This window comes from Priestia sp. JV24 (assembly GCF_025910025.1).
GTDB lineage: Bacteria > Bacillota > Bacilli > Bacillales > Bacillaceae_H > Priestia > Priestia megaterium.
In genome coordinates this window covers 1-57671 of record NZ_JAPCIN010000010.1, presented here as the reverse complement: position 1 = coordinate 57671, position 57671 = coordinate 1, and the positions used below count along the sequence as shown (strand labels likewise).

Below are 57671 nucleotides of genomic sequence, written 5' to 3'. Positions count from 1 at the left end.
TTCAAGAGCTAGCACACCGTGTACAGAGCTGTAGTCGAACTCTACTCCTTGCCCGATACGAATTGGTCCAGAACCGATAATCGCAACTTTTTTATTCGTTGATGGTTCAATCTCACTTTCGCCGTAGTAACTAGAGTAGAAATACGCCGTTGAAGATTCAAACTCCGCTGCACATGTATCCACCATTTTATAGCTTGGCGTAATATGTAGTGCTTTACGTTTCGCTCTTACCTCAAGTTCTGGCACATTCCATAGGTCTGCTAGATACGCATCTGTAAAACCATGTTCCTTCACTTGCTTGAATTGTTCAGCTGTAATCGAATCAAAACGTACTTCTTTTAAAGATGCTTCCATTTTAATCAGCTGTGCAAAGTGTGTTAAATAGAAATAATCAATTTGTGTTACTTCATGGATATACTCAGGCGTTGTGCCGCGGCGTAAAAGCTCAAGGATAACAAAAATACGCTCCTCGCTTTGTTCGCCTAGCCTGCTTTTTAATTCATCCGTTGAAAGTTCTTGCAGTTCTTCTACTTCTAATCCTTGTAAGTCAATTTCTAAAGAAGATAATGCTTTTTGGAAGCTACGTGTAAAGTTACGGTCAATAGCCATTACTTCTCCAGTTGCTTTCATTTGCGTACCAAGCGTTCTTTCAGCGTAGAAAAACTTGTCAAACGGCCATCTTGGAAATTTCACTACTACATAGTCAAGAGCAGGTTCAAAGCTTGCATACGTGTCTCCTGTCACAGGATTTAATAATTCATGAAGCGTGTAGCCTACCGATAGCTTTGCAGCAATTTTGGCAATCGGATAGCCAGTTGCTTTTGATGCAAGAGCAGACGAACGGCTCACACGCGGATTTACTTCAATTAAATAGTACTGCTTGCTTTTTGGATCAAGCGCAAACTGAATGTTGCAACCCCCAATAATGCCAAGCGATGAAATAATTTTAACTGAAGCAGAGCGAAGCATTTGATATTCCACGTCTGTTAGTGTTTGAGAAGGAGCAACGACCACCGAATCTCCAGTATGGACGCCTACGGGATCGATGTTCTCCATATTACAAATTGTGATGCACGTATTGTTTACGTCACGCATAACCTCGTACTCAACCTCTTTAAATCCGGCGATGCTTTTTTCAATTAAGCACTGAGTAATAGCACTTTCACGCAAACCTGACGCTGAAAGCTTTTCAAGCTCTTCCATAGAATGAGCAATTCCTCCGCCCGTTCCGCCTAGCGTATAAGCAGGACGTACAATAACAGGAAAACCAATTTTCTTGGCAAAAGCTAACGCTTCTTCTACTTTTGTAACAACTTCACTTTCCGGCACCGGTTCATTCAGTTCATTCATCAATGCGCGGAACTCTTCACGACTTTCACCTTTTTTGATTGATTCAATCGGCGTTCCTAAAAGTTTCACATCATATTTTGGCAAAATGTTTTGTTCATGAAGCTCAAGTGCTAAGTTTAAACCCGTCTGTCCACCTAATGTTGCTAACAAACCGTCCGGCTTTTCTTTTGCAATAATTTTCTCTACGCAGTCTACTGTTAATGGTTCAAAATAGATTCGGTCTGCTACGTGAGTGTCCGTCATAATTGTAGCTGGATTATTATTGATTAAGATAACTTCATAACCTTCTTCTTTTAATGACAAGCATGCCTGAGTTCCTGAATAATCAAATTCTGCTGCTTGCCCGATTACGATTGGTCCTGATCCGATTACTAAAATCTTTTTTAACGTTTGGTCTTTAGGCATATACTTTTCCGCTCCCTACTTGCTGTACTTTCGTCATAAATTCATCAAAGATATACGTGCTGTCACTTGGTCCAGGATGTGCTTCTGGATGATATTGAACCGACATAACAGGAAGGTCTTTATGCATTAAACCTTCAACCGATCCGTCATTCACATTTTTAAATCGAACGTTTAATGGCGTAGACGTAATCGTCTGTTCATCTACGACATAGCTATGGTTTTGAGACGTCATACACACTTTGTTATTCGTTAAATCAATTACAGGCTGATTAGCTCCTCGGTGACCGAACGCCAGCTTTTTGGTTTGTGCCCCAAAAGCAAGCCCAATTAACTGATGTCCAAAGCAAATTCCCAAAGTTGGATACGATGAAATAATTTCTTTTAATTCATCCAGCTGACTGCTCACTTGGGTTGGATCTCCAGGTCCGTTTGATAAGACAATGCCATCCGGCTGCAGCTCTTTTACTTTTGAAGAGCTTGTAGAATAAGGAACAACTGTTACTTTGCAGCCTCGATTTAACAGCTCTTGTAAAATTGATTTTTTATAGCCAAAGTCCATTAATACAACGTGTTTTTCACCGTTCCCGTAAGTAACAGGCTCTTTTGTTGATACTTCTTTTACTACATATCCATCGCATTCAGCAGTAAATGCTGGTGGTTCAGCAGATGTCGAAAAGGCAGATTGCATCGTACCTTCTTTTCGAATTCGTTTTACGACCGCTCTCGTATCCACATGTGTAATAAGCGGAATGTTCCATTTCTTTAAATATTGTTTAAAGCTGTACATCGCTTCGTAATGGAACCCTTCATCTGAACATTCGTATACGACAACGCCTGCTACGTGAGGCTTTTTGCTTTCATAATCTTTTTCATTGATACCATAGTTCCCAATCAAAGGGTACGTAAAGACGATAATTTGATCTTTGTAAGATGGATCAGTCACAACTTCTTGATAACCAGTCATTCCAGTAAAGAAAACAATTTCTCCTTCTGCCTGGTGCGTTGCTGTATGTTCAATGTGTCCGGCGAACGAATCGCCGTTTGCTAAGTGTAAATATCCGTTCATTGTGCATCCCTCTTCGAATAATTATTTATAAAACAGAATTTTTATACAAACATATTCAAAAAAATTTGTATTATGAAGTAATTTTTGTTTGGCTAAACGCTTCTTCAATGATATGAATCGCTTGGTCCAACTCTTCTTTTGTTACAGTTAAAGGCGGCAGCAATCGTACTACATGCGGTCCTGCTCCCAGTGCTAGCAATCCTTTTTCACGCATAGCTGCAAGCAATGCTGACTGATGTTCTCCGCATTCAATTCCAATCATAAAACCTTTTCCACGAACATCGGTTACAAATGAATAATCTGCTACGCTATTTTTCAAAGCATTGGTAAAATAAAGGCTTTTTTCTGTAACCTCTGCCAAAAATGCTTCATTAAAAATAATGTTTAAGGTTGCTTTGGCTGAAGCTAGTGCAATTGGGTTTCCTCCAAAGGTTGTTCCGTGAGTACCAGGTCCAAATGCTTCTTTGAGATAGCCTTTGCCAATCATCGCACCAACCGGCATTCCGCTTCCTAATCCTTTAGCTGCTGTAATAATATCTGGTGAAACGTTAAAATGCTGATAAGCAAATGGTTTTCCAGTTCTGCCGATTCCAGTTTGCACTTCGTCAACTATAAACAGTGCTTCGTGCTTTTTACATAGCTCTTGAATGGTTAATAAAAATGCTTCGGTTCCTGGAACCACTCCGCCTTCTCCTTGAATGACTTCAACCATAATTGCTGCTACGCTGTCGTCCATTTCTTGTTTTAATGCTTCTTCATCATTGTATGGCACGTAAACAAACTCATTAACAAGAGGACCGAAGCCATCATGAATTTTTGCCTGCCCTGTAGCTGTCATTGTAGCAAATGTACGTCCATGAAATGATTTTGTAAACGTAATAATTTTGTGTTTTTGTGTGTACTTGCGCGCTAATTTAATCGCCGCTTCGTTGGCTTCTGCACCGCTGTTACAGAAAAATACTGCATCACCGTTTGAGCGTTCCACAAGCTTACCTGCTACGTCTTCTTGAATCGATTGATGAAATAAATTTGACACGTGCCACACTTTATTTAACTGCTCTTCGACCGCTTTTTGAACATCAGGATGACGATGACCTACGTTACAAACAGCGATACCTGAAATAAAATCTAAATACTCATTTCCTTTGTTATCTATTAATTTTGTTCCTTGCGCCTCTTCCACATGGATATCAAACCGTTGATATGTTGGAAACAATGAACTCATCGCTATCTTCTCCACCTTTTCCACTATATTTAATTGCTGTACCAATCAGCTTTCCTTCCTTATCTAAAAATCCATCAGTTCCGCTAATAATATGAACTTCTTCAAGCAAAGGAGATAACGCATTTACCGCTGATGTTACTTTCGGAATCATTCCGCCATAAATTACTTTTTCTTCAATAAGTGCATCAATCTCTGACTTTGTAAGCTCAGGAAGCAATGCTCCATCCTTTAACACACCTTTTACATCCGTTACAAACATCAGCTTTTCAGCATTTACTGCTTGTGCAACGGCTCCGGCTGCCACGTCAGCATTAATATTATAGCTATTACCTTCTTCATCTGCTCCAATGGAAGAAACAACTGGAATATACTTACTGTCAGTTAGTTGTTTTAATAATGTATCGTTTACGCCTTTTACTTCTCCAACGTAACCTAGACGTTCCACATCAATTGCCTCTGCTTTAAGCAATAATCCATCAATTCCTGATAGTCCTACCGCTTTTAAGTTCGATTTTTGTAGATCTTTTACAAGCTGCTTATTAACCTTGCCTGCTAATACCATCGTCACAACTTCTAATGCTTCTTTGGACGTTTTTCGAAGCCCATCTACAAATTCCGTTTCAATGTGAAGTTTGGTAAGCGTATCTTGAATATCAGGTCCGCCTCCGTGCACAACAATGATCTGATATCCATTTGCTTTTAACTGCTGAATGCTTTCAAAAAAAGCGCTTGTTAACTGGTTGACAATGCTGCCTCCGCATTTTACAACGACGATTTTTTCATTGCTCATTTCACTCTCTCCTTACGTTCGATAACTGGCATTGATTTTGACATAATCGTAAGTCAAATCGCAGCCCCACGCTTTGCCGATCCCGCTTCCCTGCTGTAAGTCCACATAGACTTCGACCGTATCATTTTCTAAATAAGCCTTTGCCTCTTCTTCACTAAATGAAACAGGCTGACTGTTTTCTAACATCTGGATATTGCCTAACGAAACGTTCACTGTTTCTGGATTAAGCGCTACTCCGCTGTATCCAACTGAACAAATAATTCGTCCCCAATTAGCATCGGCTCCATACATGGCCGTTTTCACTAGGTTCGAGCCCACAATTTGTTTAGCAATCACATTTGCTTCTTCGTTTGTATGAGCACCAGATACGTTTACTTCAATTAGTTTTGTTGCTCCTTCACCGTCGCGTGCAATTTGTTTGGCTAAATCTTCACACGTCAAGCGCAGTGCTTCATAAAACGAATTCCATTCAGGATGATCTGGTGTAAGCGACTGGTGATCAGCTTTTCCATTTGCTAAAACAACAACCATATCGTTGGTGGACGTATCACCATCCACTGTAATTTGATTAAAGCTTTTATTTGTAATAGAACCTAGCGCATCTTGTAGCACTGAAGCTTCAACCTTAGCATCCGTTGTGATAAAGCTAAGCATCGTAGCCATATTTGGGTGAATCATGCCTGATCCTTTCGCTGTGCCGCCAATGGTGACTACTTTGCCGTCAATTTTTGTTTCATAGCAAGCTGATTTCATCACTGTATCTGTTGTTAAAATAGCCGTTTGAAATTCTTCTGCTTTTTCTTTGTTCGACGAGGGACTTAACAACCCAATGCCTTTCACGATTTTTTCCATATCTAGAAGCTCTCCAATTACGCCTGTAGAAGCTACCGCTACATGATGAGGTAGGATATTAAGCTTTTTTGCACATGTATTTCGCATTTGGTATGCATCTTTTAATCCTTGTTCTCCAGTACATGCATTTGCACATGCGCTGTTCACAACGATCGCTTGCAGCTTCTGCTCCACCGCTACACTTTCTTTTGTAACAGCTAAAGGCGCCGCTTGGAAGGCGTTAAGCGTGTAAACAGCTGCGCAATTAGCTGGCACATCGCTTACAATAACTCCTAAATCTTTTTTAGCATAACGTAAACCAGCGTGAACGCCGTCTGCTGAAAAACCTAGCGGCGTTACAATTGTACCGTTCTCTATTTTCTTTATCTTTTCTTTCGTTTGTTTAACCGTAATCACTATACGTTCCCTCCTGCTTTTATCGTGATTAGTGATGCTGTTGACTTTATGGGAAGACAGGCAGTAGCCCGATACCCGCTTGCTGTTCAAATCCCATCATGATATTGGCATTTTGAATGGCCTGGCCGGCTGCCCCTTTAACTAAGTTATCAATGACAGAAACAATCGTGACACGCTTTGTTCGTTCGTCAAATGCAACACCGATATCGCAATAATTTGATGCACTTACTTCTTTAGTAGACGGAAATTCACCAGCTTTTCGAACGCGAACGAACGGGGAGTTTTGATATGTATCTACATATAGCTGATGAAGCTCTTGTACTGAGCTTTCTTCAGAAAGTTCAGCGTATATTGTACTCATAATCCCTCGCGTCATTGGAACTAAGTGCGTACTGAACGTAACGTGGCCAATTTCTTCATCCCACTTTTCTAAAATAGATTCGATTTCTGGGATATGCTGATGTTGATTAACTTTGTATATTTTCATATTTTCATTGATTTCAGCATAATGAGCCATTTGCGAAAGACCGCGTCCTGCTCCTGAGATCCCGGACTTTGCATCAATGATAATAGAGTTTGATTTCACCATTTGTTTACTAACAAGGGGAGCTAACCCAAGCAGTGTAGCTGTTGGATAACAACCCGGATTCGCAACGAACGTACTGCTTTCAACTTCGTCTGCAAACCATTCTGATAATCCATACACAGACTGATGCAAAAATATTCCATCCGCAGCAGGCTTTTTGTACCATTTTTCATAAAGCGCTTCTGTTTTTAATCTAAAATCTCCAGATAGATCTACCACTTTTATTCCTTCTTCTATTAATTGAGGTACAAGTTTGCTAGAAACACCGGACGGAGTTGCTGTAAACACTAAATCTAATTCTTCAGCCATCTTCTTAGGGTTTATATCTTGCAGTGTATATACAGTATTAGAAAGGTGAGGATAAACTTCTGCTAGTTCCATCCCATCCTGAGAGGATGAATAAACTGCATAAACATGAAAATGTGGGTGATTCGCTAACAAACGAATCAGTTCTACTCCTCCATACCCTGTTGCTCCAACAATTCCTACCTTGTATTCTTTCATTTTAAAACTCCTTTTTCCACGTATCTATTTGAATTATTTATCATTATAATACCGTATAAAAATAAAATCAAATGAATATTTAAAAAATCCAACACTTTATTCTATATTTTTAAACATTTTTATTTATTCATAAGTTTTTATTTTTATAACTATCTTTCTATTTTTGTTTAGAAATTGTTCACAGATAGTTTTGGAAAACACTGGTTGTTTTTGTGTATAATAAGAATATCGATAAAATCATCCGTATGACATTTTTTTATACGGCTAGTGGACGTACAGCATATACAGACTGTTCTAACTTAATAGATTAATAAGTAGCAGTCGCAAAAATTTTAATTAAAAGGTGATAACATGATGAACATCACAACGGATTCTTTTTCGAATGAGCTGCAGCAATTTTTTATGAGCTTTGATCATAAAATTTCGTTTAAAAAAGGTGACTTTCTCTTTCAAGAAGGTTCGACTTCAACTCATTTATTTTTTATTACATCAGGGGCCGTGCAAGTAGGTAAAGTGACACCGGAAGGACGCGAGCTGACGCTTCAGCTGGCGAGTTCAGGAGACTTAGTCGGGGAAGTCATGCTGTTTTGCGGATCTACTCCCCATATGCTTCAAGCAAAAGCTATTGAACCTTGTACGGCAATCAGTATTCAAAAACGGGTGTTAGAAAACGAACTAGCACAATACCCTGCTCTTTCTATGGAGTACATGAAGTGGATGGGACTACAAATTAAACGAATGCAGACAAAATTTAGAGACTTAATTCTAAATGGAAAAAAAGGTGCTCTCTATTCTACTCTGATCCGCATGTCTAATAGCTTTGGAGTAATGAAGCCAGATGGTATTTTATTAAACGTAACGTTGACCAATCAAGAAATCGCCAATCTATGCGGGACATCTCGAGAAGTGGTCAATCGCATGCTCGCTGAGTTGCGAAAAAACGAAGTGATTTCAATGGCAGATGGAAAAATCATCATTCATAAGCTTTCTTTTTTAAAGAAAGAAATAGACTGTGAGGACTGCCCTGTGGAATTGTGCAGAATTGAATAAGAAAAAAAGCCATCGTTGATGGCTTTTTTCTTATTGAACACCTAATGCAATTTTAGCGTAGCGCGTCATGCGATCTTTATCCCATGGCGGATTAAATGTGATATTCACTTCTACATTTTCTACTTCTTCAAGCGAAATTAATTGTTTTTTCACTTGTTCGCCAATCACACCAGCCAGCGGGCAGCCGATAGAAGTTAACGTCATCGTCACGATAACCGTGTTGTTTTCTTCCATTTCTACACCGTACACTAAGCCTAAATTTACGATATCAACGCCAAGCTCTGGATCAATTACTTCTTCTAGTGATTCCATGATTTTATCTTCTAACTGTTTATCCATATTCATTCTCCTTTCTTTCACTTCCGTAATTATCTTCACGTATTAAATATACCCTTAAACAATTTATCGTAAGCAATCAATAACTATGTCTTACACCGTAACAAGACAGCTTTTGCATGTCAATCGTTCTGCTTTGCTCCTAAGGAAAAGTTGTGTAAAATATGGGAATACAAGCATGAATATTAGTAGAATTCAATATAATCGTATAACTACTTCAATTTAAAAGGAGCCCTATATGAGAAACGATCAACACTTAATCGCCTTAGATCTGGATGGAACATTGTTAACGAATGAAAAAACCATTTCACCTACAACGAAACGGGTATTAGAAAAAGCCAAACAAGAAGGACATATTGTAATGATTGCAACTGGAAGACCTTATCGTTCCAGTGCTATGTATTACAGCGAATTAGATTTATCCACGCCTATCGTAAACTTTAACGGAGCGCTTGTCCATCACCCCCTTCAGCCTGATTTCGGCACGCATCACGAACCTTTAAACCGCCGCACTGTCCATGACATTGTGACAGCTATGCAAGACTATCGCATCAACAATATCATGGCAGAAGTACAAGATGATGTGTATCTTCATTTTGAAGATCGAAAATTAATGGATGTACTTAGCCTAGGGGATCCTAAATTACAAACGGGTGATTTGCGTCATACGCTGCAGCACGATCCAACGTCTATTTTAATTCACGCAGATGAAGAACATGTACAAGATATACGCTCTCACCTTTCAGATGTTCATGCAGAAGTACTAGAACATAGACGCTGGGGAGCACCTTGGCATGTCGTTGAAATTGTAAAAAAAGGACTTAATAAAGCTGTAGGTCTTGAGCGCGTAGCTAATCATTATCAAATTCCACGCGAACGAATTATTGCGTTTGGCGATGAAGACAATGATTTTGAAATGATTAAATTTGCAGGACACGGTATCGCCATGGAAAATGGTATTAGCGAATTAAAACAGCTAGCGCGTGAAGTAACAAAATCGAATGAAAATGATGGTATTGCTTATTATTTGGAAAAAACGTTAAATTTATAACTTAGCTTTTTTTGAAAAGCAAGGTAAATTTTTATCGCTATCATTTTTTTTATTTAGTACACACTATAACCGACACTTCTTAAGGTGTCGGTTTTATTTATATTACGAGGAGGAATTTATGATGGGCAGAGGCAATCGATCAAAACGTTTTGTGAAACAAGGTGCAGACGCAGTTCAAAAACATGATGAACGAATTCCTTATCATATGACTATGGCAGAGGCAGAAGCATTTCAAGCTCAGCAGCGCCAAACTCCTCATGGAGGACAGTAACTTATGAAAAATTCACTTTTTGGTCAAGTAAAAGATGCGATTCGAAATGCAGTATCCGGCCATTCAGAAGATCAGCTTCACCGTCAAAAGCACGGCAACGGTGAACTTGATATTTCAGAAGGTGTATTAAATAGCATTGCTTCTAACGCTTCTCCTGAGGAGCAAGAGCAGCTGAAGCAATTCCAAAACTCATTGCATCAAGCGTACGATACAGATGGAGAATCACATTCACAAGAGAAAAGCGCAGACATTACGTCTGATACGCTGTCTCATATCGTTCAGAATGCTTCTTCCGAAGAGAAGGCACAGCTTGAACAGCTTCAAAACACTTTAGAAGGCGGTCAGTCTCACGCTCACGGTAAAGCTCACACGTCCAGTGAAAGCGTAGCAGCTGATATATTATCTCATGCACAGCAAAATGCTTCTCCTGAAGAAAAGAGCCAGCTTGAACAGCTTCAAAGCACTTTAGAAGGCGGTCAGTCTCATGCTCACGGTGAAGCTCACACGTCTAGTAAAAATGTAGCAGCTGATATGCTGTCTCATGCACAGCAAAGCGCTTCTCCTGAAGAACAAGCTCAGCTTCAGCAGCTTCAGAATACATTGGGAGCTGCTGGTCAAAATCATCAAACGTCTCAGGCTCATACGTCTGCAGCTTCGGGTGAAAACATTGCAGCTGATATGCTGTCTCATGCGCAGCAAAATGCTTCTCCTGAAGAACAAGCTCAGCTTCAAGAACTTTCTAATGACTTAAAAGGTACACATTAATACAAAAGGTCCAGGTAATTAATACCTGGACCTTTTTTAATCCTTGCGAAACAAACCAAAGATTCCCGTTGTCTGAACGATATTGGTAAATGCTTTAGGATCTACCTCTTTAATCACTCGTTCCAAGTCATATAATTCATATCTGGTCAAAACAATCATCAGCATTTCTTTATCTTCATTTGTAAAGCCGCCTTTAGCCGGTACCGCCGTAATCCCTCGCACGAGTTTGGCGTGAATCGCCTTTCTTAGCTCCACTCCTTTTTTTGTTACGATCATTGCTGTGAGTTTGACATGACGCGTATGAATAACATCAATGACGCGAGTAGTTGTATAAAGCGTCACAAGCGTATAGAGTGACTTCTCAGCACCATATAAAAGACCTGCTAGCACGATAATAATTGCGTTTAATATGAACATATAAGTGCCAATTGGTCGGTCTTTTACTCGAGACAAAATCAGGGCAATAATATCGAGCCCACCAGTTGAAGCTCCAAATTTTAATGTAATCCCTACCCCTACCGCTAAAATAACGCCTCCAAAAACTGCGTTAAGGATGATGTCTTTAGAAAGTGCTTGAATAGGAATAATTCCAAGAAACAAAGTTGTTGCAGCAACGCTGATAAAGCTGTAAACAGTAAATGACTTCCCAACTTTTTTCCACCCTAAAATAGTTACAGGAATATTTAACAACAACAACAACACTCCCGTGGAAATAGTAAAAGGGGTGTAATCTGTCACGATACTCGAAACAAGCTGCGCTACTCCTGTAAAGCCGCTCGAATATACATTAGCAGGTATCAAAAACAAGTTGAGCGCAAGCGCATTCAATAATGCTCCTACCAAGACGACTATCGCTTTTTTTGTTTCAAGCCACATATTCAAATGACCGACCTCCGCTTTTTTAAAACTTCTTACTCTCCTATACCCATTTATAAAATGAATAAAGTCAGCATCTTTAAAATAGTTAGTACATATAGTATGTACGATTTGGCAGAATTAAAAAAACTTATTCAAAAATTGTATTTTCCTCAAAGTGCTTATACACTAATACTATATCGTATATAACGCTTCTCAATGTTTATACATCAAATTCATTTAATATTTTATAAATGCAATTAGGAAGGTGACATTTATGTCAATTAAACTTTTAACCGATAGTGCAAGCGATTTGCCTTTATCCTTTTTTCAAGAAAATAACGTTGGCTTTTTACCACTTCGCGTAAGCCTGGATAATCAAGAATTTTTAGATCTACAAACGATTGAGCCAGCTTCTGTCTACGAAGCTATCCGTAAAGGCAAGATGCCAAAAACATCTCAAGCGGCTCCAACTACTATGTATGAAGTCTTTGAAGACATAGCTAAATCAGGTGATTCGTGCGTTTATTTAGCTTTTTCTTCAGAATTATCCGGTACATATCAAACAGCAATGATGATTCGAGAAGAACTCCTAGAAAAGTATCCCGATTTTCAATTAGAGATAATCGATACGAAATGTGCATCTCTTGGCCAAGGAGTAGTTACTTATTATGCAGCACAATTACTACAACAAAACCTCTCACTAATAGAGATGACAGAAAAAATAAAACAATACGCGCTGCATATGGAACATATTTTTACGGTCGATGACTTAGATTTTCTTGCTCAAGGAGGACGCGTGAGCAAAGCTTCTGCTTTTGTAGGAGGTCTGCTTAATATTAAGCCGCTGCTTCATGTGGAAGATGGAAAATTGATTCCAATCGAAAAAATCCGCGGCCGTAAAAAAGTATTTAAGCGCATGCTTGATGTAATGGAAGAGCGAGGAAAAAACCTCTCTTCTCAAACCATTGGAATTAGCCATGGAGATGATTTAGAAACAGCTCTTCAGCTGAAAGAGATGATTCAAGAACGTTTTGGAACTAAACATTTTATCATTAATATTATTGGTGCAGCCATAGGTTCTCACTCTGGCCCAGGGACGATTGCAGTCTTCTTTTTGAACGAAAACATCGAATAATTTAAAGAGGTCAGGGCATTCTAAAGGTACGACCAAAAAGGGGTGTATCACGATGCCAAAAACGAGCGATAACGATAAAAAAGCAAAAGATAATAACGCAAAGCTTCACGAAAAGAATCTGCAAGCTAAGCATAACCGTGAGCTTGGAAAACATTCATTTTCTAAAAAAACTGATCACTTATAAAAAGAAGCCGCTGAATTTTCAGCGGCTTCTCCTTTTAGTTTTCTTCTTTTTTAAAATATGTCCATCCTTCTTCTTGATAAACTTTTCCTTCTTTCATCAGTTTACCAAGCGCACGTTTGAACGCAGCTTTACTCATATTAAAGCGCTCACGAATATCTTCCGGATAGCTTTTATCCCAAAATGGCATAACGCCACCGCGGCTTTCCATGTAATCGTATAGTACTTGTGCATCTTCATCCATGCTTTCTTGCTTGCGCGGAAGAAGCGATACGTTTAGCGTTCCGTCTTCTTTTACATTAATTACGCGGCCTGTTACATATGTACCAAGCTTTGGTTCTTTGCGTCTCTCGCTTTCATGAATAAATCCAACATATCCTTCATCTGTCATAATAAATGAACCTACGCGCAGTACGCGATAGATGTATCCGCTCACTTCACGATTAAAAAGTTCGGGCGGAGCATCTAATGCCATTGCTTTCATCACATCATCTGTAGCAATTTTTCCGTACATCTTACCACGCTTTGAAATCTTCATTGTACAGTAAACCTTGTTTCCGACTTCTGGCCACAGATCTTCTAGCGCAGGTAAGTCTGTTGAACCAATTAACATATCTTTGTTCATGCCGATATTTACAAACACGCCCAAACCTGGATTAACATCTACGACCTCGACCCACTCATAAACACCTTCTTCAACAAGAGGTAAGTGCATCGTTGCCGTTAAACGGTCATGCTGATCAAGGTATAGAAAAACTTCTACTTCTTCTCCTTCAGCAAGTTCTCTTGTTGTTTCATTTTTATGTAGCAAAATTTCTTCTTCACCTTCTGCTAACATATAACCAATCGGCGTTTCCCGGTTTACTGTTAAATACGCTTTCATCCCAGCTTCTACATTCATCGTTCTATCCATCCTTTATATAAATTAGTAGTGACTATTCCGTCACCACATACCTTCTCCCTTTGCATCGAACAGCATTTTAAATTTCAAATCAACTTAAATGCATGCATTGTTTAAAAAAGCTGCTTCTATAGCTTACAACAAAAAGCATAACTTGTATTGTATCAATTACCGGCTCTCTATTCAATATCAGTTGTATACAGTTTGTGTTTTATTTATAATAAAAGAACAAACTCTTTACATATGGAGGTTATTATGGCTAAAGATAGTTCATTTGACATTGTGTCACAAGTCGATTTATCAGAGGTAACAAACGGCATTACCATGGCAACAAAAGAAATTAAAACCCGCTACGATTTTAAAGGCAGTAAAAGCGAAATCTCACTTGAAAACGAAGAGCTTGTTCTTATTTCTGATGATGAATTTAAGCTTGAACAGTTAAAAGACGTACTGATCTCCAAGCTTATTAAACGCGGCGTACCTACACGCAATATCTCATATGGAAAAATTGAGAACGCCTCTGGAGGAACGGTTAGACAACGTGCCAAGCTAATTCAAGGTATCGACAAAGACAACGCTAAAAAGCTAAATACAATTATTAAAAATACCGGTTTAAAAGTAAAAAGCCAGATTCAAGATGATCAACTTCGCGTAAGCGGTAAAAATCGTGATGACCTGCAGCAAATTATTTCAGCTATTCGCAGCGCTGATTTACCTATTGACGTACAATTTATTAATTACCGCTAAAAAATGGATGCCACGGCATTCATTTTTTCTTTTAAAGCCTTTTTTTATTCATTCAGACTTATTCCTATGCATAGATACACTTTCTTAACAAATACTAGTATACGCTTACATACTCATATTAATTAAGGAGTGTATACTAATGAATCAAAATCAAAAACAAAACTTCCCTCCTCAGCATCAGCAAACTCAGCCAGGTATTGAAAAAGATATGCATCCAATCCCTACCTCTATCGCTCCAGATTATAAGGCAAGCGGAAAATTACAGAACAAGGTAGCTGTTATCACCGGAGGAGACAGCGGTATCGGACGTTCTGTCGCTTATCATTACGCTAAAGAAGGCGCAAATGTTGTCATAACCTACCTTAATGAACACGATGATGCAAATGAAACCAAAAAACAAGTTGAACGAATGGAAGCTTCTTGTTTATTGCTTGCTGGCGATATAGGAGATGAGCATTTTTGTCAAGAAGTCGTCTCAAAGGCGATTCAGACTTTCGGAAAAATAGACATCTTAGTCAATAATGCAGCTGAACAGCATCCTCAAAAAAGTATTACGGATATTACGACTGAACAGCTTACTCGTACGTTTCAAACGAATATTTTTTCAATTTTTTATCTGACCAAAGCTGCATTGCCTCATTTAAAACAAGGAAGCGCTATTATTAATACAACGTCTGTGACAGCTTACCATGGACATGATCAGCTGATTGATTACTCTTCAACCAAAGGTGCTATCGTTGCTTTTACACGTTCTTTATCAGCTTCGCTCGCAACAAAAGGCATTCGCGTAAACGCCGTAGCTCCGGGACCCATTTGGACACCTCTTATTCCGTCTACGTTCGACGAACAGCAAGTTGCGACATTTGGGTCTAATACACCTATGAAACGGGCAGGACAGCCTTCTGAGCTCGGACCGGCCTATGTATACTTGGCAAGCTCTGATTCTTCTTATATGTCCGGGCAAGTTCTGCACATTAATGGGGGATCCATTGTAAACGGATAACATTTCTCTTCGGTCATTCATTTATTTTTATGTGGAAACACTATCAGAATTCAGCTATTTTTGTTTAAATAGAGATATGAACACCGCTAAAGGAGAGTATTTGAATGACCGATACATTAAGCACTCTTAAACATATATACGAAACCATTTTAAATAAAGTCGATGCCGGTATCCACGCGGTCGATGAAACAGGAAAAACTATTATTTATAATGAAAAGATGACAAAGATGGAGCTGATGGATGAACAAGACGTTTTACATAAAAACTTGTTAGATGTGTTTATGTTCAAAGAAAATCAGCAAAGCACGCTTGTACAGGCGCTGCAAAAAGGAAAAGAAACGGTTAACGTCAAGCAAACGTATTTCAACAATCAAGGACAAGAAATCACGACGATTAATAATACCTTCCCTATTTTAAAAGACGGGGTCATTCAAGGAGCGGTTGAAATTGCTCAGGACGTGACGAAACTAGAGCGTCTAATCCGGCAAAACATTAGGCAAAAAGGAAACACACGCTTTACGTTTGATAGCATCATCGGAAACAGTCAAGCGGTTCATGATGTGATTGAAGACGCCAAGCGCGCTACTAGAACTCCTTCTTATGTCTTAATTATTGGAGAAACAGGCACGGGAAAAGAACTGTTTGCTCAAAGCATACATAATGGCAGCAGCCGCTCTTCTGCGCCTTTTATTTCACAAAACTGTGCTGCGCTACCGGATAATTTAATTGAAAGCCTTTTGTTCGGTACGAAACGCGGAGCTTTTACAGGTGCAATGGATAATCCTGGTCTTTTCGAACAAGCGCAAGGAGGCACATTACTGCTAGATGAAATCAACTCGTTAAACCCAAATCTTCAGGCTAAGCTTCTTCGAGTGCTGCAGGAAAAAACCGTACGAAGAATTGGGGATACAGTGGACAAACCGGTTAACGTTCGAGTGATCGCGAACATGAATGAAGATCCAATCGATGCAATTGCAGAAAACCGATTACGCAAAGACTTATATTATCGACTTGGCGTCGTGACGCTTTTTATTCCTCCTCTTCGTGAACGAAAAGAAGATATTATTGAATTAACAAAGTTTTTCATCAAAAAATACAATGATTTGTTTCAGATGAATGTAAAAACCGTAGATCACCAAGTCATGTCTTCTTTTCTCTCTTATGACTGGCCAGGGAACGTACGGGAATTAGAACACATTATTGAAGGTGCAATGAACTTGGTAATGGACGAAGATGTTATTCACTATTCTCACCTTCCTTTCCAATACAGAACGAAGTTCCAGCTAAAGCAGCATGAACATTTTGAAAATAAAGCAAGCAGTGACGCACCTTCTTATCCAAGCGCTTTTCACCCTTCTCTTCCTTTAAAGGAACAGCTGTTAGCGTTCGAAGCAGAATGTATTAAACAAACGCTTGAACAACACAGCCACAACATCTCAAAAAGTGCTAAAATACTAGGGCTGACCAGACAAAGCTTGCAATATCGTATGAAACGATTAAACATCCGCTCTAAATAAAAAAGAAGTGCACAGTGCACTTCTTTTTTATTTTGCTTTATAAACCGGTGAATCCGATTGTTTTTGATCAATATTTTTCTTGATTCCTACGTGATAATACACGTAGAGTACAATGATTAAAGGGACACCACAGTAAAGACCAATTCGTTGATCCGGAATAAAAATTAAGCTGATTAATACAAGTCCATACAAACAAAAACCTAGAATAGGAACGAATGGATAAAGTGGCGTTTTAAATTTCAATTCCTTTATGTCTCCTCCTTCCGCTAAAAAACGACGGCGGAACATAAATTGAGAGGCACAAATGGACATCCAAACAATAATGGTTACCATTCCTGAAATCGAAATAAACCAAAGATATACGGTTTCAGCAGCCACGACACTTGTAATCAACGAGCACCCTGAAATAATCATTGTCACAATTAATGCGTTAATTGGAACACCTTTTGTAGATAATTTCTTCAAAGGTTTTGGCCCCATATTGCTGTTTGACAGTGACCAAAGCATACGAGAAGCAGCATAAACGCCGGAGTTCGCCACTGATAGAACGGCTGTTAAAATGACAAAGTTCATGATATCCGCTGCGTATGGAATGCCAATTTGATCTAATACGGCAACAAACGGACTTTCAATGACGCCTGCTGTTTTGTATGGCAGAATAGAGACTAAAACAAACATAGCTAATACAAAGAAAAACAGCGTTCTCCAAATGACGTTTCGAATAGATCTCGGCAACGTTTTCTCAGGACTTTCACTTTCTCCTGCTGCAATGCCGACAAGCTCCGTTCCTTGAAACGAAAAGTTAACCGTTACTAAAGTCAATAAAACTGCCAGTATTCCATTTGGAAAAAGACCTGCGCCTTGGGTGAAATGTGAAAGAAACGGGGCGGGTTCTCCTCCCTTGAAATCGATAAAACCAAAAACAGCAGCTCCTCCAATTAAAATAAATAGAATAATAGCCGTAACTTTAATACTCGAAAACCAAAACTCAGTTTCAGCATAGCTTCGAGCAGAAAGAGCGTTAATTAAAAATGTAATGACACCAAAAATCAAGCACCATGACCATATAGGTACATCAGGAAACCACCTCTGCATTAAAATTCCTGCTGACGTAAATTCAAGCCCCGTCGTATTTGCCCAGCTGAACCAGTACAGCCATCCAATCATAAAGCCTGTAGAAGGTCCTAAAAACCTTGTAGCGTATTCTTGAAAGGAACCTGAAACCGGCATTGCTACCGCTAGCTCTCCTAAACAAAGCATAACTAAGTACATGAGGAAGCCGCCTATTATATATGCAAGAATGGCTCCTCCCGGCCCTGCCTGGCTAATAGTAAAACCCGAACCTAAAAATAGGCCTGTTCCAATTACGCCTCCTAACGCAATCATAAATAAATGTCTGCTTTTCATTGTTCTCTGTAATTGGTTTTGTTCTGTATGTCTATTCATCGGTACCTCCGTTCTTCATTTTCTTATATGTGGTTTGTACAAGCATGCCTACTTTTTAGCATCTGAACGGTTGTTTCTTGAATCAACTTAGGAAGAACTCCGAACGAATAAGGCTTATACACTCGCTCTGTCCACTTATGTCCGTCTTTCCCATATACTCCTATATTGATGGACGGAATATTTAACTCTCGAATTTCACGGAAAGGAATCGCCCCTGCAATCCCCCACCCCGGAAAGTTACGTGTAAAAGCATCGATTTCCTCATCTGTCTCATGAAGAGATAAAAAGCTGCCATCCGCTAGGTAGGGAAAAAATTTTTTAAAGTGAAACGTCTCTCCCGTCTGTTTTCCAACCTTCTCCACAGCTGCTTGCAAGGGATAAAGAAGCTGCTGATCTCTGCTTTCGTCTTTCTTCAAGTGATTATGAGGCAAGTAAGGCGGTGCAAAAAAGACAATTACGCGCGGACTTTGATGCGGATCTAACTTTTGAAGTTCTTCAATTACTTTAAAGCACCTTGTTCTAAGTTCTAAATGCGCATACTGTTCGAAAGCTCGTTCAATACAAGCCTGAGCATTTATCCCTTTTTGATCCAATTCTTCCAGGTAATCTTCCAAACTCACAACATCCACTTTCCAAGACAAGTTTCGCTTTGGTAAATTCGTTCTCTGAACAAAAAGTTCGTAATAATCAGAAAGTTTTTTCTCCACTTTTTCACATGCTTCGATTGATAATCCAATTAATTGACTCATCACTTCTTTTGCCGTTCGTTCATAGATGAAATAGTTAAAATACAAATGACTGCTTACAGCAGTTTGCACATTATAAGCCTCTTTATTATCTCGTTGATACAGACAGGAAGGTGGCAGTACCAGCTCTCCTTCAATATTTTCAGTTAGATTAATATTGTTATGGATGCTTCCTGTGATCTCAGATGCAATCAAATTAGGATCTATACCAGCAAGCGTATCTCCTACGTGTACCTCCCTTCCGTAAATATAAAAACATGGAAGCAGTTTCCCAGCAGCTCCTGTATAAATATAGCGCGTGGAATCTCCATCGTAAAGAGGTGTAATAAAGTCGGTATTAATCGCTGCTACATATGAAAGATTTTTTTCTTTTTTCAAACGGTTCAGTTCAGAAACGGCAGAAATAATTCCAGCATGCTGACTTTCCTCATCTGGGTTGACCATAAAAAGGACGTTTCCTTCTAATTTATTTGGATGCTTAGTAAAATGCAGCACATTGGCTAAATGTACAGCAATTCCACTTTGCATATCAACGGCTCCTCTTCCAAACATCCATTCACCTGAGCGAGCATCTCGCTGTACATCTTCATTAATGTTATGCGTAGAGAAATAGCGCTGAAGTTCTTCTGGATCTAATGCTATGTCTTTTAATGGACCAAAATCTTCAATGCCAACCGTATCTAAGTGAGCGTGATAAATCATTGTTTGAGCATTTTTTTTGCTGCCTTGAATAAAAGCAAATACATTTTTTCTACCTAGCGTATCGCCATTAATTTTCTGTTCCCAAACGTGGAGGGGATTTTCTTTGAAATAAGGAAAACTTTGAAGCGTGTTTTTAATGAAATCAGCAATCTTTACTTCGCCGCTTGTCCCATTGATACTTTTGATTTTCACTAACGTTTTTGTTAAACATTCAACTTGCTCTTCCATGCTTAGCTGTGAGAGTTGGATATACACTTCTATTCCTCCTGCCTATCAAATAAAAACGTCATTTAGCTGCATATGAATAAAAATAGTACGATATATACATATCGTACTATTTTTATTTATTTTAAACCGATTACTCAGCAAATACTTTTTCAATTCGTTCAATTGCCCAGTCTAACTCTTCTTTTGAAATCGTTAGCGGCGGAGCAAAACGAATAACCGTACTGTGCGTTTCTTTACAAAGCAAACCTTGGTCTTTTAATTTTTCACAATAAGGACGAGCTTCTTCGTGTAATTCTACCCCAATGAATAGACCTCGGCCGCGCACTTCTTTAATAACTGGATTGCTTAAGCTTTGGAGCTTCTGCTTGAAATAAGAACCTAATTCTAATGAACGCGCTGGAAGTTCTTCATCTTCAATTACTTCCAAAGCAGCTAATGATACGGCACAAGCAAGCGGGTTTCCTCCAAATGTTGAACCATGAGAGCCAGGGTTAAAGACACTTAAAATGTCTTCATTAGCAACTACGCAAGAAATAGGGAAAACTCCTCCTCCAAGCGCTTTACCTAAAATCAGCATATCTGGTTCTACACCTTCCCAATCACAAGCAAACATTTTGCCTGTACGCGCTAAGCCAACTTGGATTTCATCAGCAATAAAGAGCACATTATGTTCTTTACATAAATCAGCTGCAGCTTTTAAGAAGCCTTCTGGAGGTAAAACGATACCTGCTTCACCTTGAATTGGCTCAATTAAAAATGCGGCTGTATTTGGTGTAATAGCAGCTTTTAACGCTTCTAAATCACCATAAGGAATGGTTTGAAGCCCTGGAAGCATCGGTCCAAAACCACGTTGATATTCTGCTTCAGACGATAAGGAAACAGCTGTCATTGTACGACCGTGGAAGTTGCCCACACATGCGATGATTTGTGCTTGATTTTCAACAACGCCTTTCACATCGTAAGCCCAGCGGCGTGCAGCTTTAATGGCTGTTTCCACCGCTTCTGCTCCCGTATTCATTGGAAGAGCCATATTTTTATTTGTTAATTTACAAATCTTTTCATACCATGGACCAAGCTGATCATTATGAAACGCTCGTGACGTTAACGTTACTTTATCAGCTTGACGTTTTAATGCTTCAATAATTTTTGGATGACGATGTCCTTGGTTAACAGCGGAATAAGCACTTAGCATATCCATATATTTATTATTTTCTGGATCGTGTACCCATACGCCTTCTGCCTTTTCAATTACAATCGGCAGCGGATGATAGTTGTGTGCCCCAAATTTTTCTGTTTGCTCAATGATTTTCACCGTTTTTTGTGTTTCAGTTGTCATATTTACTCCTCCTTATTTTCTAATTAGAATGTTTCAGATGTTGTTTTTGCTTGCATGTGAAGAACAAGATAATCCGGTCCGCCTGCTTTTGAATCCGTTCCTGACATATTAAATCCGCCAAAAGGCTGGTAACCAACAATCGCTCCTGTACATCCTCTGTTAAAATACAGATTTCCAACATGGAACTCTTCACGAGCGCGCTCAATATGCTCGCGGTTGTTTGATAATAAAGCGCCTGTTAATGCATATTCTGTATTGTTTGCAATCTCCATCATATGATCAAAATCTCGCGCTTTAGAGAATGCTACTACCGGACCAAAAATTTCTTCTTGCATGAGACGAGCTTTTTCATCTACATCCGCAAAAATAGTTGGCTGAATAAAGTATCCAGTTGAATTGTCTGCTTCTCCTCCCGCAACAAGCCGTCCTTCTTCTTTTCCAATTTCAATATACGATAATACTTTGTTATACGACGCCTCATGAATAACAGGTCCCATATAAGTTGAAACTTCTTCCGGGTTTCCAACGGTTAATGTTTTTGTTAGCGCAACTGCTTTTTCAAGCACTTCATCATACACCTCTTGATGCACAACAGCACGAGAACCAGCGGAGCACTTTTGCCCTGCAAAACCAAATGCAGAATATACAATTGAAGAAGCAGCTAAATCCAGATCCGCATCTTTGTCTACAACCACCGTATCTTTTCCGCCCATTTCAGCAATAACGCGTTTTAGCCATTTTTGGCCCGGCTGTACTTTTGCTGCTCTTTCGTAAATGCGGCAACCTACTGCGCGCGAGCCGGTAAACGAAACAAAACGTGTTTTTGGATGTTCAACTAAGTAGTCACCGATTTCAGGTGTAGCACCAGGAATAAAGTTTAATACGCCTTTCGGTAAACCTGCTTCTTCCATTACTTCTACAAATTTCGCTGCTACTACAGGAGTGGCATCAGCTGGCTTTAATAAAATCGTGTTGCCTGTTACGATAGCTGCTACTGCTGTTCCAGCCATGATAGCTAACGGGAAGTTAAATGGTGAAATAATAATACCTACGCCAAGCGGAATATAATTGTACTGATTATACTCACCGTCTCGACTCTGTACTGGAGAACCATCTTTTAACGTCAGGACTTGACGTGCATAGTACTCTAAAAAATCAATTGCTTCTGCTGTATCAGCATCTGCTTCGTTCCAAGGCTTTCCTGCTTCTTTTACAAGATAACTAGAAAATTCATGCTTTCTGCGACGGATGATGGCCGCTGCACGGAAAAGAATATCCGCGCGATGTTCTACTTTCCATTTTTTCCACGTTTCAAAAGCTTTTAAAGCTGAGTGCATCGCTTGCTCTGCTAGATCTTTATTTACTGTAGAGACATATCCAATCACTTCTTTTATATTCGCTGGGTTAACAGACGTAATTTTCTCTTCAGTTTCCACTTTTTCACCGTCGATCACAAGCGGGTACGTTTTGCCAAGCTGTGTATTTACATATGTTAATGCTTCTTGAAATTCCTTTTTATTGTTTTCGTCCTTAAAATTTGTAAATGGTTCATGAGAATAAGAAACTACCATGATATATACCTCCTAGTATGCAAATCTTTGTTTACTTTATAGTTATGCAAATAGCGTGCCAACTTTTAATAAAACTTTACGGCCTATTTGTCATCAAGGTTTTCACCACTTGTATCATTCTTTCTTTTTGATAAAGGGAAAAATAATTTGCAGGTGTTTATTTTTTTTGCACTTCAAACGCCAATATATTTTGCATAAGAATATATTAAGACATACCTAAATCAACAGCTAAGAAGCAGCTACCTACGTTTACCCTACAAACGAAAAAATCCGAACGAGTTTGATTCTCCATCAAGAATCAAACTCGTTCGGATCTTCCTTCAACTACAATACTTTTGTTCCAGCCTCTTTCTATTCGTTTATAAAGTTATCTCTTCGTCATTTGAATGGTTTTACAGGATTGCCTTTTAATCATTTTGTGAGGAACGCGCACTTGTTCTGCAACAGCATATGGCGTTTCAATCTGCTTAATCAAGCAGCGTACAGCCTGATAACCAAGTTCAAAAATATTAATATCAATAGATGTGAGAGCAGGTCTAGCCATTTCGGCGATCAGAACATTATTAAAACTGACAATCGAAATGTCTTCAGGAACCGAAATCCCCATTTCATCCAATGTATTTAAAACGCCTAATGCCATTAGATCGTCTGCTACTACCAAAGCCGTTGGACGTTCTTTTAGAGATAAAAGTTCGCAAACAGCTTCTTTTCCTCCCTTCTGTAGAAATTCTTCATGAATTACATACTCGTCCCGGTAAGGAATGTTTGCTTTTTGAATCGCTTTATCATAGCCTGTTAAACGGTCAATGGTAACGACTAATTCAAGACTTCCGCCAATGAAAGCAATACGTTCATGTCCAGATTCAATTAAATATTCCGTCGCTTCTTTTCCAGCTTTAAAATTATCATTATCAACAAACGTGATGCTTTCACTATGTTTAAACGGCTTTCCAATAACTACAAACGGCACGCTCTGTTCTTGCAAATAAGAAAGTACTTGATCATCAACTTTGGAGTACAGCAAAATTAATCCATCCACTCGTCTTCCCTGTACCATTTGAACAACTTCTGCAAAAATCTCTTCTTCCGTTTCTCCAGTGGACATATAAATCGCTCTTTTGTTTTCGTGAGCTCCGGTGCTGATTCCTCTTAGCACTTCGGGAAAGAATGGATTCTGAAACACCTTGTCTGCTGAGCTCGGCATCACTAGGCCGACTGCCTCTGTCGTTTGATTTGCTAGACTTCGCGCAATAATATTTGGGTGATAACCAAGTTCTTTCATAGCCGATCGCACGCGCTGTTTTGTTTTTTCACTAATTCTTGAGCTGTCTGCAATGACGCGAGATACCGTCGAAGGGGCTACATTTGCTAAATTTGCCACATCTTTTATTGTTACACCCATAATTCCACCTCTTAATTATGTTTTCTTCATTAATACTTATCCAATATAATTTGACAACTACGACGCGCTGTCCTTTTTACGAGATTGAGAAATTTTCTTTTCTTTTCTTCTTTTTGAAGATGCTTTGTACAAAAAGATGCCAAATCCCGTATAAACAGCAGCAACCGCTGCGATATATCCAATATTAAACCCTGACTTTTTCACTACTTTATATACATTTGTGGTCTCAGGCTCCAATGAAATGTTGTATAAATCGTCAACGGGTCGTATAATTCCTTCCGTTATTAACCCTCTTAGTTCATTTTCTTTTCCAACTTTTTCAAGCGGAACATTAATGGCCGACGTTTCCTTTGTATTATTAATCACAACAAACGTCGTTTCGTCCTTATACCTTCTCTTGTATACAGCCACACCTTTTTGCTCAGACACAAGGGTAAAGCTTCCTTTTCGAAGAGAAGGCGACTTTGCTCTAAGTTCAGACAGTTTTTTTAAATGATCTATAATATCGGGATTAGCTAAAAAATTCATCATGCCATAATTTTCTGCTCCCTTTCCCCCATTCAGCGCAATTTCCGTTCCATAAAAAACGATTGGTACACTCGGCGAAGTATAAAGATAGGAAAGCCCTTGCTTTGTTCGGGCTCCAGGATGATTTTCACTCTTTAATGCTTGTCCTGTAAAACGTGTGCTATGAACATCATCTAAAAAATTGGCTAAAGGCTGATTACTTTCTTTTCCCCACTTGTCATACAACATTTTTTGCGGAAGACTAGTACCGCTAAACGTAGCAGCAGTGGCTTCGGCTAGCGTTCTATCTACAAGCAAATCTACTCCTAATGAATCAGCCTGCTCATTTTTTTTTAATGGTTGCCCGTTTATTTCTCCTATTAATAGAAAAGAAGGATCCATGCTTTTTAGCGTCTTAGAAAAGGATGAAATAAATGCAGAAGGAGCTTGATCGATATCTTTAACGTAATATCCGTCAATATCTGCTTGTTTGCTCCACCAAGCAGCATTTTTAATAAGGTATTTCTGCACAGCGCTTTCTTTTAAATTAAGGTGAGGCAATGCTTTAATTACTTCGTTATCTGTACCGGATTCATTACTTATCCATGTTTGTTTTTCTTTATCTGCTACCCAGGGATGATTGTTACTGATTGTCAAAGGAAATTCAACCATAATTTTTATATTGCGCTCATGTGCTTTCTTCACAAGATTTTGTAAGTCTTTTAATGTTCCAAAATGATCGTCTATTTTATAATGGTCGGTCACCGCATATCCATGATAGCCTGTCTCATCATTTTCTATAAAAGGAGTTAATAAAACAGCGGTAAATCCCATCTCTTGAATATAGCCTAACTTTTGTGCTATTCCCTGTAAATCGCCTCCATAATAGGCATCTGAACGTTCATAGTTAACATTTCGATCATTCTGTTCACTTCCGTTATAAAAACGGTTGATCATCAATGAGTATATTACCTCATCACGTATATCTTTATGATCTTGCGCTGAGGCACTGCTTCCAAAAAGCAATAATAGTATAAGCAGCATACTTGTCCTTTTCCATTTCATCTATTCCCCTCCTATAGACGAACTGTTTCAAACTCACTTTTGTTTCCATTATAACGTTAACGCTTACATTATTGTTAAATAAGTTGATAAAAACAAAAAAAGTGATTAAAAGTTTTTACTTTTAATCACTTTTTTCCATCTATATACTGCTATACCGTCTCATTTACGTTCGAGATATGAGGTTTATCCGATACTTTACCAACTTTATTTAATCGATCAATCAATCCAACACCAAATTCAGGATGAAGGTTACCATCTTCTGTCGCTACGAAACTTTCACGAAATTCGTATGCGGATGAACCGTGTTCAGCAAAATCTAAACCAGCAATTTCTTCTTGGCTGAGACTTTTTTCTTATTTACATAATAGTTAACGTTTTCATATCTTTTCAAAAAAAAGTAACGCAAAGGAAAAGTAATTCCTTTGCGTTACCCCGTAGAAATAGATGTCATAATTTTCTTTTTCACTTGACTTGTGACAAAGTGCTTTTCTGTAAATACGTCATAATTTTCTTTTCGAATTTTATCAAGAATCGCTCGGTATAGATGCGCCGCTCCTGTAAGAGGCAAACGAGAAGCGACCGGATATTTATGAATCGACTGAAGTCCTTTTATATAATACATCTCCGCTTCTTTGGCCAGGTGCTCCCACATCTCTATAAATTCAGAAGTGACCCACCGGTTCTCTAATAGCATGCGCGTATATCCGTAAGAATTCATAAGATCTTTCGGTAAATAAATGCGCCCTCGCTCTAAGTCTTCCCCAACGTCTCTTAAAATGTTGGTCAGCTGCATCGCAATGCCTAATGCAATTGCTTCTTCTTCTAATTCTTTATGAGTAGTTGGAGCTAAAATCGGTAAAAGCATTAACCCTACCGTACTCGCTACATGATAAGAGTATGTTTTCACTTCATCAAGCGTATCGTATTCTTTTTTTACTAAATCCATTCTCTGGCCGGTAATCATATCATCAAACGCTTGAACATTCATCTCATATTGTTCAAATACATTGCGCAGAGCTACCCACATGGCGCTTTCGTTTAATAGTTCTCCATTTTTAAATCGGGCAAATTCTGATTCGAATTGCTGCAGCTCTATTTCAGGGTTGCATCCTTCATCTACAATATCATCGACTTGACGGCAAAATGCATATACTGCCCATACTGCCTTTCTTTGTTTTGACGGCAGCATGGAAAAAGCTTTGTAAAACGTTTTTGAGTTTTCTTTAATAATTTCTTCACACTGATTGTACGCTTTGTCTAACGAAATGTTCATCATATAGGACCCCTTTCTCTATTAAAGGATAAACCATCATTTCCTTATGGCTTACAAGATCTTAAGAAAGCTTTGCAACCGTTTGAACAGATGATTGTTCAATAAGATGATCAGCTAACATTTTTGCTCCTTGCATAACAATTGGCACGCCTCCGCCTGGATGAATAGATGCTCCGACCGCAAAAACATTTTTATATTCGTACGGCTGGTACTGGGGTCTGAATACGCCTGATTGAAATAGCTCAGGAGCAATACCAAAGCTTCCTCCTTCGTAAAGTCCAAATTCTTGAGCATCATTTGGCGTGCGTACTTTTACCCACTCTATTTTTTTACGAAGCTCATCAAACCCTTTTTCTTCTAAAGTTCGAATGATTCCATCAACAAAATCTTGCTGATTGCTCCAATCAATGTGGCCACCTGATGGAACCGGTATAAGTGCATATAGCACACTTTTCCCTTCAGGGGCTAACGATGGATCAATAACAGAGGGATTAAATGTATAAATAGCGGGATCTTCAGGAATCGTTTTATGCTTAAACACTGCTTCCATATGTTTAGCTAAATCATTGCCCATAAAGTATTGATGTACATTGTGATGATCATATTTTCTCTTCAAACCAAGATAAAGCAGTAAACAGCTGGACGAAGGCACATACTTCTTTTCTTTTTTTCGAGCAATTTTCGCCATATTAGGAAAGTCGCCATTTAAAACAACTTGATCAAATGAATAAAGTTTTTCGTCAACAATAACCCCTTCCGTTTTGTCTCCTGATATAGAAAGCTCTTGAACCGCTTTATTCAAATGAATGTTTACACCTTGCTCTATCAGCGCCTTTTCAAGAAGTGGCACAAGACTTGCGTATCCGCCTTTTACGTAATAGATGCCATGAGCATGCTCACTGTAAGGAACAAGGGAATAAATAGCTGGCGCCGAATAAGGATTTCCTCCAATATAGAGAGATTGCAGGGAATAGGCATCTACTAGACGTTCATCACGGAAATACGTTGAAACAAATTTTCTCATTGATTTATTTGCATCCATTTTTTTTAATGCCTTGATGTTTTGCCATGTCCAAAAATCTCGTTTATTTACAAATGTTTTTTCCAAAAATGCCTTACTTCCTAATTCAAATCGCTTTTTTAATTCAGTCATAAAACGCCGGTAGTTTTGCTGTTCGCCTGGGAACAAACGGCTAATTTCCTCTAACTGATCTTTTTCAATCGCTTTTTTTGTATAGGTCGTACCGTCTGGAAAATGAATATCATAAAGTGGATCACAGCGTATTAGTTCATATTGAGAAGCGGAAATGCCTGCTTCATCTAAAATACGTTCAAGCATTAAAGGCAGTAAGACAATCGTGGGACCTTCATCAATTTTATAACCGTCTTTTTCTACAAACGCCAACCGGCCGCCAAGCTTGTTTTCTTTTTCGAAAATATCAACAGAAAATCCTCGTTTGCTTAATAACAAAGCGGTAATCAAACCGCCTATGCCGCCTCCAACAATTGCTGTTCTCATAATGCACTCTCCATTTCCTTCATGGTTTTAAACGGCTCATTCAGTAATTGTCCGTCTCTTTTTAAGATGAGCTTTGTCGTAATGCGAGATGATTCCAGAATAGTTGGTAGACCGCTTCCTGGATGAGTTCCTCCTCCAACTAGCCAGCAGTTTTCTAATTCTTCAAATTTATTATGCGGACGCAGCACCATCATTTGAGTGAGCTGATGTCCAAGGTTAAATGTCGCTCCTTTATAGACCAGCACGTCTTCTTCCCACTGCTTTGGTGAAATGATTTTTTCAACTTCAATATGACTCTCTAAATCCTTGAAACCCGTTTTCTTTTCTACAATTTTTAATACTGCATCCCGAAAATCTTTTTGTTTTTCATCCCAGTTTACACCGCTGAAATTATTTGGAACCGGCGCTAAAATATAAAGAGCAGACTTTCCTTCCGGTGCTAAAGTTGGGTCTGTTACACCTGGGTTTTGGATGTAGATAGAAGGGTCCTCTGAAAGAGCTAGCGTTTTTGTGATCTCTTCTACATTTTTTTTATAATCTTCAGCGAACACAATCGTGTGATGAGGCAGGTCTTTGTACTGTTTGTCTATGCCTAGATAAATCATGAAAGTAGAACAAGAGTATTTTTTCTTTTCAAGTTTTTTAACTGCATATTTTTTAAGGGTACCTTCATCTATTAAATTCGTCATGGCATGAGCAAAATCTCCATTGATAATGACGTCGTCTGCCCCTATTCGCTCTCCATTTTCTAGAATAATTCCTTTTACTCTCTTATTTTCAATCCATAGTTTTTGGACCCCTTGGTTTAAGTGGATGTGCCCTTGATGTTCTTCCACTACTTTTGCCATTGCTTGAGATAGTTGGTTTACTCCTCCTATTGGATGGAAGATACCGTAAGCGTGTTCCATAAACGATAAAATAGAAAAGGCTCCTGGACATTCCCAAGGGGACATTCCCAAGTACTTCGATTGAAAAGTAAAAGCTAATTTCAATTTCTCATCAGTGAAATACTTGCCAAGTACATCATAGAGCGTTTTACCTAAGGATAAATGCGGCAGTGCTCGAATTGCTTCAGGCTTTAAATAGTGATGAAAACGATCCATCTCGCCCTGCAATAAAGGCAGCAAAGCCGCCATCTTTGCTTCGGTGTCTTTCATAAAGCGCTCATAGCCTTCTCCGTTTCCTGGGTATAAACGTTCGATTTCTTCTTTCATCTTTTTATGGTTATCCGTCATCTGAATCTGCGCATCATCGAAAATAAGCTCATACATGGAATTTAGACGTTTTAAGTCCATATAATCATGCGCATTGCGATTAGCAGCTTGAAATAATTCTTCAAAAATCTGTGGCATGCTCAAAAATGTAGGACCCATATCAAACGTATAACCCGACATTTTAATCGCTGAATTTCGCCCGCCCACGTATCCTTGCTTTTCATATACATCTACTTTATAGCCATGACTTGCTAACAGCATCGCTGCCGCTAGTCCTCCTGGACCTGCTCCAATCACGATTACGTTTTTTTGCATACATACACTCCTAACCCTATACAATAGTTATACAAACATTATACAAATCTTTATTATTAAACACAACGATAAACTGCTTGTCTTTATTCGAATCATAAAATTACCAATAACTAAACCATTAAAATATGACGTTTGTACCATTTTTCCAGGGTTTCAGTACACTTTCCCTTTATTTGGTGCTTTCAAGCTTTTATTTTATATCTATGTAAAGTTATACAAAAATAGACTGCGGTCTTCTTCTCTAGTTAAACGTACAAAAAAGAGAAACAGATGACTTTATTCCATAAAAAAAACCCTCTGTACTGAGAGGGTCCTGTCATTCCACAATTTGAATATTATTGTGATTAAACCAGACGTGAATTTGAGCTAGATGAGCTAGTAGCTGAGGTCCTGTCATTAATTGACCAAACCACGGTGCTTTAAATCCTTCTCCGCCTGTATCAATAATATGCTTTAACTGTTGTTTATCAAAAAATTCATGAAGAGGTGACTGTTTATCTTGTAAAAGAGATTGAAGCCATACAGTTACAGCTTTTGTATAAGCTGGGTTATGCGTTTTAGGATAAGGGCTTTTCTTGCGATAAAGAACGTCATGAGGCAAAATTCCTTCAAGCGCTTTTCGTAAAATCCCCTTCTCTTTATTGCCCGTCATTTTCATCTCCCACGGAATATTCCATGCATATTCCACAAGGCGATGATCTGCAAAAGGTACGCGTACTTCTAAGCTCGCACCCATGCTCATACGATCTTTACGATCTAATAAAGTTGTCATAAACCAAATCTGATTTAAATAAAACAGCTTTCTCCGCTGCGCATCTTCTAACGATTCACCTTCTAATTCAGGCACTTCCTTTAATGTTTCTTCATATCTTGCACGCACATAATCTTCTAACTGTAATTTCTTTCTCCATGAACTTTGCAGCAAATCAATTCGAGCGTCTAATGAACGCATCCATGGGAAGGTATCCGAAGACAAATCATGTTTTCGGTGAAACCACGGATATCCTCCAAAAATTTCATCCGCACATTCTCCTGATAAGCTCACAACAAAATCTTGTTTGATTTCACGGCAAAACCAAAGCAGCGATGAATCTACATCAGCCATTCCAGGAAGGTCTCTCACCTCTACAGCCTCTGTTAAATGCTGCACAAGGTCCTCCGTTGAAATAATGCAGCGGTGATGATTTGTTTGAAACGTATCCGACATGAGCTTGATATAAGTTCCATCAGAATTTGGCTGAAACTCATTTACTTTAAAAAATTTATCATTATCTTCATAATCGATAGAATACGTATGAAGAGAGCCCTTGCCGCTTTCTTTGAACGCATTTGCAGCAATTGCTGTAATGGCACTTGAATCTACTCCACCTGATAAAAATGTACAAACCGGGACATCCGACACTAGCTGTCTTACAATCGCGTCTTGCACTAAAAATTTAACTTTTTCTGTAGTTTCACCTAAATCATCTGTATGCTGCTCACTTTTCACGTTCCAGTATCGCCAAATTTTCAACCCGTTACGAGTAAGCGTGAGCGCGTGAGCCGGGCGTAATTCATTTATTTCTTTAAATACGCCGTGGCCGGGAGAACGAGAAGGTCCTAAGCCAAACACTTCTGCTAATCCATCTAATCCTACTTCCGCTTTCACCTCAGGGTGAGCTAATATCGCTTTTAATTCCGATGCAAATTGAATTCCACCTTCATAAGATCGATAGAATAAGGGCTTCACTCCCATTCTGTCGCGTGCTATAAATAACTTTTCATTGGCTTCATCCCAGATTGAAAAAGCAAAGATACCGTTAAAATGATCTACGCATGATTCTTTCCATTCTATATAAGATGTTAAAAGTACTTCCGTATCTGAATGTCCCTGAAATTGATAACCTCTTTTTAGTAATTCTTTCCGAATATCTTCCGTGTTGTAAAGCTCTCCATTATAGCAAAGCGTATAGAGCTGTTCATTTTTTTCTCTTGTCATGGGCTGTCTTCCGCCTTGAGGATCTACTACAACTAAGCGTTTGTGCCCAAAAGCAACATGCTGCTGTGTCCATACGTTGGTGTCATCAGGACCTCTTTTCGATAAAGTGTCAGCCATTTTTGTTATTGTTGCTGTTTCATTTAAAAGCGATCGCTTTAAGTCGACCCAACCCGTTATACCACACATCGTTTATCATCCTTTCTTTCACGCTCTTGTTTATGAATGAAATAATGCCATTGTATGCACGCAATAGTTACAGTTGAATTGTCCTTATATTTTATTTTCACTTTCGAGTTATAAAGAGAGCTTTTTTAGGCAATAAAAAAATATGGATAAATTTCACACGGAGGTTTGATTATGAATCATTATTCTAAACAACAAGCTCTGAACAATCAGCCGCGTTCCTTCGTGATTGGTACGGTTGAATGTGTTGATTCACAGTGGATTTTCTTTGAAGATGAAAGTGACGAAGCTTCCATGCTCCATGAAGTAATGGATGATACCTTAGAACTTCTTATTGATACACGCTGGGAAAAAGCCATTATGGTTGATGACCGTCAAATAAAGCTTCACGATGGAACGTATTTATTGCGAAATGGGGATAAGCTAAGACTGACTAAAAAGCTACCTTATGCATACGAACAGCTTCTTCAATCACTACCGAAAGAGACCTTTTTATCATTCACTCAGCACTTAAATTCATTAAAATTCTCTCTTTATGATTGTATTTACTGTCACAACACATTATGTTTTTTACCGACAGACGGTGATACAAAAGGTGCTAATTTTATCATTTATGACAATGAGGAAAAAATTTGTGCCGTTCAGCATTTATTCGAACGAGGCACGCATCACCTAGATCGATTTGAATATACCGTTAATGATGGAGAACGTTCAATGAATCTTTTTTTAGATTAAAGCAAAAGAAAAAAGCTATCTTATCCAAGATAGCTTTTTTCTTATCCTAGTACGACATATCCGTAATAGAATACTAAGATAAGCGCAATTACAAGTACTCCCCAAGCAACGCCTGTACGCTTTCTTTTTTCAGTACGAACAAGTACCATTTCCATTCCCACAAGCACTAACACTCCGGCAATTCCTTTAATGAGCGCTGCGCCTTGAAAATGGTACCAAGCCGCTAACATATGCAGACCTGATACTAATACTAATAAGTATAGGAGTCTCGCCACCATATGTAGGATTTTTTGACCTTTAGCTTTACCTGCTCGATGTAAAATCAACGAAACCACAAACGAGATAATTAATAATGTCCAAAGCGTTACATGAATATGTAGTGGAGCCATTCATCTCACGTCCTTTCTGAAAATATCATATCATGAAAACCTTTCCTTCACCAATAATATAAGGAAGGAAAAGGATTTTTAGCGGCTGCGTCCATAAGTAGCATACCGAATGAGTTTTTCAAGGGGTCCATCTGAAAATAGGCTCATCCATATCCGGCTTCCCAGCAGTTGAATAAAAATGATAATCCCCGCAATAGCCAAGCCTTCTACAATTGAAATATGTCCGTAGTATCCTAACCCATATGAGTAAAAAAGAAATGTGCATACAATGGACTGGACAATATAATTAGTTAAAATCATTCTCCCCAAAAGGGCAAATGGCTGCATGACTTTTTGAATAGATACACTTCGCATAGCTAATGTGACCAACGTTACAATAAAAATTGCTCCTGCCGTTCCTCCGATTGTATCGTGAATATACGATGTCGCTACATTGTGATCTAAAACATACGGCAATACAGATGATGCTGCATACACGATGAATGAAATAAGACAAAGCCACTTTGTCTCCACTATATATTCTTCTATTTCTTCGAACCACTCGCTTTTTGCCATAAAACCGCCTAATAAAAACAGTGGAAATAGCGATAAAAACAGAAAAGGAACCGTATTTAAATTATACGCGTAGTACCAATCAAGCAAGCGCTGATGAAAGATTGACACAAGACTTCCGTGTCCATATGCTTGAAGCGCCTGGTCAATAATAGGCTGGTGAATTCCCGCTGCTGTCTCTCCTTCGTTAACAAAAGCCGCTGCTGTTAAAATAACAATCATAATCACAGCATAAATGCTCAATATTCCGATTCCCCACGATAATAACACTTCTTTCTTTGCTTCTTGAAAAAATAGCATCATCAAAGCGAAGAAGCTGTACATCACAATCATATCACCGTACCAAATAAATAAAGCATGAATAGCACCAACAAGAAGCAAAGCCGTGATTCTTCGTACATAAAAAGGAGTAAAGCTTACTTGCCTTTCGTATGTACGTTGGAACATTTTCATAAAACCAAATCCAAACAAAATAGCGAGCAGCGCGTAGCCTGTCTGCCCTACAACTACATCAACCAATCCATTAGCAACATAATTCATTCTTGAACCGTCCAACAAATTATGGTCGTAATAGGAAGCAGGTGAATAAAAATTCGGCATGTTCATGAGCAAAATACCAATAAGCGCGATTCCTTTTAATACATCTGCTGCCTCAATGCGCTGTTCTTTATCAGCTGCGTTCATTTTGAAACGTTTCATTCTTTCACACCTTACATTATTTCATTATTGCTTTCACATTATATCGAACGCAAAAGTTTTTCTTCAATGTTTACTATTTCCATTCCTCTCTTTAATGTTTTGCTTACTCTCGGCATATAGATAAAGAAAAAGCATTAATCACCTTTTTGTCTAGGCTTCATATGCTGTTACTAGACTAAATTAAAAGGGTGTTTGCCTATGCCTGCCATTGTTGGTGTTGTTAATCTTAACAGTGTTGGTTCAGCCAGCGTCTTTCATATTGGAGATGTTTATACAATAGCCCCTATTTCCACTGCTAAAACATTTGCTGGCGCAGGTTCGTTTAATACAGGTGACGGATTATATGTTGTGAATCAGCAGAGCTCAACCAATACGTCAGACAATGACGTAAATGATCAAAATGTCGCTGGAAATCTATAATAGAAATGAAGCTCATACAGGAGGATGCTTATGAACTTTTATGTGAATCAAAGTATCTGTATTCAAAGTATGAAAATCAGTGCTGTAAGTAACTCTTCGGTACTTCAAATTGGAAGCGTCGGTGTCATTAAACCCAACTCAAATCTCTTTAATACAGGAGGGTTTACAGGCGCTGCACCTACTGAAACAAAAAAAGGCATTCTTGGATCTGTTTCCCCTTCTACCTTTACTCCCGGAACCGGCGCGGGCACTGCCCCAGCTCCTTTCTCACAGTCGTTAACTCCCCCAGTTCGAGACAACGACTGACATGTTACAACCTTCATCGCCATATGTATATATATAACTATTTTCTTTATCAGAAGATAAGGGAATCGAGGTGATTGAAGGTGGATAACATGGACTATATTCAGCAAGTATATCAGTATGTTCAGCAAATGTCTTCGTATATTCAGCAGCAAGAAGGACGCATTGCTCAGCTTGAAAAAAACGTACAAGAACTTCAGAAAAAAATAAAAGAGTTAGGTGAACAGCCACCTATTAAAATTGATAAAATTGAATATAAATTTGAACAGTTAAAAATTGATTCATTAGATGGAACATTAAATATTGGATTAAACCCTCTTACGCCTGATAATTTAGAAGATATCATTATCAATGAGAAACCAGAAGTAACGTTTTCGCAAGGAGCTCAGCCACAAGGGCAGCCGCCTCAAGGTGAGCAGCCGGGACAACCCGGAGGTCCTGGACCACAAAATCCTAGCTTAAAACCATTGGACCGCCAGCTAGAAAAACAGTGGGTCTCTGATATCCACGAAACGATTTTAGCTGAGCTTAATCAATATGGATTTTCTATAGTTCAACATGTGCTTGATGAGCGCTCGATGATGATTGATGAATCGTACTACGAGTTTATTTTAGAAGATATTAAAAAGCAGCTGCAGCAGCGGATTACTTTTTATATACAGCAAGTTCAGCCGGAAGAAATGGAACGAAATTTTGAACAAATTAAACCTCAAATTATCGGTAAACTTTATGAAGATATGAAAAAAGGAATTGATGCATTTTTAACGTATTTACCTGAATCTTTAAAGAAAGGTGGACCCCCTTCATGAACTTTAACGTTGTAAACCGCGAATTGCTTGTTGGAGACGTTAGTATTACAGGCGTATCTTCTTCTTCTCTTTTTTTAATTGGTGATGCCAATTACATCTCTCTATCCTCAACATTTGATACGCCGGCTGAATCTTTGATTATCGGCCCTTACGTTCCACTATCGTTATCATAAAGGAGCTTACCTATGCTTTCACGCACATCTTCTGTTAATTATATAGAAATTAATTCCTTGTCGGCGAGCTCCTTTTGCCAAATTGGAGATTCAACAGAAATTCATCTACTTAATAAAGCTTTAGCTGATCGGAGACAGTATCCGTTTTTCTACGGTCGAGAAGGAAACTTTGATGATTACGCTATCTTTAATGAGCCTATTCCTCATGGCGATTACGAACCTATTCCCGTTCAAACATGGAATGAAATACCTTTGATCCGCGTTAACAGAATTGATATAAAAGGGTGCTCATTCTCGTCAGTTATTCATATTGGATCAACGTGTAATGTTTATGCAGAAGCCCGCATTAAGCATATTCGCGAACTGATCAACGATGAACCTTCAAAGGAAACTGAAACAGGAACATCAAGCAGTACTTCTTCACAAGCTAGCGGCAGTGAGCGAACCTTTTAACAAGCTGCTCATATACTAAACTGATATCAAGAAAAAAGGGTGTGAACCTCATGCCAGCAATAATCGGACCCGTTAGTATCACGAGCGTCGGAGGCGGTGTCGTAACGTTTGGAGATACGTTCTACGTCTCTCCAAAAAGTTCCGCTAAAACAGCCTCAGGCTCTGGTTCCTTAAATACAGGTAACTTTGTTAATACCAATAACGGCATTTCAGGAACAAATACGTTAGATCCAGATTTATTCGATCAAAATATAGCAGCAAACGCTTAAAAAAACCCCTTATCTTTGCTACTAAAGCAGATAAGGGGTTTTTTATTCACTTGGATTTTCGGCTGTTTGATTTCTTTGTTTTAGGTAATTTAGAAGAAGGCTGTTTACGAATCCATTTAATAAAAGAGCTAATTTTAGAATCAGCTTGTAATAAAGAAATCGTATTAAGACGAATGGCTAATTCATCATTTGTATATAATGCATGAATTTGTTTATGACACGGAATACATAAGTTTGCCGTTGGTTCAAACGCTCCGCCCATTTCCTTTGGCGTTAAATGATGTACGGTCGTCAAGACATCCTGCCTTCCGCATAATTCGCATGTTCCTATCCGCCTGTCTTTTTTCTTCATATAGATTTCCTTCCCTATAAAGTTTCTACTCTTACACTAGTTCCTTTGCCAGAAGGCTCGGATGGCTCAACAATCAAACGTTTTGGCAGACGAGCGCGAAGTTCTTGAACGTGACTGATGACTCCAATTGATAAATTATTTGATTGAAGCTTTTCAAGCGCTGTAACAACCGTATCAAGAAGCTCTCCATCAAGTGTTCCAAATCCTTCATCTAAAAAGAAAAACTGCAGTGGATATTCTCCTCTTAGCTGAATTTGTGCAGATAATGAAAGGGCTAAAGCCAGCGAAGTTAAAAACGTCTCTCCACCAGATAAAGTTGAAACCGGACGTTTTACGCCTCCATTGGCATCATCTCTCATAATAAAGCCGCCTTGGGAATCAACTTCAATGGCATAGCGCTGACGTGTTAATATACTCAGACGCTCTGAAGCATCTCGGCTAACGGACATCAGCTGTTCTTCAGCAATATATTCCACGAAAGCATTTCCTTTAAATACTGTTTGAAGCTTTTGATACTGTTCAAATAACGCTTGTTTTTCTTCACGGTCTTGTTCAAGCACTAAAAATCGCTCATGTCGTTCTTTAACGCTTTTTAACGTTTGCTCAGCTGCTCCCTTGAGCTGAACGGCTTCTTTCACAGCCGCTTTTATATCATGAAGCAGCTGCTGAGTTTCTTCAAATTGCTGCTCTTCTATGGACTGGTGATTCAGCTGGATATTTAACTTTTCAATTGATGACTTCATCTGTTTTATGTTGTCCCAATAAGCCTGAACAGTTTCATCCAACAATTTCATCTCATCATGTGATAACAAAGCTTGCTGAACTTCTTTTCCTTCGCTGAATAAAGAATTCCCTATAGCTTCTTCCCATTTTTCAGCTGCTTTTTTATACTGCATATAAGCTGTTTCTAGAGATTCGCTCGCTGCTTTTTCATCCATTTGCAGCGTTTGATACGCTTTTTGAACAGTCTGCCAATGTTGATATGCCTGCTGTTCATTCGTCTCTAACTCCGCAAGTAAAAGAAGTGTTTTTTGCAACGCCTGTTCAATATCTTCTTGATCTGTAAGCGTACGCAAGCGTTCAATTTGCGAGTGAACAAGAGATTGTTTATGAGACAGCATTGCTTTTAATTCTGTAAATTCTTTTTCGCCCGCATATTTCTCTTCTTTTAGACGTTCGATTTTCTTTTGCTGATTTTCAAAAAATACGCTGCTTTTTTCAATTCGAGCCTTTATTGTCTGCTCTTCTTTTTCTCTTTCAGTCAGCCTTTCATTAATTTTTTCCATCTCTTTAAATACAAAGGAAGGATAGTCTTGTTGAAAAGCTTCTTTTCCTGCTTGTAGCACCTGTTTTTGCTGATTTACTTTTCCTTCTAATTCAGCTTGTTCTTTTTGATAATGAGCAAGCTCTAATTCAATCTTTTCAAGACTTTGCTGGACCTTTTGTATCTGCCCGAGAATTGCTTGCTGTTTTTCACTTACCTGCAAATAATCCTGCTCAAGAGATTTGATTTCAACTTCTATTTTCTTAGCATAATGCCCAAAGGCATCTGTATCCATTTCTCCTAAAGCAGGAACTTCGCCAGCTTCGTTCATAAACTCAGCTAACTCAGGTATTTTTTCAACAAGAGGTTTAGCTAGCTGTTCAAGCTGCATTTTGAGCGACGAATAGCTAAATCGCTGTTCACGCAATTGATTAACTTGATCTTCGAACTGATCCGCTGATTCAGTTGTGATGTCATCTTCTTGTTGGTGTAATACGGGGTTAGGGTGATTCTCAGAGCCACAAACTGGACAAGGCTCACCTTGGGTCAGCTGCTCAGCTAATTGATGAGCCAGACGGCGTGACCATTCTTTTTCTTTGCGTCTTTTTAGATCGCTCATTAAACGATCTGCTTGTTGAAAAAGCTGCTGAAACTCTTTTTCACGCTCACATACGGTGTGATACAAGCCTTGAATATCTGCAAATAACCCTTTACTTTGTTCTATTGTTTGCTGATATCTCTCTTGGTGTGTTTGTTTTTGTGTGTGCAAATGCTTAAGCTGTTCGGCTTTTTCTTTATACGTTTTTTGACCTTCATCTAGATTTTTTTTATCGTTATTCCATACTTGATAACGATAAAATGCTTGCTGAACAGCCTGCCGATAATCAGGTTGAATTTCCACTTTTGTTAATGCTTCTTTTAACTCTTTTTGAAGAGTCAAGCCTTGCTGATACCGCTTATCTGCTTCCATTAATTCATCATTTTTCGCTTGAAGTGCCTGCTGCTTTTGCTGAAGAGAAACTTCCGCTTCTTTTATTTCTTGCTGTCCTTCTTTAATTTGTTTTTGAAGATCAGAAGCTTGTTGAAGCTGTTCTTTTTGAACAACTAATTTGGGCTGCTGTTCATTTTTTTGTAAGCGAGCCTGCTCATATAAATTATTTGATCGCTTATATTCCTCACTTTTTTGAACAATTTGTGCTTTTAATTTTTCTACTTTATCTTCGTAAAGCTTCTGCTGCTTTTCAGCTTGTTCAAATGTTTCTAAATAGGGAAAAAGACGTTCTGCCTGCTGAGCTTTCGTCACCACATCTTGCTTTTGTCTAATCTCCTCTTCCTGCTTAGAAGCATGTACTAGTTTTTCTTCTATCAGTGCTTTTTCCTGCTGCGCTTTCCAGAGAGACGCCTGCTGATCGTATCTTTCCTGCAAATCAGACGCTTCTTTTTCTCGTTTTTCCAAAAGTATAATGCTATCACTTACAAGCTGCTCCGCTTCCGTTACTTTCTCTGTTGAAGCCTCACCTAATCCCGTTTGTTCTGCCGTGATTTTATCTAGGTCTGTCTTTAGCTGCTGAACTTGATAGCGTATTTTCTTACTAAGCTGATCTCCGTACTGCTCGAGATTAAAAAGACGCTGAAGCATTTGACGACGCTCCGTTCCTTTTAACGATAAAAACTCCGCAAATTTTCCTTGCGGTAATACAACAGCTCTTGTAAAATCATCAATTGTTAAACCAAGAAGCTCCTGTACCTGCTGGTTTACATCATTTGTTTTATCTGCTAATACGTACGTTTCATCTTCGATTTCAATCAATCGACTTGAAGCTGATTTTACACGAAGCTCATCAGTCCGTTTAAAGCTTCGTTCAACAGTATAGCGTTTTTTATGACTAGCGTTTTCCAGCTCGAACGTAAACGATACTTTCAGTTCATTTTCCCCGTGATTTAAAATTCCTTGTGTATTATTGGCTGCACGCTCTACTTTTCCATATAAAGCTAGTGTAATGGCATCCAAAATGGAGGATTTCCCGCTTCCTGTAGGACCAAATATTCCAAACACACCGCCTGAACACAGCGCTTCAAAATCGACAGTTTGTTTTTCTCTAAAACTGTGAAGCCCCGAAACGGTCAAGTTAATAGGTTTCATTTTTCATCCTCCTTTTCCGATACTTCCTCATCGTTAATCAAGGTTAAAAACAGTTTGACTAATTCAGTGTCAGGTGCCCCTCCGCCGGTTTGCCTGCTGTAGAACTTTGTAAACAGTTCTTCGATCGGCACTTCGCGCTGTGAACTTGTTTCAAGCGCTAGTTCTTCTGCTTTGAATACCGGACGGATATGAATAAAGCCTGGATGAAGCTTGCGAAGGCGATGGATTTCTTCTAGTGAAAGTGCATCTTCTACGTGAACTTCTAAATCAACCCATGCCTGCGTATCTTTTTGCTCATCAAGCCACGTATATACTTCTGACAATCCGTTTTTCGCTTTCCAACGTGTCAAAGGCTTTCCGCTGGATAATGGAATTTCAGTCATCTCAATCTCTTTTCCTGGCTTAGCATCTAAAATGGTAATGGACTTTGCATAGCCTGACTCTGAAAAACTATAGGCAAGAGGTGAACCGGAATATCTTGCAAAGGTGCTGGCGCGATTGATCATTTGCGGGCGATGCAAATGTCCTAATGCTACATATTGAGCATTAGCAGGTAAACTAGTTGCCGCCACCGTATAAGCTCCTCCTACTTCAATTGGACGTTCTGAGTCTGTTGAACTTCCGCCTGCTACGTAAATATGACTCATGGCAATATTAACGCTATCTGTGGTGAACTGCTCACTCATTTTGTCGAAAATACCTTTTACTCTGGCATCATATGAGTTTCGAAGAGCCAGCTCATCATTTTCTTCTGCTAACAGTTCCTTTAACCTTGATTCAGATGGGTAAGGAAGAGCCGCAACCTTTAACATTTCATCTGATGTAGGAATGTAAATGCTCTCTACATCGGTAGTAGGCAAACCAAGAAGCGTAATATTTTGATGAACAGCTAATGGAGAAGCCGCCGACAGCCGATCTGGGTTATCATGATTACCTGCAATAACAATAATCGGACGTTTTCCATTGTTGCTCAACCTAGACATACTTTCGTAAAAAAGCTGCTCTGCCGCTGCTGGAGGGTTAACCGTATCAAAGGCATCTCCCGCCATAAGAATAGCATCTATCTTTTCTTCTTCCACAATGTCTGCCAGTTCATCTAAAAACTGTGCTTGCTCAGCCAGGCGGCTTCGACCTTCTAACGTTCGCCCCAAATGCCAATCCGCTGTATGTAATAAACGCATGTCACTCTCTCCTTATTGGTGAAAAAGAAGAAGACTATCGCCTTCTTCTTTTTTTATATTTCAACAGCATATCCACCATCTAAAAAGTACAGATAGCGATGCTGCACAGGTTGTTTTACAATCCGCTCAATGGCCTTTGCGTAAAGCTCTAACTGAATGCGGTATCTGTCAATTAAAAATGGTTTTGCTCGTTCAAAATCCCCTTGAAAACGATCCGAAATGTTATCGGTTTTAAAATCAAGTAAAACGAGGCCTTCTTCCGTTTCATACAAACAATCAATAATACCTTGCACTAAAATTGTTTCGTCTTCCTGCTCCCAATGATCATAGATTTCTTTAGCGGAGACACCTAAACTAAAAGGCATCTCTCTATAAACCGTGCGAGCCGTTCGAATACCTTGTGCAATGTCACTGTCTAAAAAGTCTGCTACATCATTTGCATCAACAGCATCCGCTTGTTCTTGCGTCAATAATTCTTTGGTAACCATTGATTGAATAAAGTCTTGAACCATTTCAAGGGTATAAGCTTTATTTAATGGAAGCTGCTGCATAACGGCATGTGTAGCTGTTCCTCTTTCAGCTCCTGTCAGAGATTTCTCTTGAAGAAACAGCGGACGATTTTCAAGAGGTGCTTTAGATCCCCGAACGAGATCGTCGCTTCCACCTGCGTCCGTCAGCTGCTGCTGTCTTTTTAGTTCAGAAACAGATTGCTTCGAACGATGAACGGAAGCTACACGATAATCATAAGACCAATTTAAGCGTCTATACACTTCGTCTTTATAATCGCTCGATTCTGAAACTAACTCATGCTTTTGAAGAGCGTTTAAAAGCTCTTCATGATGCTGCTGCTCTTCAAGAGGCTGTTCGGCTAAATCACCTGCTAATAACGTTGAAAGTTTCCAGCTTGAAGCATGCTGATGAATCATCTCAGCCGGCTGGACCTCTCCTTCAACCATGTGACTAACATTTTGGTGACGAATTAAAGAAGGTCCAATCCAGTCTAAATAACATTTTGCATCTCTTCTCACGTGAGCTGGAAGCGTCCAATCTTCATGTGCCATAACGGAGCTCCATTGTCTGAGCTTTTCTGTTGCATCTTTTACTGTTCCAACTAAAATAAGTTTTTCTTTCGCACGCGTCAAAGCTACGTATAATACCCGCATTTCCTCTGCCATGCTTTCTTTTTTCATTTTTTTCTTCATGGTCTGCTGAAGAAGAGTAGGGTACGTAATACGCAGTTTTGGATCAATATATTTAGATCCAAAACCTAGTTCTTTATCGAGTAAATATGCTTTATTCAAGTCCATTAAGTTAAACTGACGAGCAAGACCAGCTACAAAAACAACAGGAAACTCAAGACCTTTACTGCTGTGGATCGTCATCAAACGCACCACATCTTCTTGTTCTCCCAGTGCTCGAGCAGCTCCTAAATCGTTCCCTCGGTCCTGCATGCGTTCAATAAAGCGTAAAAATCGAAACAGACCTCTAAATGAAGTTGCCTCGTACTGGCGAGCGCGATCGTAAAGAGCACGTAAATTGGCTTGACGCTGTTTCCCGCCAGGAAGTCCGCCAACAAATTCAAAGAAACCCGTATCGCGGTAAATTTGCCATACCAGTTCTGACAAAGAGCTTTGTCTAGCTTGTGTTCTCCATGCTTTTAACTGCTCATAGAAATACTTTACTTTATCGCGAAGTTCTTCATCATCTGAAACCGCTAAGTACGTTTTTAACGCATCGTAATACGTTCCTTTCTTTTGCTCTGCTCTCAGTGTAGCTAACTCTTCATCTGAAAGCCCTACTACCGGTGAGCGAAGAACAGAAGCTAACGGAATGTCTTGATGTGGGTTATCTACTACTTTTAATAAAGACATCATAATCATCACTTCAGTAGCATCAAAATAACCTGTTGATAAATCGGCATAAATGGGCACGCCTTCTTGCTTAAATTCATCCATAATCTGCGCAGCCCAAGGCATGGAACGAAGCAAAATAACAAAGTCACGATACGTCACATTTCTCATGATATCGAGCTTGCGATCATATATTTGAAAGCGGTTTTGAACGAGTTCTTTGATTTTACGCGCCATTGCTCTTGCCTCTAACTGAGCCGTTTCAAGCTCTGCTTCTGAAAAAGCGACGAGAGAAGAATCCGATTCTTCTTCCCCTCCTTCTTCTGCATTTTCTTTTGCAATGAGCAGAAGCTCCGTTTCCATTCCTTCCACTTTTGGATACGATGCTCCTAATTTTAAAGAAGCATCATCGTCATATGCAATTTCTCCTACTTCTTCATCCATCAGCTGATTAAAAATGAAGTTTGTAGCATCAAGCACTTGAGAACGACTACGGAAGTTTTTATTCAAATCGATACGTTTTCCGAACTGGCGACCATCTTGTGTAAAGCGCTTGTACTTTGTTAAAAACAAAAATGGCTCCGCTAAACGAAAGCGGTAAATGGATTGTTTTACATCTCCAACCATAAATAAATTCCCTTGTTCTTCACTATCTCTCGTCACTAATTTAATCAGTGTTTCTTGAACCATATTTGTATCTTGATATTCGTCAACAAGCACCTCTTCAAACTGAGTACGATATTTTTGGGCAATGGACGAAGGCTTAAGCACTCCATCTTCTTTTACACTCAAGATTTGCAGGCAATAATGTTCTAAATCAGAAAAGTCCACTAACCCTTTCTCTTTTTTCATATTTTCATATCGTTCACCGAAGCGCTGAACTAAAAAGATTAGCGTTTCAATAACGGGTTTCATTTTCTCAAAATCAGCCATGTAGCCGTGCAAAGGCCTAGAAAACAAATCAGCATGAAGTTTTTCAAGACTTGTTTTAGCTTTTTTGCGAAGCTCTCCGAAACCATCTAAAAGCTGCGAGTCGTATGCTTCTCCTTTACATGGCTTTAAACGAGTAAAATTCAAATTCTGCATTTCCTCATGCAAATCAGCAAAAGAATGCTTAGAAGCGCTGATCAGCCGATGAATTTGAGCCAGGTCTTCCTCTGCATTAACGGCGCGAGGAGCAGGCCCTCCTGGCAGCTTTGTTAACTCTAAGCCCTGTTTTAAAATCGACTCAATGCCCATCAGCTGCGTTGTTACTTCTTGTAAAAGAAAAGATAGAAACGGAAGTGAATCAATAGAAGATTCTTCTGTCACATCATATTGACTCACGATCATTTCAAGCCAGCCGTTTGGGTCAGGGTTAGATCTTGCAAAGTCATACAGCTTTCTTACCATAAGCTGAATATCTAAGTCATTTCTGTCACTTGTATAACGATCAATTAAATCAAAGAATCGCTCGTTCTGTTCAATACTGTACTGTTCTTCAAACAATTCTTCTAATACTTCTTCACGCAGAAGATCCGCTTCCGTATCATCTGCAATCCGAAAACCAGGGTCTACATCGATCAAATAATAATACGTTCGAATGACTTCTAAACAAAAAGAATGGAGCGTAGAAATCGACGCACGGTTTAATAAATTAAGCTGTCTGCGCAAGTGCAAAGAAGATGGATTCTTTTTTAACTCTTTTTCCAATGCTTCTCCAATTCGATTTCTCATTTCGGCTGCAGAAGCATTTGTAAACGTAGCAACGAGTAATCTATCAACATCGATTGGCTCATCACCCATTGTAATCTTTTTAATAATACGTTCGACTAAAACCGCTGTTTTTCCTGAGCCAGCCGCCGCGGCTACTAATATATCTTGACCGGATGAAACAATGGCGTTCCACTGATCATCCGTCCACTGGGAGTCGGCCGGTTTTACGTGTATATCTTCACTCATCTCGTTTGGCCTCCTCTCGAATTTTATCTAAAATAACACTTTGACTCTCTGTACTAAGCTGACGATATTCGTTGTTTTCCATTGATTCATCGAACTGACAAATTGAGCGGTATTCACAAAACGCACATGGTGTTTTATCTTTTAGTTTATAAGGCGAAATATCAATTTTCCCATTTGTAATCTCTGTACCTGCCTCCACAAATTTACCTCGCACATACTGACGGAGATGTGTAAAATCTTCTTCGCTCGCAACCGAAGAATTAGAATAAAAGCCCCCTGTCTTTTTAATGCCAGCTGATATAACCTGTGAGTGTCCTGATTCTAACGTTTCGTCCATTAACCTTACTGCTTCCTCGTCTCCTAAAAGCAGTCCTTTCATTTTAAACTTCTTAAAGATTTCAGCTTCAATTTGATCAGGCTGTAATGCTTTAGTACTGTTGATCATTGGATTATGAACGTGGAAATAAAGAACGCCAGCAGGCAATGCTCCTCTATTATCATGAAGAAGCTGTTCAGCATACGTCACAACTATGTCTAAGTAAGCTAAAATTTGAAGAGATAAACCGTAGTACACTTCCACTAGGTTTAATGCTTTATCGCTTGATTTATAGTCGACAATACGCAGTAAAAGTCCTTTTGAGCTTTCCGCTTTATCTACCCTGTCAATTCGTCCAACGAGTTCCATCGTATGGCCATTTGGCAGTGTGAACTGCATAGAAGGCAGCTCTGCACTAGGTCCAAATCCAAGCTCCAATCCAACAGGAACAAAGCCGCTCATCTTAGCGTGCTCACTTAACACAAGCGACGCACGTTCAATAATTTGCTGCAGCTTATGTGTTAAATAGTGGTGGCGATTCGAGCTCAATAAAATCTCATTTTGCAAGCGCGGAGCAAGTTCATGCACTGCAGCCGTAGAAAGCTGCTGACAGTCTTTTCTCGTTAAGTTCTTCCATTCTTTTTGACCGCCGCGAAGTTCGTCTGAAATCATTTTCAACGCCGCGTGAAATAACTCGCCTATGTCAGGAGCCGCCAATTTGAAAACTTTTCGTTCTTTAAGCTTGAGCCCGTGAGAAGCAAAATGCGCATATGGACAGGCTTCAAATTTTTCCATTCTTGATACGCTTGCTTGAATATGCTTTCCATACAGACGCTGACTCGTTTTCTTTGTTAACCGTTTTGCTTCATTTTTATAAAATAAGCTGCTTAGTACTTTCCCACTGTATGAGTTCCAATCTGGATTTTCCACATAAAAATTATACACATCCCACCAAGTGGAACTCATCGGATAATGGCGTTTCCATCCTTGCAGCTGGCTGGCTAAATGCGCGATGCTCGTTAAAGGATTTGTGATATAATCAACTTGCTTTTCTTCTTCTAAATCTGTAGGTTCCGTCATTAACAGCTTTTCCTGCAGGAGCGGAAATAGCTCTTTTACTCGATTAATAACGAGTGAAGGCAGCAGGGTCTTCCCTTCCTCATTGGCAAGAGGATACGAAACATAAAGTTTTTCCGAAGAGCTGGAAAGTGCTAAATAAATGAGAAATTGTTCGTCAAACAGCTTTTGTTTTCCGGTTGGCGCAAGTAATAAACCTGATTCAAGCAGCTGCTCTCTCTCCTTCTCAGATAACAGGCCATCGCTTTTTGGTTTAGCTGGAATCACACCGTCATTTACACCTAACACAAAGCTTGCTTTGATATCGGATAAACGCGAACGCTCAAAACTTGCCACAACCACTTGATCCAGTGCAGGCGGAACAAGTGCAAACTGCATGCTGTCAAGCCCTGTCTCAAATAGATCTGCGAACAAAGAAATCGATACTTTCTCTTCTCCCATCATTTCAACAAACTGATCAAATAAGTGAAGAATTGCTTTCCATACCTGCTCGTGCTCTCTGGCTTCCTGAAGCTTTCCTTCTTCTTCACATCGATTGCGCAGCGCTTCTATCTTTTGTGGAATATCTAAATTCGTTAAAAAACGATAGAGCGCTTCTGCTTTTTCTTTTCCTATTTTCCCTTGTTTTAATTTTTGCTGAAGCGAATAAATAGGAGGAACAATCATATTTTTTAATTCATTTATTTTTTGCTCAAAAGCAAGCTCTTCGTCCGTTTTCCCAAGGTTCATGTCTTCAAGTGAACGATATTTTCTGTAGGTAAATGGTTCCTTGCTCGTCCACTTAGATCCTTGAATACCGTAAGCAAGTACATAGTTTTCTAATTCATCCATCTCTTCGCGAAGCTGGTGCACATCAGATGACAAAGGAAATAAAAGATCTGTTTTCACTGCTCGAAAGATGGTTTCATATCGCCATGACCCGCTTACCACTTCTAAGACTGAGCGAATAAATTCAACGAGTGGATGGTGAAACATCGCTCGCTTTTGGTCAATAAAGTACGGAATTTCATAATCTTGAAAAATGGTTTGAAGCAAGTCATGGTAGTCTTCTGCATTTCTAACAATCAAGGCAATATCACGATAGCGATAGCCGCGATCGCGCACAAGTGAAAGCACTTCTCTTGCAATCCCTTCAACTTCTGCTCTTCGGCTAACAGCCGGCAGAAGCTGAATGTTCTCGGGCTCTGACTGAAATTCCGGCGTTGGCCGTTCATCATAATATCGTTCTAAATAGGCAAGCTCTGGACTGTTTTGATGTCTTTTTTGTTCGTTAAATACGATTGGCTCTTGAATCTCTATCCCGTTTTCAGCCGCAAGGCCCATTAGTTCTTGGTACGTTTCGCTCGTTAATCGAAACAAGTGCAAGTCATTTGGAATAAAATCTTGATATGAATAATCAGAAGTCACCGCTATTTTTACTTCTCTACAAACTTTCATCAGCTCTACTAATACGGTTAATTCTTGAGGAGTATAGTGATGAAATCCATCCACATAAATTGTTGCTTGAGTAAGGTAGGCAGAAGACGCTACTTTTTCACTCAGCAGCTTCAAATAATCTTCCCCATCTACATATTTCGTCATCAGCTGTTTTTCTAATTCTCCGTAAATGAGATGTAAATCATGTAATTTATCAGCAAGAACTTTCTCATCTTCTGCTTGAAGCTTTTTCTTCATCTCTTCGAGAGACGGGGCATCTACTGTGTACTGTTTAAATTCTTTAACCATTTTTTCTAGTTCTTCAATAAACCCTGCTTGTTCTGAAGAATTCGCAAACAGTCGAAGCTCTTCTTTTTGATGTTCGATAATTTTTTTAAGCATCATATGAATACCTGTTTGATCCACATGATAGCGGCTAATACCTCCCACTTCTTGCAGGATACGCCATGCAAGACGTGTAAAACTATAAACTTGAGCACGCATCATGCCTTCTAACCCAGGTGTTTGAACAAGCGCATACTCCGACTGAAATGTCATCTGTTCAGGTACAATATAAATAAGTGGATGCCCAAGCGGAGCATTTAACAGCTCTTGGCGCATGCTATTTAAAAGATATTCCGTTTTCCCGCTTCCTGAACGTCCTAATAAAAACTGTAGCCCCACGTTTTCACCCCTTCATTTTTTTCTCTATGTTTTCATTTGTTTAAGTACAAAATGGATAAACGCCACGTAAACACGTGACGCAGTCGTCAAAATTTTATAGTGATCATCATCTAAATCTCTCTATCTCTCTCCTTATTATTTTACTGAACTTGCAGACAAAATTCCACTTTGCCGATATGTGAAATGCTGGATGCAACAAAAAAACTTTTCAGTAGTCAAAAGACCGCTGAAAAGTTTTAGAAAAGCGAATTATTTTCTACTTTTACATCATGATTCCACCATCTACATGAAGTGTTGTACCGTTAATATAGTTGGACTCATCAGATGCTAAATACAGATAAGCATAACCAATGTCAGAAGGCTGACCTAATCTTTGTAAAGGAATAGTGGATTTCATTTGATCAATGATTTTGTCTGGCATCGCCTTCACCATATCTGTCTCAATAAACCCAGGAGCTACAGCGTTTACATTAATCCCTTTTCGTCCAAGCTCTTTAGCCCATGTTTTTGTCATTCCTACTACGCCTGCCTTTGTCGCCGCATAGTTTGTTTGACCAACATTTCCATATACGCCAGATACCGAAGATGTGCTAATAATTTTCCCTTTACCTTGAGCAATCATATGCGGTACCACTGCTTGTGTACAGTGAAAAACGCCTGTAAGGTTTACGTTGATTACTGCTTGAAAATTTTCAACTGATAATTTGGTTAGCATTCCATCTCTGGTGATACCTGCATTGTTAATTAAAATATCTATTTTAGAGTAGTGTTTCACTACTTCTTCTACCATTGCATCTACACTGTCTCGATCCGCTACGTTCACTTGAAAAAATGCTACATCTCCGCCTTCTTCTTTTAGCTGAGCTGCTCGTTCTTCTCCAGTTTTTGCATCGTAGTCAACCATAGCGACCTTTGCACCCTCTTGAGCGAATATTCGAGAAGCTTCGAACCCTAATCCATTTGCTGCACCCGTAATAATTGCCACTTTATCTTTTAATCTCATGTCACCCGCGCTATAAGACGCTTACTAACAACGATTAATCAGCAAGTCGCTTGAATCTTAGTAGCGCATTCCCCTCCTCAAAACGACGCCAAGCACGTCTTAATGATCATTCGGTGCTTTTCTAGTAATGATCCCTCTACTTACATCTTAGTAGCCAAGCTCAAAAATCATTCATATAATTTTTAAGAAAACGTTTTGAAATACATGAGGTGATAATACATGTTGAGAAAAAACATGTATATTTCTAGAAAACAAAGGGTTCATTACTTAGGTGCAACTAGGAATAGACGTCTAATTTATTCCCAGTTTTTTCTTTTACTTTAGCATATTTCTCACAATTGATAAACAAAAAACTTGTTCATTACTGGACAGATACTCTGTATATGCATTGTTCTGCCAACCGAATAAACAGACAAATAACTTCTTTAAGAAAAATTTTAAGATCCTTTCAAAAATGCTGTTGTATCCCTATAAGAAAAGGCTTTTCTATAGTTTACAATACCCCTTTTGGCTGTATGTATAACAAAAGACTGCCTATTAAAAAGCAGTCTTTCATCACTATTTGTTATATATAAACAAACTATTTGTCATACTGTTTCACTTTAGATTTTTCATTTAATCTTCGTTCAATTTGTTTTCCAACAAGCCATAGAACAAAAATGATGACTAAAACAAGTACTGCTTTTAGAGGCTGTTTCACAAATGAAACAAAATCGGCCCCAATAAAGCTCATCATAAATATCATCACCATTTTACCGGCTAATACAGCAAGCATAAACTGAGCCATACTAACACGTGATAGTCCTGCTACTACATTAATTGCCGAAGACGGGGTAAAAGGGAAACAAAGCATAATAAACAGCGGTCCGAACCCGTGTCTTTCTACCCAAATCATAATCTTTCGAATTTGCGCATGCCGGCTGATGAAATGTAAAAACCTCGCCTGTCCATATTTTCTAAAAATCAAAAAGACAAGCAGTGATCCAACGCAGCTGCCAACCCATGAAATTAAAAAACCTAACCATAAGCCAAAAGCAGCAGCATTGGCCATTACAAACGCAAAAAGCGGCAAGATGGGGATGAACGCTTCTAAAATAGGCAACAGCAGCCCTGGAATGATTCCAAATGATTGATATTGTTTTAATAACTCGAGGACGCCGTCTAATGTCAAATAATGCTTTAATGTTTCAAAATCCATCGAATGTTCTCCTTATTTAAACAACTGTGCTACTTTTCACTTATTGTACTACTTTCCTTTACCAAACAAAAGTTTTACAGCGTTTTACCTTTCCTGTTCTTTTACGTTTGCCATACAGCCTTTATTTGCACACACATTTTTGGTTGAACAGCCATGCACTTTTTACTGAGACTGTTTTAAATAACGTTTAAACCAGCTTGTTAGATATTTTAGTCTTGCCGTTCGTAAATTAGGCTTACCGCTTCTAGAAAGTTCATGATTAGACTGGGGAAAACGAATAAATTCTACTTCCTTGTCTTTTCTTTTCAGTGCCACATAAAGCTGTTCAGCTTGTTCAATTGGACATCTATAATCCTGTTCGCTATGCAAGATTAACAGCGGTGTTTTAACGTTCTCCGCTAAACGAAGCGGCGAGTGGTTCCAAAGTTTTTCCGGATTTTCATAAATATCAGCTTTTAATTCCCATTCGGTAAAATAATAGCCAATATCACTAACGCCGTAAAAACTTGTCCAATTTGAAATAGACCGTTGCGTTACCGCTGCTTTAAATCGATTTGTACTTCCTACAATCCAGTTTGTCATAAACCCTCCGTAGCTTCCTCCTGTTACGCCAAGCTTATCTTCATTAATATAAGAGTAGCGCTTAACTGCTTCGTCGGTCACTGCCATCAAATCCGTATAATCCATGCCTCCGTAATCCCCTCGAACCGCATCTGTAAATGCTTGACCATATCCTCTGCCGCCTCTTGGATTAGAAAAGAGGATATTGAACCCTTTTGATGCAAGTACTTGGAATTCAAACATAAATGTATGACCATACATAAGATGCGGACCTCCGTGAATTTCTAAAATGGTTGGAGATACATCATTGGTAGCAGCCGCTTTTACGACCCAACTGTGGATATGTATACCGTCCGTAGAAGTCGCGTAAAAAGATTTTGCTTCCGTTAACTGCACATGCTTTAAAAATGAATCATTAACGTTTGTCAGCTTCACTAATTCCTCTGTTTTTAAATTTAGAGAATAAAGATCTCCGGGATGTGTAAATGTACTGATTGCCACGATAGCTTCCTCACAATTTGGAAAAACAGATATCCCATATACGTGAGCATTATCCATAAATACAGGGTCTAACTTTCCATTCACATTTCCTTTATATATGCCTACAGACCCCTTTTCACTTACGACAAAATAAAATTCTTCATTACGGCCCCACATAATTCCCGCTGCGGTTCTTCCAAAGTGAAAATCTCCTGCTACCATATCTCCTACTTCTAAGTCTATGCCAGCAGTGATACAAGCTGTTTTTTGGTTAGAGATCTGATAAATGTATATGTCATTCATTGAAGCTGATCCATATGTACGTTCATTTCCAATGTATGCTATGTATGACCCATCCGGTGACCACGAAACTTGATGAAAATATCCTGTTTCTCCTGTAATAGATGTTACTTTTTTAGTATCGCGATGCAAAATAAACACGTCCATAGTTAATGATAAATCCGGATTCTCTCCTCGGCTGCTGCAAAATACAATTGAGTTTGTATCAGGGGACCAGCACCCAACAGAGTGATGATAAGGTCCATCCGTTAAAAACGTCACTTCTTTGTTTTTAAGTTTAACGACAGCAACTTGAGCATATTCACCTTTTAAATAACCGCTGGCATCGGATTTGTACAATAGACGCTCCACTTCGTAAGGCTGAGGATATTCATAATTTTGTTCAACTCTTACAGCTTTTTCTCCTACTTTTGTAGAAAACATAATTTCGTCACTATAAGGAGACCACACCGGATTACTAACGCCTTTTTCAAGATCTGTGAGTGCTTCTGCTTCTCCTCCTGCCACTGCTAATAGGTATAGCTGAACAGCTTGACTGCGATCGGATAAAAAAGCAATCCACTTGCCGTCCGGGGACCAGGCGGGAGAATGATTATTTCCTTTGTAGTACGTTAATTGCTTAGTTTCTTTCGTTTCAATATCTAGCATAAACAGCTGCGTTTCATACGCGTTCTCTATTTTCTTCGTTTCTCGAACCGTATAAACTACACTTTTTCCATCTGGAGAAATCTGAGGATTATAAACAGACTTCAATTCATACAAATCCTCTATCGTTACCGTACGCTTTTTTAAATGATTCAATTTCTTCGCCCCCAAGCACTCATTTTTAAACCAAATAGTCAATCGATAAAAACGAAAGTAGCGTTTCCCTCTTACTTTATCATTTCTAAAAATAAAAATCTAAAAATTTAGAAAATTAGTTGTTTTTTCTTCTTTTAATCTATATAATAATAAAAAGGGTGCAGAGGTGATGAGGTATGAACAATGAAAAATCGTACACGGAAATGATGAAGTCCCTCGCTCGCAAGAAAAAAATAATTGATACTGTGAGTATGTTGGATGTTTATATCGAAATGGTAATTGATGAATCGCTTTTTAAGCGTCAAAAAGAACTGTTAGAAACAAACATTAACACGGCATTAGATCAACGTGATGAAATTGCTTTCTATGAGCTATCAGCACAGTACCAATCCCTGCTTCAAACATCTACTTAATATTTTAAGAACTTAATTCATGTTAATGATTTATATGTACGTTTAACAGGCAGATCCTTTCTTCTCAGGAAGAACAGCTGTCTGTTAAATCGTGTTTACTACATAAAAAAAGATTCTTACACCTGTAAGAATCTTTTTTAGTAGAATCTTTCCTATGAGTGGACGTAACCGACCATTCCACTCATAGGTTTTTTTGTTATTTATGCGTCTGAAACTGCTCTTCTTCTGTGGAACCTTTTAAAGCTGTTGTAGAAGAAGTCCCACCAGAAACTACTTGTGCCACTTCATCAAAATAGCCCGTTCCTACTTCACGCTGATGTCTTGTAGCTGTATATCCATTTACTTCACTAGCAAACTCTCTTTCTTGTAACTCTGAATAAGCTGCCATTCCTCTTGTTTTATATCCTCGTGCCAGCTCAAACATGCTGTGGTTTAAAGCGTGGAAGCCAGCAAGCGTAACAAATTGGAACTTGTAGCCCATTGTTGCAATTTCTCTTTGGAATTTTTCAATCGTTTTCTTATCTAACTTTTTCTTCCAGTTGAAAGATGGTGAACAGTTATAAGCAAGCATTTTACCTGGGAATTTTTCATGAATAGCATCTGCAAATTTTTGTGCTTGTTCCAAGTTTGGTTCAGACGTCTCACACCATACTAGATCCGCATATGGCGCATATGCTAAGCCACGAGCAATAGCTTGATCGATTCCGGCTCTCGTGCGATAAAAACCTTCAGCAGTGCGTTCACCTGTAATAAACTGGCGATCTACAGGATCAACATCACTTGTAATTAAATCAGCGGCATCAGCATCGGTACGAGCAATCAGAAGTGTTGGAACACCCATTACATCAGCAGCTAAACGAGCAGCAATCAAATTTTTCACAGCGGTTTGAGTTGGAAGCAATACCTTGCCGCCGAGATGACCACACTTTTTCTCAGAGGATAATTGATCTTCAAAGTGTACGGCAGATGCTCCCGACTCAATCATTCCTTTCATGAGTTCAAATACGTTTAACTGTCCTCCAAACCCTGCTTCTGCATCTGCTACAATTGGAGCAAAGTAATCGATATCCCCTTCTCCTTCTAAATGCTGAATTTGATCGGCACGCTGCAGCGCTTGATTGATTCGTTTCACAACATGCGGCACGCTGTTTGCCGGGTATAAACTTTGATCAGGATACATGTTTCCTGAAAGATTTGCATCTGCAGCTACTTGCCATCCGCTTAAGTAAATTGCTTTTAACCCTGCTTTTACCTGTTGTACTGCTTGATTCCCTGTTAAAGCTCCTAAGGCATGAACGTATGGCTCTGTTTTTAATAAGTTCCAGAACTTTTCGGCTCCTCTTCTAGCAAGCGTATGTTCAATATCAATGGACCCTCTTAGCCCAATGACTTTTTCTGCAGAATATGGACGTTCAATTCCTTTCCAACGCTCATCGCTTTTCCAGTTCTCTTCAAGGTTTTTTACACGAATGTCTTTCATTCTTTATACCCCCTAATAAATTTAAAATTCTATATTCATAAAAATATAAAACGCAGCAGTTAGAATATGTCTGTTTCATGATGAAGTAAATTAGCAGCTTGCCATAATATGAGCAAGAACGTAGATGAAATAAGTAAGTAGTTGAAGGACATGTAGTAAGACTTAGCTGAGGTGAATATACGCTGAGAATTTAGACTGCTATCTTTTCAATCACAAATAACTATTCCTCCCTATTGTTATAAAACAGTTTTTATTTTACATACGTTATTATATAACAGGACTTTCGAAAATGAAACCTCCTTTTAGAATTTTTTTCCTACTCGCAAGGAGGCTTTTCTATTAATACCTACGTATAAAAGGCTTCATATATCCTTTACTTTTTCTTATATCACTTATTCATTTCTTTCATACTTCTCGACAAATGAAATTCTTTCCAGTATTGTTGGGTGACCATATCGGAAAATCTTCACTAAATACGGCGGATTTACCTGAGATAGTCCTGATTTCGTTAAGTCCTGAAACGTTTTAATAGCAGCTTGCTTATCTCCTGTTAGGTCCATAGCGTACGTGTCAGATTGAAGTTCATGATGACGCGACTGCATATTTGTTAACGGACTCACAGCAAATGTAAGAATAGAAAAAATAAGTAAAATAAGCGGTAAAGAATTTAAATCACTAATAGAAGTAATTTGTAATGCTTTCCCCCATCTCTTAATCACAAAGCTGGCTAAATGTTTCGTTAGCCATAAGCCTACGATCGATAAAACTAATGCTGAAGCAATCCCCACATAAATATGTTTCTTTACATAATGACCCATTTCATGCGCCATGATAAACAAAATTTCACGTTCCGTTAATTTATTAAGAGTGGTATCCCATAACACAATTCTTGAATTAGAACCTATTCCCGTCACATATGCATTAAGGGAGTTCGTTTTTTCAGACATGTTTACTTCATATACATGCTTAGCAGGTATATGAGCTTCGTCTGCTAAATGTAAAATTTTCGTCTCCAGCTCTTTATTCTTTAATGGATAAAAATCGTTATATAACGGATCGATAACCACCGGTTGAATAAACGTCAAAAATAGCGTAAATGGAATAGATACTAGCCACGCATACAGCCACCATCTTTTTGAAAACTTACGAATGAATGCATATAACACAGCAATCACTAAAAACATGGTCGCATAGTTTACCCAAAAATCTGTAAAAAGATCTTTCATCCATCCTTGGAAAGGTTGCGTCGTAATATGATAAGCCTTTGAAAGCTTATAGCTAATCCAGTCCATAGGGAAAGAATAGATCAGCAGCAGAACAGATAACCAAAATACATAAATAGCAGTTTGGAGAAGACTGAAACGGCTGACGTCTTTAGACCACTTATTAACTTTCTTAGACACACCTAACACTAAAATTAAGATAAACCCTAGCCACTCATATGGAATTCGGATAAAAAAGAGCGCATCTCTAATTTTTGAATATTTTTCGGTCAACATAAGTTCTCGTGCATTCATAAACGTAGCTGGGTCTACGCTGGTGCCTTTTAATGATTGTGGAATAGAGGTATCGCTTATATAGAATAAATACACCCAAATACACGCTCCATACACAAGAAAAACTCCGATGGACCACCAAAAAATTTTTTTCACGCATTCCCCTCCTTTTGTACAAACAGTATGCCGTTATTACTATTGTAGGTTTTTTTTCGAAATTTAGAACAAGCGTTTATAGATATGCTATAAGAAATGCAATTTGGGGCGAGGAAATCATAGAAAAACGGAAAATAGAGTTTAGACAAAAGAATAAACTCTGTTTTACAAACAAAAAAAGCAGTTTGCATATGCAAACTGCTTTTAAGATGACCCGTACGGGATTCGAACCCGTGTTACCGCCGTGAAAGGGCGGTGTCTTAACCGCTTGACCAACGGGCCA

The 57671-nt window shown here is 38.9% G+C and carries 48 protein-coding genes and 1 tRNA gene (1 of these 49 running past the window's edge); 17 read left to right on the top strand and 32 right to left on the bottom strand.

Annotated features, from left to right (window positions below; translation table 11 throughout):
* From OK414_RS03175 to argC, 6 genes are all read right to left on the bottom strand, one after another.
* A protein-coding gene (locus OK414_RS03175; protein WP_263045738.1) for a carbamoyl phosphate synthase large subunit crosses the window boundary here: on the bottom strand, window positions 1-1755 show its 5' portion. The gene continues 1356 nt to the left of window position 1, outside the view; the window shows 1755 of its 3111 coding nt (coding positions 1-1755); it begins with the start codon at window positions 1753-1755; the stop codon falls past the left edge of the window.
* Entirely contained in the window at window positions 1748-2821 is a 1074-nt protein-coding gene (locus tag OK414_RS03170) for a carbamoyl phosphate synthase small subunit (protein ID WP_016763027.1), read from the bottom strand. Before OK414_RS03170 ends, OK414_RS03175 begins: the two co-directional genes overlap by 8 nt.
* Before the next feature lie 70 nt (window positions 2822-2891).
* Complete coding sequence (locus tag OK414_RS03165; protein ID WP_016763026.1) at window positions 2892-4046, bottom strand: acetylornithine transaminase; 1155 nt, start codon at window positions 4044-4046, stop codon at window positions 2892-2894.
* A complete protein-coding gene (gene argB / locus OK414_RS03160; RefSeq protein WP_013081733.1) occupies window positions 4012-4836 on the bottom strand; it encodes an acetylglutamate kinase in 825 nt (274 codons plus the stop codon). Before argB ends, OK414_RS03165 begins: the two co-directional genes overlap by 35 nt.
* Window positions 4837-4848: 12 nt before the next feature.
* Window positions 4849-6084, bottom strand: coding sequence for a bifunctional ornithine acetyltransferase/N-acetylglutamate synthase (argJ, locus tag OK414_RS03155; RefSeq protein ID WP_034654411.1), 1236 nt, complete (start codon window positions 6082-6084; stop codon window positions 4849-4851).
* 46 nt (window positions 6085-6130) lie between these two features.
* Window positions 6131-7174 carry an N-acetyl-gamma-glutamyl-phosphate reductase gene (gene argC, locus OK414_RS03150; RefSeq protein WP_047931018.1) on the bottom strand — a complete coding sequence of 348 codons (1044 nt, stop codon included), beginning with the start codon at window positions 7172-7174 and terminating at the stop codon, window positions 6131-6133.
* A gap of 351 nt (window positions 7175-7525) precedes the next feature.
* Here argC and OK414_RS03145 point away from each other — a divergent pair, with 351 nt between their 5' ends.
* The gene (locus OK414_RS03145; RefSeq protein WP_047931019.1) at window positions 7526-8224 is read left to right on the top strand and encodes a Crp/Fnr family transcriptional regulator; all 699 of its coding nucleotides are present in this window, start codon (window positions 7526-7528) and stop codon (window positions 8222-8224) included.
* Window positions 8225-8254: 30 nt separating this feature from the next.
* Here OK414_RS03145 and OK414_RS03140 read toward each other — a convergent pair whose 3' ends face one another.
* Window positions 8255-8563 (bottom strand): metal-sulfur cluster assembly factor, encoded by a 309-nt coding sequence (locus OK414_RS03140; RefSeq protein WP_013055384.1) that lies wholly within the window; start codon window positions 8561-8563, stop codon window positions 8255-8257.
* Between the two features lie 235 nt (window positions 8564-8798).
* On the opposite strand from OK414_RS03140, the gene OK414_RS03135 reads away from it, so the two are divergent.
* The 3 genes from OK414_RS03135 (at window position 8799) to OK414_RS03125 (ending at window position 10647) form a co-directional block, all read left to right on the top strand.
* The gene (locus tag OK414_RS03135; RefSeq protein ID WP_013055383.1) at window positions 8799-9611 is read left to right on the top strand and encodes a Cof-type HAD-IIB family hydrolase; all 813 of its coding nucleotides are present in this window, start codon (window positions 8799-8801) and stop codon (window positions 9609-9611) included.
* Between the two features lie 118 nt (window positions 9612-9729).
* Window positions 9730-9882 (top strand): hypothetical protein, encoded by a 153-nt coding sequence (locus OK414_RS03130; protein WP_013055382.1) that lies wholly within the window; start codon window positions 9730-9732, stop codon window positions 9880-9882.
* Window positions 9883-9885: 3 nt separating this feature from the next.
* Entirely contained in the window at window positions 9886-10647 is a 762-nt protein-coding gene (locus tag OK414_RS03125; protein ID WP_128821176.1) for a DUF3813 family protein, read from the top strand.
* Between the two features lie 36 nt (window positions 10648-10683).
* Here OK414_RS03125 and OK414_RS03120 read toward each other — a convergent pair whose 3' ends face one another.
* Window positions 10684-11523: a YitT family protein gene (locus OK414_RS03120; protein ID WP_034655312.1), complete on the bottom strand. Its 840-nt coding sequence runs from the start codon at window positions 11521-11523 to the stop codon at window positions 10684-10686.
* A 256-nt stretch (window positions 11524-11779) separates the two neighbouring features.
* Here OK414_RS03120 and OK414_RS03115 point away from each other — a divergent pair, with 256 nt between their 5' ends.
* Together OK414_RS03115 and OK414_RS03110 are read left to right on the top strand one after the other, a co-directional pair.
* Window positions 11780-12640 (top strand): DegV family protein, encoded by an 861-nt coding sequence (locus OK414_RS03115; protein WP_034654417.1) that lies wholly within the window; start codon window positions 11780-11782, stop codon window positions 12638-12640.
* A gap of 52 nt (window positions 12641-12692) precedes the next feature.
* Window positions 12693-12824, top strand: a complete 132-nt coding sequence (locus OK414_RS03110; protein WP_013055378.1) for a DUF3941 domain-containing protein — start codon at window positions 12693-12695, stop codon at window positions 12822-12824.
* A gap of 34 nt (window positions 12825-12858) precedes the next feature.
* Here OK414_RS03110 and OK414_RS03105 read toward each other — a convergent pair whose 3' ends face one another.
* A complete protein-coding gene (locus tag OK414_RS03105; protein ID WP_013055377.1) occupies window positions 12859-13722 on the bottom strand; it encodes a S1 RNA-binding domain-containing protein in 864 nt (287 codons plus the stop codon).
* A 255-nt stretch (window positions 13723-13977) separates the two neighbouring features.
* Between OK414_RS03105 and OK414_RS03100 the strand changes: the two genes are divergently transcribed.
* The 3 genes from OK414_RS03100 to OK414_RS03090 all read left to right on the top strand — a co-directional run bounded on the left by OK414_RS03100 (window position 13978) and on the right by OK414_RS03090 (window position 16989).
* Window positions 13978-14469 (top strand): YajQ family cyclic di-GMP-binding protein, encoded by a 492-nt coding sequence (locus OK414_RS03100; RefSeq protein WP_013055376.1) that lies wholly within the window; start codon window positions 13978-13980, stop codon window positions 14467-14469.
* A gap of 139 nt (window positions 14470-14608) precedes the next feature.
* Window positions 14609-15472 carry an SDR family oxidoreductase gene (locus tag OK414_RS03095; RefSeq protein ID WP_263045739.1) on the top strand — a complete coding sequence of 288 codons (864 nt, stop codon included), beginning with the start codon at window positions 14609-14611 and terminating at the stop codon, window positions 15470-15472.
* Between the two features lie 104 nt (window positions 15473-15576).
* Entirely contained in the window at window positions 15577-16989 is a 1413-nt protein-coding gene (locus OK414_RS03090; RefSeq protein ID WP_028407442.1) for a sigma-54 interaction domain-containing protein, read from the top strand.
* Window positions 16990-17016: 27 nt separating this feature from the next.
* Here OK414_RS03090 and OK414_RS03085 read toward each other — a convergent pair whose 3' ends face one another.
* The 10 genes from OK414_RS03085 to asnB form a co-directional block, all read right to left on the bottom strand.
* Window positions 17017-18435 (bottom strand): amino acid permease, encoded by a 1419-nt coding sequence (locus tag OK414_RS03085; RefSeq protein WP_034654420.1) that lies wholly within the window; start codon window positions 18433-18435, stop codon window positions 17017-17019.
* Between the two features lie 23 nt (window positions 18436-18458).
* A complete protein-coding gene (locus OK414_RS03080; RefSeq protein ID WP_221786847.1) occupies window positions 18459-20138 on the bottom strand; it encodes a M20/M25/M40 family metallo-hydrolase in 1680 nt (559 codons plus the stop codon).
* A gap of 103 nt (window positions 20139-20241) precedes the next feature.
* A complete protein-coding gene (locus OK414_RS03075; RefSeq protein ID WP_047931023.1) occupies window positions 20242-21447 on the bottom strand; it encodes an ornithine--oxo-acid transaminase in 1206 nt (401 codons plus the stop codon).
* A 23-nt stretch (window positions 21448-21470) separates the two neighbouring features.
* Complete coding sequence (gene pruA, locus OK414_RS03070) at window positions 21471-23018, bottom strand: L-glutamate gamma-semialdehyde dehydrogenase (protein WP_263045740.1); 1548 nt, start codon at window positions 23016-23018, stop codon at window positions 21471-21473.
* Window positions 23019-23385: 367 nt separating this feature from the next.
* Complete coding sequence (locus OK414_RS03065; protein ID WP_013055369.1) at window positions 23386-24420, bottom strand: LacI family DNA-binding transcriptional regulator; 1035 nt, start codon at window positions 24418-24420, stop codon at window positions 23386-23388.
* A gap of 57 nt (window positions 24421-24477) precedes the next feature.
* A complete protein-coding gene (locus OK414_RS03060) occupies window positions 24478-25992 on the bottom strand; it encodes an alpha-amylase family glycosyl hydrolase (protein WP_263045741.1) in 1515 nt (504 codons plus the stop codon).
* A gap of 427 nt (window positions 25993-26419) precedes the next feature.
* Window positions 26420-27268: a phytoene/squalene synthase family protein gene (locus OK414_RS03055; RefSeq protein WP_034654429.1), complete on the bottom strand. Its 849-nt coding sequence runs from the start codon at window positions 27266-27268 to the stop codon at window positions 26420-26422.
* A 58-nt stretch (window positions 27269-27326) separates the two neighbouring features.
* Window positions 27327-28784 (bottom strand): phytoene desaturase family protein, encoded by a 1458-nt coding sequence (locus tag OK414_RS03050; protein ID WP_034654431.1) that lies wholly within the window; start codon window positions 28782-28784, stop codon window positions 27327-27329.
* Window positions 28781-30313: a phytoene desaturase family protein gene (locus OK414_RS03045; RefSeq protein WP_263045742.1), complete on the bottom strand. Its 1533-nt coding sequence runs from the start codon at window positions 30311-30313 to the stop codon at window positions 28781-28783. The genes OK414_RS03050 and OK414_RS03045 overlap by 4 nt, the downstream gene beginning before the upstream one ends.
* A gap of 316 nt (window positions 30314-30629) precedes the next feature.
* Complete coding sequence (gene asnB, locus OK414_RS03040) at window positions 30630-32477, bottom strand: asparagine synthase (glutamine-hydrolyzing) (protein WP_205662283.1); 1848 nt, start codon at window positions 32475-32477, stop codon at window positions 30630-30632.
* A 171-nt stretch (window positions 32478-32648) separates the two neighbouring features.
* Here asnB and OK414_RS03035 point away from each other — a divergent pair, with 171 nt between their 5' ends.
* Window positions 32649-33209, top strand: a complete 561-nt coding sequence (locus tag OK414_RS03035; RefSeq protein ID WP_013055361.1) for a DUF2777 domain-containing protein — start codon at window positions 32649-32651, stop codon at window positions 33207-33209.
* A 41-nt stretch (window positions 33210-33250) separates the two neighbouring features.
* On the opposite strand, the gene OK414_RS03030 is transcribed toward OK414_RS03035, so the two are convergent.
* Window positions 33251-33598: a DUF1516 family protein gene (locus tag OK414_RS03030; protein WP_013081713.1), complete on the bottom strand. Its 348-nt coding sequence runs from the start codon at window positions 33596-33598 to the stop codon at window positions 33251-33253.
* A 78-nt stretch (window positions 33599-33676) separates the two neighbouring features.
* Window positions 33677-34849: a DUF418 domain-containing protein gene (locus OK414_RS03025; protein ID WP_263045743.1), complete on the bottom strand. Its 1173-nt coding sequence runs from the start codon at window positions 34847-34849 to the stop codon at window positions 33677-33679.
* Between the two features lie 198 nt (window positions 34850-35047).
* Here OK414_RS03025 and OK414_RS03020 point away from each other — a divergent pair, with 198 nt between their 5' ends.
* From OK414_RS03020 to OK414_RS02995, 6 genes are all read left to right on the top strand, one after another.
* Window positions 35048-35269, top strand: coding sequence for a spore germination protein (locus tag OK414_RS03020; RefSeq protein ID WP_013055358.1), 222 nt, complete (start codon window positions 35048-35050; stop codon window positions 35267-35269).
* Window positions 35270-35299: 30 nt separating this feature from the next.
* Complete coding sequence (locus tag OK414_RS03015; RefSeq protein ID WP_016763006.1) at window positions 35300-35575, top strand: spore germination protein GerPB; 276 nt, start codon at window positions 35300-35302, stop codon at window positions 35573-35575.
* 89 nt (window positions 35576-35664) lie between these two features.
* Window positions 35665-36381 carry a spore germination protein GerPC gene (gene gerPC / locus OK414_RS03010; protein WP_128821271.1) on the top strand — a complete coding sequence of 239 codons (717 nt, stop codon included), beginning with the start codon at window positions 35665-35667 and terminating at the stop codon, window positions 36379-36381.
* Entirely contained in the window at window positions 36378-36554 is a 177-nt protein-coding gene (locus tag OK414_RS03005) for a hypothetical protein (protein WP_013055355.1), read from the top strand. The genes gerPC and OK414_RS03005 overlap by 4 nt, the downstream gene beginning before the upstream one ends.
* A 12-nt stretch (window positions 36555-36566) precedes the next feature.
* Window positions 36567-37007: a spore germination protein GerPE gene (locus tag OK414_RS03000; protein ID WP_047931028.1), complete on the top strand. Its 441-nt coding sequence runs from the start codon at window positions 36567-36569 to the stop codon at window positions 37005-37007.
* A 50-nt stretch (window positions 37008-37057) separates the two neighbouring features.
* Complete coding sequence (locus OK414_RS02995) at window positions 37058-37276, top strand: spore germination protein (protein WP_016763004.1); 219 nt, start codon at window positions 37058-37060, stop codon at window positions 37274-37276.
* Window positions 37277-37322: 46 nt separating this feature from the next.
* Here OK414_RS02995 and OK414_RS02990 read toward each other — a convergent pair whose 3' ends face one another.
* From OK414_RS02990 to OK414_RS02955, 8 genes are all read right to left on the bottom strand, one after another.
* Window positions 37323-37628: an HNH endonuclease gene (locus OK414_RS02990; RefSeq protein WP_013081707.1), complete on the bottom strand. Its 306-nt coding sequence runs from the start codon at window positions 37626-37628 to the stop codon at window positions 37323-37325.
* A gap of 14 nt (window positions 37629-37642) precedes the next feature.
* Window positions 37643-41035, bottom strand: coding sequence for an SbcC/MukB-like Walker B domain-containing protein (locus tag OK414_RS02985; protein WP_263045744.1), 3393 nt, complete (start codon window positions 41033-41035; stop codon window positions 37643-37645).
* Complete coding sequence (locus OK414_RS02980; RefSeq protein ID WP_263045745.1) at window positions 41032-42216, bottom strand: exonuclease SbcCD subunit D; 1185 nt, start codon at window positions 42214-42216, stop codon at window positions 41032-41034. Before OK414_RS02980 ends, OK414_RS02985 begins: the two co-directional genes overlap by 4 nt.
* Before the next feature lie 53 nt (window positions 42217-42269).
* Complete coding sequence (addA, locus tag OK414_RS02975; protein ID WP_263045746.1) at window positions 42270-46007, bottom strand: helicase-exonuclease AddAB subunit AddA; 3738 nt, start codon at window positions 46005-46007, stop codon at window positions 42270-42272.
* Window positions 46000-49500, bottom strand: coding sequence for a helicase-exonuclease AddAB subunit AddB (gene addB / locus OK414_RS02970; protein WP_034654447.1), 3501 nt, complete (start codon window positions 49498-49500; stop codon window positions 46000-46002). Before addB ends, addA begins: the two co-directional genes overlap by 8 nt.
* 262 nt (window positions 49501-49762) lie before the next feature.
* The gene (fabG, locus tag OK414_RS02965; protein WP_013081702.1) at window positions 49763-50503 is read right to left on the bottom strand and encodes a 3-oxoacyl-ACP reductase FabG; all 741 of its coding nucleotides are present in this window, start codon (window positions 50501-50503) and stop codon (window positions 49763-49765) included.
* 580 nt (window positions 50504-51083) lie between these two features.
* A complete protein-coding gene (locus tag OK414_RS02960; protein WP_013081701.1) occupies window positions 51084-51701 on the bottom strand; it encodes a TVP38/TMEM64 family protein in 618 nt (205 codons plus the stop codon).
* 162 nt (window positions 51702-51863) lie between these two features.
* Window positions 51864-53843: a S9 family peptidase gene (locus OK414_RS02955; protein ID WP_095380164.1), complete on the bottom strand. Its 1980-nt coding sequence runs from the start codon at window positions 53841-53843 to the stop codon at window positions 51864-51866.
* Between the two features lie 176 nt (window positions 53844-54019).
* Between OK414_RS02955 and OK414_RS02950 the strand changes: the two genes are divergently transcribed.
* A complete protein-coding gene (locus OK414_RS02950; protein ID WP_016762998.1) occupies window positions 54020-54256 on the top strand; it encodes an IDEAL domain-containing protein in 237 nt (78 codons plus the stop codon).
* 196 nt (window positions 54257-54452) lie between these two features.
* Here the strand turns inward: OK414_RS02950 and aceA are convergent, their stop codons facing one another.
* The 3 genes from aceA to OK414_RS02935 all read right to left on the bottom strand — a co-directional run bounded on the left by aceA (window position 54453) and on the right by OK414_RS02935 (window position 57670).
* A complete protein-coding gene (aceA, locus tag OK414_RS02945; protein ID WP_034654451.1) occupies window positions 54453-55736 on the bottom strand; it encodes an isocitrate lyase in 1284 nt (427 codons plus the stop codon).
* 392 nt (window positions 55737-56128) lie between these two features.
* Entirely contained in the window at window positions 56129-57388 is a 1260-nt protein-coding gene (locus OK414_RS02940; RefSeq protein WP_263045747.1) for a M48 family metallopeptidase, read from the bottom strand.
* A gap of 210 nt (window positions 57389-57598) precedes the next feature.
* A tRNA-Glu gene (locus OK414_RS02935) sits at window positions 57599-57670 on the bottom strand.
* Between the last annotated feature and the right edge of the window lies 1 nt (window position 57671).

What these genes read in the sequence shown, in the direction of transcription:
- OK414_RS02995 (WP_016763004.1), top strand. Translation starts at nt 37,058, where the DNA reads ATGCCAGCAATAATCGGACCCGTTAGTATCACGAGCGTCGGAGGCGGT.
- OK414_RS03045 (WP_263045742.1), bottom strand. Translation starts at nt 30,313, where the DNA reads ATGCAAAAAAACGTAATCGTGATTGGAGCAGGTCCAGGAGGACTAGCG.
- argC (WP_047931018.1), bottom strand. Translation starts at nt 7,174, where the DNA reads ATGAAAGAATACAAGGTAGGAATTGTTGGAGCAACAGGGTATGGAGGA.
- OK414_RS03055 (WP_034654429.1), bottom strand. Translation starts at nt 27,268, where the DNA reads ATGATGAACATTTCGTTAGACAAAGCGTACAATCAGTGTGAAGAAATT.
- pruA (WP_263045740.1), bottom strand. Translation starts at nt 23,018, where the DNA reads ATGGTAGTTTCTTATTCTCATGAACCATTTACAAATTTTAAGGACGAA.
- OK414_RS03075 (WP_047931023.1), bottom strand. Translation starts at nt 21,447, where the DNA reads ATGACAACTGAAACACAAAAAACGGTGAAAATCATTGAGCAAACAGAA.
- OK414_RS02950 (WP_016762998.1), top strand. Translation starts at nt 54,020, where the DNA reads ATGAACAATGAAAAATCGTACACGGAAATGATGAAGTCCCTCGCTCGC.
- OK414_RS03115 (WP_034654417.1), top strand. Translation starts at nt 11,780, where the DNA reads ATGTCAATTAAACTTTTAACCGATAGTGCAAGCGATTTGCCTTTATCC.
- OK414_RS03090 (WP_028407442.1), top strand. Translation starts at nt 15,577, where the DNA reads ATGACCGATACATTAAGCACTCTTAAACATATATACGAAACCATTTTA.
- OK414_RS03120 (WP_034655312.1), bottom strand. Translation starts at nt 11,523, where the DNA reads ATGTGGCTTGAAACAAAAAAAGCGATAGTCGTCTTGGTAGGAGCATTA.
- OK414_RS03095 (WP_263045739.1), top strand. Translation starts at nt 14,609, where the DNA reads ATGAATCAAAATCAAAAACAAAACTTCCCTCCTCAGCATCAGCAAACT.
- OK414_RS03015 (WP_016763006.1), top strand. Translation starts at nt 35,300, where the DNA reads ATGAACTTTTATGTGAATCAAAGTATCTGTATTCAAAGTATGAAAATC.
- addA (WP_263045746.1), bottom strand. Translation starts at nt 46,007, where the DNA reads ATGAGTGAAGATATACACGTAAAACCGGCCGACTCCCAGTGGACGGAT.
- OK414_RS03020 (WP_013055358.1), top strand. Translation starts at nt 35,048, where the DNA reads ATGCCTGCCATTGTTGGTGTTGTTAATCTTAACAGTGTTGGTTCAGCC.
- OK414_RS03025 (WP_263045743.1), bottom strand. Translation starts at nt 34,849, where the DNA reads ATGAAACGTTTCAAAATGAACGCAGCTGATAAAGAACAGCGCATTGAG.
- OK414_RS03035 (WP_013055361.1), top strand. Translation starts at nt 32,649, where the DNA reads ATGAATCATTATTCTAAACAACAAGCTCTGAACAATCAGCCGCGTTCC.
- OK414_RS03165 (WP_016763026.1), bottom strand. Translation starts at nt 4,046, where the DNA reads ATGAGTTCATTGTTTCCAACATATCAACGGTTTGATATCCATGTGGAA.
- OK414_RS02960 (WP_013081701.1), bottom strand. Translation starts at nt 51,701, where the DNA reads ATGGATTTTGAAACATTAAAGCATTATTTGACATTAGACGGCGTCCTC.
- argB (WP_013081733.1), bottom strand. Translation starts at nt 4,836, where the DNA reads ATGAGCAATGAAAAAATCGTCGTTGTAAAATGCGGAGGCAGCATTGTC.
- OK414_RS03145 (WP_047931019.1), top strand. Translation starts at nt 7,526, where the DNA reads ATGATGAACATCACAACGGATTCTTTTTCGAATGAGCTGCAGCAATTT.
- OK414_RS03135 (WP_013055383.1), top strand. Translation starts at nt 8,799, where the DNA reads ATGAGAAACGATCAACACTTAATCGCCTTAGATCTGGATGGAACATTG.
- OK414_RS03140 (WP_013055384.1), bottom strand. Translation starts at nt 8,563, where the DNA reads ATGGATAAACAGTTAGAAGATAAAATCATGGAATCACTAGAAGAAGTA.
- OK414_RS02990 (WP_013081707.1), bottom strand. Translation starts at nt 37,628, where the DNA reads ATGAAGAAAAAAGACAGGCGGATAGGAACATGCGAATTATGCGGAAGG.
- OK414_RS03100 (WP_013055376.1), top strand. Translation starts at nt 13,978, where the DNA reads ATGGCTAAAGATAGTTCATTTGACATTGTGTCACAAGTCGATTTATCA.
- OK414_RS03065 (WP_013055369.1), bottom strand. Translation starts at nt 24,420, where the DNA reads ATGGGTGTAACAATAAAAGATGTGGCAAATTTAGCAAATGTAGCCCCT.
- OK414_RS03170 (WP_016763027.1), bottom strand. Translation starts at nt 2,821, where the DNA reads ATGAACGGATATTTACACTTAGCAAACGGCGATTCGTTCGCCGGACAC.
- OK414_RS03060 (WP_263045741.1), bottom strand. Translation starts at nt 25,992, where the DNA reads ATGAAATGGAAAAGGACAAGTATGCTGCTTATACTATTATTGCTTTTT.
- OK414_RS03130 (WP_013055382.1), top strand. Translation starts at nt 9,730, where the DNA reads ATGATGGGCAGAGGCAATCGATCAAAACGTTTTGTGAAACAAGGTGCA.
- fabG (WP_013081702.1), bottom strand. Translation starts at nt 50,503, where the DNA reads ATGAGATTAAAAGATAAAGTGGCAATTATTACGGGTGCAGCAAATGGA.
- OK414_RS03085 (WP_034654420.1), bottom strand. Translation starts at nt 18,435, where the DNA reads ATGAATAGACATACAGAACAAAACCAATTACAGAGAACAATGAAAAGC.
- OK414_RS03110 (WP_013055378.1), top strand. Translation starts at nt 12,693, where the DNA reads ATGCCAAAAACGAGCGATAACGATAAAAAAGCAAAAGATAATAACGCA.
- OK414_RS03105 (WP_013055377.1), bottom strand. Translation starts at nt 13,722, where the DNA reads ATGAATGTAGAAGCTGGGATGAAAGCGTATTTAACAGTAAACCGGGAA.
- aceA (WP_034654451.1), bottom strand. Translation starts at nt 55,736, where the DNA reads ATGAAAGACATTCGTGTAAAAAACCTTGAAGAGAACTGGAAAAGCGAT.
- OK414_RS03005 (WP_013055355.1), top strand. Translation starts at nt 36,378, where the DNA reads ATGAACTTTAACGTTGTAAACCGCGAATTGCTTGTTGGAGACGTTAGT.
- asnB (WP_205662283.1), bottom strand. Translation starts at nt 32,477, where the DNA reads ATGTGTGGTATAACGGGTTGGGTCGACTTAAAGCGATCGCTTTTAAAT.
- OK414_RS03000 (WP_047931028.1), top strand. Translation starts at nt 36,567, where the DNA reads ATGCTTTCACGCACATCTTCTGTTAATTATATAGAAATTAATTCCTTG.
- gerPC (WP_128821271.1), top strand. Translation starts at nt 35,665, where the DNA reads ATGGACTATATTCAGCAAGTATATCAGTATGTTCAGCAAATGTCTTCG.
- OK414_RS02980 (WP_263045745.1), bottom strand. Translation starts at nt 42,216, where the DNA reads ATGCGTTTATTACATACAGCGGATTGGCATTTGGGGCGAACGTTAGAA.
- OK414_RS03030 (WP_013081713.1), bottom strand. Translation starts at nt 33,598, where the DNA reads ATGGCTCCACTACATATTCATGTAACGCTTTGGACATTATTAATTATC.
- OK414_RS03050 (WP_034654431.1), bottom strand. Translation starts at nt 28,784, where the DNA reads ATGAGAACAGCAATTGTTGGAGGCGGCATAGGCGGTTTGATTACCGCT.
- OK414_RS02985 (WP_263045744.1), bottom strand. Translation starts at nt 41,035, where the DNA reads ATGAAACCTATTAACTTGACCGTTTCGGGGCTTCACAGTTTTAGAGAA.
- OK414_RS03125 (WP_128821176.1), top strand. Translation starts at nt 9,886, where the DNA reads ATGAAAAATTCACTTTTTGGTCAAGTAAAAGATGCGATTCGAAATGCA.